The organism is Kribbella endophytica, assembly GCF_054781295.1.
The window spans coordinates 856125-912635 of sequence record NZ_BAAGUR010000002.1; the positions used below are offsets into that span (position 1 = coordinate 856125).

Annotated in this window: 53 protein-coding genes and 1 pseudogene (2 of these 54 running past the window's edge); 34 read left to right on the top strand and 20 right to left on the bottom strand. The window is 69.1% G+C overall.

What is annotated here, in order from left to right; genetic code table 11:
* Positions 1-426, top strand: partial view of an N-acetylmuramoyl-L-alanine amidase gene (locus tag ACYVIO_RS22450; protein WP_460652820.1) — the 3' portion only. The gene continues 1488 nt to the left of window position 1, outside the view; only the last 426 of its 1914 coding nucleotides appear in the window; its start codon lies off the left edge, out of view; its stop codon occupies positions 424-426.
* A gap of 26 nt (positions 427-452) precedes the next feature.
* The gene (locus ACYVIO_RS22455) at positions 453-1199 is read left to right on the top strand and encodes a hypothetical protein (RefSeq protein WP_460652821.1); all 747 of its coding nucleotides are present in this window, start codon (positions 453-455) and stop codon (positions 1197-1199) included.
* A 153-nt stretch (positions 1200-1352) separates the two neighbouring features.
* On the opposite strand, the gene ACYVIO_RS22460 is transcribed toward ACYVIO_RS22455, so the two are convergent.
* Genes ACYVIO_RS22460 through ACYVIO_RS22470 form a run of 3 tightly spaced genes read right to left on the bottom strand, consistent with a single transcriptional unit; the run spans position 1353 to position 3477 of the window.
* Positions 1353-1823, bottom strand: coding sequence for a YbaK/EbsC family protein (locus tag ACYVIO_RS22460; protein WP_460652822.1), 471 nt, complete (start codon positions 1821-1823; stop codon positions 1353-1355).
* Positions 1824-1833: 10 nt separating this feature from the next.
* Complete coding sequence (locus ACYVIO_RS22465) at positions 1834-2859, bottom strand: DUF4037 domain-containing protein (protein ID WP_460652823.1); 1026 nt, start codon at positions 2857-2859, stop codon at positions 1834-1836.
* A gap of 36 nt (positions 2860-2895) precedes the next feature.
* A complete protein-coding gene (locus tag ACYVIO_RS22470) occupies positions 2896-3477 on the bottom strand; it encodes a DM13 domain-containing protein (RefSeq protein ID WP_460652824.1) in 582 nt (193 codons plus the stop codon).
* A 349-nt stretch (positions 3478-3826) separates the two neighbouring features.
* Between ACYVIO_RS22470 and ACYVIO_RS22475 the strand changes: the two genes are divergently transcribed.
* Entirely contained in the window at positions 3827-4186 is a 360-nt protein-coding gene (locus tag ACYVIO_RS22475; RefSeq protein ID WP_344169467.1) for a DUF6504 family protein, read from the top strand.
* 131 nt (positions 4187-4317) lie between these two features.
* Positions 4318-4791: an SAV_6107 family HEPN domain-containing protein gene (locus ACYVIO_RS22480; protein WP_460652825.1), complete on the top strand. Its 474-nt coding sequence runs from the start codon at positions 4318-4320 to the stop codon at positions 4789-4791.
* Positions 4792-4923: 132 nt separating this feature from the next.
* Here the strand turns inward: ACYVIO_RS22480 and ACYVIO_RS22485 are convergent, their stop codons facing one another.
* The 3 genes from ACYVIO_RS22485 to ACYVIO_RS22495 are packed head-to-tail and all read right to left on the bottom strand — an operon-like array spanning position 4924 to position 7201.
* Positions 4924-5556 (bottom strand): response regulator, encoded by a 633-nt coding sequence (locus ACYVIO_RS22485; RefSeq protein ID WP_460652826.1) that lies wholly within the window; start codon positions 5554-5556, stop codon positions 4924-4926.
* A complete protein-coding gene (locus tag ACYVIO_RS22490; protein ID WP_460652827.1) occupies positions 5553-6794 on the bottom strand; it encodes a sensor histidine kinase in 1242 nt (413 codons plus the stop codon). The genes ACYVIO_RS22485 and ACYVIO_RS22490 overlap by 4 nt, the downstream gene beginning before the upstream one ends.
* Before the next feature lie 17 nt (positions 6795-6811).
* Positions 6812-7201 carry a hypothetical protein gene (locus tag ACYVIO_RS22495; protein WP_460652828.1) on the bottom strand — a complete coding sequence of 130 codons (390 nt, stop codon included), beginning with the start codon at positions 7199-7201 and terminating at the stop codon, positions 6812-6814.
* Between the two features lie 687 nt (positions 7202-7888).
* Between ACYVIO_RS22495 and ACYVIO_RS22500 the strand changes: the two genes are divergently transcribed.
* The gene (locus ACYVIO_RS22500) at positions 7889-8635 is read left to right on the top strand and encodes a class I SAM-dependent methyltransferase (protein WP_460652829.1); all 747 of its coding nucleotides are present in this window, start codon (positions 7889-7891) and stop codon (positions 8633-8635) included.
* A gap of 27 nt (positions 8636-8662) precedes the next feature.
* Here the strand turns inward: ACYVIO_RS22500 and ACYVIO_RS22505 are convergent, their stop codons facing one another.
* From ACYVIO_RS22505 to ACYVIO_RS22520, 4 genes are read right to left on the bottom strand one after another with little or no spacing between them, the layout of a single operon-like run.
* Entirely contained in the window at positions 8663-8857 is a 195-nt protein-coding gene (locus ACYVIO_RS22505) for a ferredoxin (protein ID WP_460652830.1), read from the bottom strand.
* Between the two features lie 31 nt (positions 8858-8888).
* Positions 8889-10100 carry a cytochrome P450 gene (locus ACYVIO_RS22510; protein WP_460652831.1) on the bottom strand — a complete coding sequence of 404 codons (1212 nt, stop codon included), beginning with the start codon at positions 10098-10100 and terminating at the stop codon, positions 8889-8891.
* 58 nt (positions 10101-10158) lie between these two features.
* Positions 10159-11382, bottom strand: a complete 1224-nt coding sequence (locus ACYVIO_RS22515) for a cytochrome P450 (protein WP_460652832.1) — start codon at positions 11380-11382, stop codon at positions 10159-10161.
* Positions 11383-11430: 48 nt separating this feature from the next.
* Positions 11431-12081 (bottom strand): TetR/AcrR family transcriptional regulator, encoded by a 651-nt coding sequence (locus ACYVIO_RS22520; RefSeq protein ID WP_460652833.1) that lies wholly within the window; start codon positions 12079-12081, stop codon positions 11431-11433.
* Positions 12082-12251: 170 nt separating this feature from the next.
* Here ACYVIO_RS22520 and ACYVIO_RS22525 point away from each other — a divergent pair, with 170 nt between their 5' ends.
* Positions 12252-12728, top strand: coding sequence for a DUF3040 domain-containing protein (locus ACYVIO_RS22525; RefSeq protein WP_460652834.1), 477 nt, complete (start codon positions 12252-12254; stop codon positions 12726-12728).
* Positions 12729-12887: 159 nt separating this feature from the next.
* Positions 12888-13421: a DUF6458 family protein gene (locus ACYVIO_RS22530; RefSeq protein WP_460652835.1), complete on the top strand. Its 534-nt coding sequence runs from the start codon at positions 12888-12890 to the stop codon at positions 13419-13421.
* 51 nt (positions 13422-13472) lie between these two features.
* Here the strand turns inward: ACYVIO_RS22530 and ACYVIO_RS22535 are convergent, their stop codons facing one another.
* Positions 13473-14201 (bottom strand): hypothetical protein, encoded by a 729-nt coding sequence (locus ACYVIO_RS22535; protein ID WP_460652836.1) that lies wholly within the window; start codon positions 14199-14201, stop codon positions 13473-13475.
* Positions 14202-14221: 20 nt separating this feature from the next.
* On the bottom strand, positions 14222-15139 hold the full coding sequence (locus tag ACYVIO_RS22540) for a hypothetical protein (RefSeq protein ID WP_460652837.1): 918 nt from the start codon (positions 15137-15139) through the stop codon (positions 14222-14224).
* Positions 15140-15201: 62 nt separating this feature from the next.
* Between ACYVIO_RS22540 and ACYVIO_RS22545 the strand changes: the two genes are divergently transcribed.
* On the top strand, positions 15202-16782 hold the full coding sequence (locus ACYVIO_RS22545; protein WP_460652838.1) for a hypothetical protein: 1581 nt from the start codon (positions 15202-15204) through the stop codon (positions 16780-16782).
* Between the two features lie 62 nt (positions 16783-16844).
* Here the strand turns inward: ACYVIO_RS22545 and ACYVIO_RS22550 are convergent, their stop codons facing one another.
* Genes ACYVIO_RS22550 through ACYVIO_RS22560 form a run of 3 tightly spaced genes read right to left on the bottom strand, consistent with a single transcriptional unit; the run spans position 16845 to position 21433 of the window.
* On the bottom strand, positions 16845-19208 hold the full coding sequence (locus ACYVIO_RS22550) for a transglutaminase family protein (RefSeq protein ID WP_460652839.1): 2364 nt from the start codon (positions 19206-19208) through the stop codon (positions 16845-16847).
* Positions 19205-20491, bottom strand: coding sequence for a DUF58 domain-containing protein (locus ACYVIO_RS22555; protein ID WP_460652840.1), 1287 nt, complete (start codon positions 20489-20491; stop codon positions 19205-19207). Before ACYVIO_RS22555 ends, ACYVIO_RS22550 begins: the two co-directional genes overlap by 4 nt.
* 3 nt (positions 20492-20494) lie before the next feature.
* Positions 20495-21433, bottom strand: coding sequence for an AAA family ATPase (locus ACYVIO_RS22560; protein ID WP_460653559.1), 939 nt, complete (start codon positions 21431-21433; stop codon positions 20495-20497).
* A gap of 340 nt (positions 21434-21773) precedes the next feature.
* On the opposite strand from ACYVIO_RS22560, the gene mraZ reads away from it, so the two are divergent.
* The 13 genes and pseudogenes from mraZ to ftsZ form a co-directional block, all read left to right on the top strand.
* Complete coding sequence (gene mraZ, locus ACYVIO_RS22565) at positions 21774-22205, top strand: division/cell wall cluster transcriptional repressor MraZ (RefSeq protein WP_460652841.1); 432 nt, start codon at positions 21774-21776, stop codon at positions 22203-22205.
* A 321-nt stretch (positions 22206-22526) separates the two neighbouring features.
* Positions 22527-23501, top strand: coding sequence for a 16S rRNA (cytosine(1402)-N(4))-methyltransferase RsmH (gene rsmH, locus ACYVIO_RS22570; RefSeq protein WP_460652842.1), 975 nt, complete (start codon positions 22527-22529; stop codon positions 23499-23501).
* A complete protein-coding gene (locus tag ACYVIO_RS22575) occupies positions 23501-24094 on the top strand; it encodes a hypothetical protein (RefSeq protein ID WP_460652843.1) in 594 nt (197 codons plus the stop codon). Before rsmH ends, ACYVIO_RS22575 begins: the two co-directional genes overlap by 1 nt.
* A gap of 403 nt (positions 24095-24497) precedes the next feature.
* Positions 24498-26297, top strand: coding sequence for a peptidoglycan D,D-transpeptidase FtsI family protein (locus ACYVIO_RS22580; protein ID WP_460652844.1), 1800 nt, complete (start codon positions 24498-24500; stop codon positions 26295-26297).
* A gap of 53 nt (positions 26298-26350) precedes the next feature.
* Positions 26351-27877 carry a UDP-N-acetylmuramoyl-L-alanyl-D-glutamate--2,6-diaminopimelate ligase gene (locus tag ACYVIO_RS22585; RefSeq protein WP_460652845.1) on the top strand — a complete coding sequence of 509 codons (1527 nt, stop codon included), beginning with the start codon at positions 26351-26353 and terminating at the stop codon, positions 27875-27877.
* Entirely contained in the window at positions 27874-29268 is a 1395-nt protein-coding gene (locus ACYVIO_RS22590; RefSeq protein WP_460652846.1) for a UDP-N-acetylmuramoyl-tripeptide--D-alanyl-D-alanine ligase, read from the top strand. Before ACYVIO_RS22585 ends, ACYVIO_RS22590 begins: the two co-directional genes overlap by 4 nt.
* Positions 29265-30341, top strand: a complete 1077-nt coding sequence (gene mraY, locus ACYVIO_RS22595) for a phospho-N-acetylmuramoyl-pentapeptide-transferase (protein ID WP_460652847.1) — start codon at positions 29265-29267, stop codon at positions 30339-30341. Before ACYVIO_RS22590 ends, mraY begins: the two co-directional genes overlap by 4 nt.
* Entirely contained in the window at positions 30338-31774 is a 1437-nt protein-coding gene (gene murD / locus ACYVIO_RS22600; protein WP_460652848.1) for a UDP-N-acetylmuramoyl-L-alanine--D-glutamate ligase, read from the top strand. Before mraY ends, murD begins: the two co-directional genes overlap by 4 nt.
* A gap of 17 nt (positions 31775-31791) precedes the next feature.
* A complete protein-coding gene (gene ftsW / locus ACYVIO_RS22605; protein WP_460652849.1) occupies positions 31792-33081 on the top strand; it encodes a putative lipid II flippase FtsW in 1290 nt (429 codons plus the stop codon).
* A gap of 5 nt (positions 33082-33086) precedes the next feature.
* Positions 33087-34175, top strand: a complete 1089-nt coding sequence (gene murG / locus ACYVIO_RS22610) for an undecaprenyldiphospho-muramoylpentapeptide beta-N-acetylglucosaminyltransferase (protein WP_460652850.1) — start codon at positions 33087-33089, stop codon at positions 34173-34175.
* Positions 34172-35611, top strand: coding sequence for a UDP-N-acetylmuramate--L-alanine ligase (murC, locus tag ACYVIO_RS22615; RefSeq protein WP_460652851.1), 1440 nt, complete (start codon positions 34172-34174; stop codon positions 35609-35611). The genes murG and murC overlap by 4 nt, the downstream gene beginning before the upstream one ends.
* 7 nt (positions 35612-35618) lie before the next feature.
* Positions 35619-36359: a cell division protein FtsQ/DivIB gene (locus ACYVIO_RS22620; protein WP_460652852.1), complete on the top strand. Its 741-nt coding sequence runs from the start codon at positions 35619-35621 to the stop codon at positions 36357-36359.
* 223 nt (positions 36360-36582) lie between these two features.
* Positions 36583-37578, top strand: a pseudogene (gene ftsZ, locus ACYVIO_RS22625) (cell division protein FtsZ); the annotation flags it as partial.
* A 923-nt stretch (positions 37579-38501) separates the two neighbouring features.
* On the opposite strand, the gene ACYVIO_RS22630 reads toward ftsZ, so the two are convergent.
* Positions 38502-38990: an ArsR/SmtB family transcription factor gene (locus ACYVIO_RS22630; protein ID WP_460652853.1), complete on the bottom strand. Its 489-nt coding sequence runs from the start codon at positions 38988-38990 to the stop codon at positions 38502-38504.
* A gap of 58 nt (positions 38991-39048) precedes the next feature.
* Here ACYVIO_RS22630 and ACYVIO_RS22635 point away from each other — a divergent pair, with 58 nt between their 5' ends.
* From ACYVIO_RS22635 to ACYVIO_RS22660, 6 genes are all read left to right on the top strand, one after another.
* On the top strand, positions 39049-40011 hold the full coding sequence (locus tag ACYVIO_RS22635; protein ID WP_460652854.1) for a S41 family peptidase: 963 nt from the start codon (positions 39049-39051) through the stop codon (positions 40009-40011).
* Positions 40012-40143: 132 nt separating this feature from the next.
* A complete protein-coding gene (gene pgeF, locus ACYVIO_RS22640) occupies positions 40144-40875 on the top strand; it encodes a peptidoglycan editing factor PgeF (RefSeq protein ID WP_460652855.1) in 732 nt (243 codons plus the stop codon).
* Positions 40872-41612 carry a YggS family pyridoxal phosphate-dependent enzyme gene (locus tag ACYVIO_RS22645; protein ID WP_460652856.1) on the top strand — a complete coding sequence of 247 codons (741 nt, stop codon included), beginning with the start codon at positions 40872-40874 and terminating at the stop codon, positions 41610-41612. The genes pgeF and ACYVIO_RS22645 overlap by 4 nt, the downstream gene beginning before the upstream one ends.
* A 72-nt stretch (positions 41613-41684) precedes the next feature.
* On the top strand, positions 41685-42248 hold the full coding sequence (locus ACYVIO_RS22650) for a cell division protein SepF (RefSeq protein ID WP_460652857.1): 564 nt from the start codon (positions 41685-41687) through the stop codon (positions 42246-42248).
* 43 nt (positions 42249-42291) lie between these two features.
* Positions 42292-42597 carry a YggT family protein gene (locus ACYVIO_RS22655; RefSeq protein ID WP_344169555.1) on the top strand — a complete coding sequence of 102 codons (306 nt, stop codon included), beginning with the start codon at positions 42292-42294 and terminating at the stop codon, positions 42595-42597.
* Between the two features lie 208 nt (positions 42598-42805).
* A complete protein-coding gene (locus tag ACYVIO_RS22660) occupies positions 42806-43570 on the top strand; it encodes a DivIVA domain-containing protein (RefSeq protein ID WP_184794094.1) in 765 nt (254 codons plus the stop codon).
* Between the two features lie 210 nt (positions 43571-43780).
* Here ACYVIO_RS22660 and ACYVIO_RS22665 read toward each other — a convergent pair whose 3' ends face one another.
* Positions 43781-44239, bottom strand: a complete 459-nt coding sequence (locus ACYVIO_RS22665; protein ID WP_460652858.1) for a pyridoxamine 5'-phosphate oxidase family protein — start codon at positions 44237-44239, stop codon at positions 43781-43783.
* Positions 44240-44285: 46 nt separating this feature from the next.
* On the opposite strand from ACYVIO_RS22665, the gene ACYVIO_RS22670 reads away from it, so the two are divergent.
* Positions 44286-44762 carry a MarR family winged helix-turn-helix transcriptional regulator gene (locus ACYVIO_RS22670; protein WP_460652859.1) on the top strand — a complete coding sequence of 159 codons (477 nt, stop codon included), beginning with the start codon at positions 44286-44288 and terminating at the stop codon, positions 44760-44762.
* 49 nt (positions 44763-44811) lie between these two features.
* Here ACYVIO_RS22670 and ileS read toward each other — a convergent pair whose 3' ends face one another.
* Complete coding sequence (gene ileS / locus ACYVIO_RS22675; RefSeq protein WP_460652860.1) at positions 44812-47964, bottom strand: isoleucine--tRNA ligase; 3153 nt, start codon at positions 47962-47964, stop codon at positions 44812-44814.
* A 631-nt stretch (positions 47965-48595) separates the two neighbouring features.
* Here ileS and ACYVIO_RS22680 point away from each other — a divergent pair.
* The 4 genes from ACYVIO_RS22680 to ACYVIO_RS22695 are packed head-to-tail and all read left to right on the top strand — an operon-like array spanning position 48596 to position 51232.
* On the top strand, positions 48596-49048 hold the full coding sequence (locus tag ACYVIO_RS22680; RefSeq protein WP_460652861.1) for a TraR/DksA family transcriptional regulator: 453 nt from the start codon (positions 48596-48598) through the stop codon (positions 49046-49048).
* Positions 49021-49704, top strand: a complete 684-nt coding sequence (gene lspA / locus ACYVIO_RS22685; RefSeq protein ID WP_460652862.1) for a signal peptidase II — start codon at positions 49021-49023, stop codon at positions 49702-49704. Before ACYVIO_RS22680 ends, lspA begins: the two co-directional genes overlap by 28 nt.
* Before the next feature lie 17 nt (positions 49705-49721).
* A complete protein-coding gene (locus ACYVIO_RS22690) occupies positions 49722-50630 on the top strand; it encodes an RluA family pseudouridine synthase (RefSeq protein ID WP_460653560.1) in 909 nt (302 codons plus the stop codon).
* Positions 50627-51232, top strand: a complete 606-nt coding sequence (locus ACYVIO_RS22695; protein WP_460652863.1) for a Type 1 glutamine amidotransferase-like domain-containing protein — start codon at positions 50627-50629, stop codon at positions 51230-51232. The genes ACYVIO_RS22690 and ACYVIO_RS22695 overlap by 4 nt, the downstream gene beginning before the upstream one ends.
* Here ACYVIO_RS22695 and ACYVIO_RS22700 read toward each other — a convergent pair whose 3' ends face one another.
* Together ACYVIO_RS22700 and ACYVIO_RS22705 are read right to left on the bottom strand one after the other, a co-directional pair.
* Positions 51233-51667, bottom strand: coding sequence for a MarR family winged helix-turn-helix transcriptional regulator (locus ACYVIO_RS22700; RefSeq protein WP_460652864.1), 435 nt, complete (start codon positions 51665-51667; stop codon positions 51233-51235).
* Positions 51668-51670: 3 nt separating this feature from the next.
* Complete coding sequence (locus ACYVIO_RS22705) at positions 51671-52294, bottom strand: DJ-1/PfpI family protein (protein WP_460652865.1); 624 nt, start codon at positions 52292-52294, stop codon at positions 51671-51673.
* A 168-nt stretch (positions 52295-52462) separates the two neighbouring features.
* Here ACYVIO_RS22705 and dnaE point away from each other — a divergent pair, with 168 nt between their 5' ends.
* Together dnaE and ACYVIO_RS22715 are read left to right on the top strand one after the other, a co-directional pair.
* Positions 52463-56011 (top strand): DNA polymerase III subunit alpha, encoded by a 3549-nt coding sequence (dnaE, locus tag ACYVIO_RS22710; protein WP_460652866.1) that lies wholly within the window; start codon positions 52463-52465, stop codon positions 56009-56011.
* 216 nt (positions 56012-56227) lie between these two features.
* A protein-coding gene (locus ACYVIO_RS22715) for a hypothetical protein (protein ID WP_460652867.1) crosses the window boundary here: on the top strand, positions 56228-56511 show its 5' portion. It continues 223 nt past the right edge of the window; the window shows 284 of its 507 coding nt (coding positions 1-284); it begins with the start codon at positions 56228-56230; its stop codon lies beyond the right edge, outside the window.

Genomic DNA, 56511 nt, shown 5'->3' on the forward strand with positions numbered 1-56511 from the left:
CAGTACGTCGTGGCGCAGCGGTCGGGGGACTGGGTGGCTGTTTGGTACCTGGGCGCGCTGGCCTGGTTCAAAAGCCCGGCGTCCGCTCCTGACGCGTTCGCCAAGCCGGGGCTCGTGGTGAAGCCGAAGGCGGGCAAGACCTCGGTGCCGGTCTACGGTCGCGCGTACCCGGAGCAGGCGGCGTACCCGACGGGCATTCCGTACCAGACCGTCACGCCGCTGCAGTACTCGATCCTCGCGGGCCAGGCCTACCCGGTCGGCGACGCGAACATCGAGACCGACTACTACCGGGCCACCACCTTCGACGGGCAGCCGCCGACCGATCACGTGCAGGTGCTCGGCAAGGACCGGTACTACCAGATCTGGTTCGGCCACCGGATGGCGTACGTCCGGGCCGCCGACGTGGACCTGCGCCCGGCGATCTGACCGCCTGACAGTGCGAGACTGACTGTGTGACCGACCACGTGAGCGACGAAGCCGTTCAGCAACTGCTGGACGGCTTCGTCGCGTCCGCTGCCTCGATGCCGGCCCAGGCGATCTGGGTCCATGGCTCGCTCGCCCTCGGCGACTTCGTGCCGTCCCGCAGCGACGTCGACCTGGTCTGCGTCGTCGCGGGCCAACCCGACCCCGCGGCCATCAAGGCGATCCACCAGCCTTTGACCTCGTCGCTGGGCCGCCGGCTGCACTGCACCTACGTCGCCGCAGACTCCCTGGCCGACCCCACGCTCCGCCACCCGACGTTCGCCCAGGCGCACTACATGACCCGCCCGGTCACCCCCGTGACCCGCCGCGAACTAGCCCTCAGCGACCGCTCGCTGCTCGGCCCACCACCCTCATCGTTGCTCCAGGCAACCACCGACGCGGAGCTCGCGGACTTCATCCGCGCCGACCTGTTGACCTTCTGGCAACCGGTCACGCGAAAACGCGCCCCCTGGCTCCGCGACATCTGGATCGATTTGGCGATGCTCACCCTCGCCCGCGCCGAAACCACCCTCCGCACCGGCACCCTGATCACCAAGCAGGCCGCCCTCGCCCACCTGCCGGCCCTCGGCGCCCCCGCCGCAGTAGTAGCCGACATCCACCACCGCCGCTACGGCGGCGCAGCCGACCGCTCCCTGAGCTGGCGCCTCCACCGAGCCGACCTCACCCGCACGTACCTCAGAACAACAATCCCCACCGTCGCGCAACTTGCGCAGTGAGGTCGTCCTCAGACAGCCCGACCCCGACCCGAATCCCGTTCAACTGCAGGGCTTCCACCTCGGCCCCCACCCGCTCGGTGAACCGCCGATCACGCTCCAACAGGTTGCCCAGCGCCCGCGCGGGATCGGACGTGTTACCCGCGATGTCCCACGCTAGTTGACGACGACCGGGGTGCCGTTGGTCAGCGTGAGCAGTTCGGCGTACGTGGTGGGGAAGATGGAGTGGGGGATACCACCGGCGGCCCAAACCTCGGCGTACTGGTCGAGGGCGGTGTCTACGAGGGTGCGGACGGGCGCCGGGTGGCCGACGGGGGCGACGCCGCCGATGGACTGGCCGGTGTGTTGTTTCACGAACTCCGGGGTGGCTCGTTTGAGCTTGGTCAGGCCGAGCTCGGCGGCCAGCTTGGCGGTGTCGACGCGGTGCGCGCCCGAGGTGAGGATCAGGACCGGCGTACCGTCGCCGTCGAAGATCAGGCTGTTGGCGATCGCGCCGACCGCGCAGCCGAGCTCCTCGGCCGCGGCTGCCGCGGTCGGGACGGCTTCGTCGAGGATCCGGATCTCGCCGGTCGCGCCGGCCGCCGCCAACGCGTCCGCGACCCGCTGGACATTGGGATGAGTGATCACGCTCGCGACCTTACTTCTCGTAGATCTTCAGCAGTCGCCGGTACGCCGCCGGGTTGCTCAGCAGATCGGTGCTGTCGGAGATCTGATCGATCGACCCGACCAGCGGCAGCTCTTTGAGGCCTGCGTCCTGCACCTGCGCCAGGCACGCCTCGACGAACCGCTCCGCGCCGAGCACCATCGCCGGCCGCTCATGGAACTGCCGGGCCGTCGGATCGACCTCGTCGGTGATCCCCAGCGTGTTGTGCCGCCGCGCAACCAGCTCGTACGCCGAAACCAGCGCGTGTTCGCGATCCGTCTGCTCCTCGGCCTTGATGGCCTGCATCAGCAGCTCGTCGAGCCCGTCCGCGTGACCGAGCCGGTTGAACGCCGTACCGAGCCACTTCGAGTACGGCGCGTAGACGCGCTCCATCAACAGCGCCAGCCGCATCACGTCCCGCGCCAGCCGGGCGATCAGCACGCGGGAACCGAGCTCGTCCCCGACCTCGAACGTTCGCTGGACGAACGGTTCCTCCTGCGCGATCCGTGACCACTGGCAGGCGAGCATCCATCGCCAGACGTCGTCCGGGTACCACTGGAGAGCGTCGCGGACCGACTGCAGCCGCCCGTCGTCGGCGTACACCGGCCCGGCGACGACACCAAGGAGCTTCTGCTGCGGAGTGATCAGCCAGTTCGCCGTACTGAGATCAGCGGACGCGTCGAAGCCGAGCAGGTCCGTAAGCCAGTCGGAAACCGTGGTGACGGTGATGTGGTGGATCGGCTGCTGCGTGTCCCATCCGAACCGCACCGGATGCCCGCGGTACTCGTCCGGCAGCCCCTGCTCCACCAGCTCCTTGACCTGCTGCACTTCGCCGGCATCCACGAACACCTGCAGCCGTGGCCCCCACCCGTGATCCGTCGACCGCTCGGTGTCGTACCCGAGCACGTCGGATCCCCAGCCCAGCAGGCCGGCGGCGTACGGCGTACTGCCGAGCAGCGGCCGGATCACGTCGTCGTGGAAGCCGCGGCCGAGCTCCCGGGCCGAGATGAAGGTCGTCATGCGTCCCGACCCTAGGGCCGGAACGCCTTGCCTGCATCAGGTTTTCAGCTCGGCCGCACCGAACGAGACGTTGAACCGGTTGCACCAGATCGACACGCTGCTGAAGTCCTCGAGGTCGACCTCGCTGGGGATGACGTAGTTCTGGCTGCCCTTGTTGCCCTTCAGTTGCCCGAGGCTCCTGGCCTTGCCGTCGTCGAAGACGTGCCAGCCGGCCTTGCCCTCGACAACCTTCGCGTCGCTCAGCCAGACCTCTAGATCGGGGCCGTCGGAGGTGTCCAGGTCCTCCAGTCGCAGAACGCGCGATCCGTCCGGCAACCGCACGATCGACACCGTTCCGGAGGTCTCGTGTTCATGACTGATCAGCTTCCCCTTGTGCAGCACCACAGGCGTGCTCGGTCGCTCGACGGAAATTGTCGGTGGCGCCTTGGAGGATGAAGGCATGAGAGACGGAGCAGTGGTCGGTACGGCGGTGGAGACCGCCGTCGGTGAGGCGCCGGGAAGCGCCTCGTCGACGACCGTGTCGGTGAACACCCGCCACGGCTGGAAGAGCGGCAACGCCACCGCGGCGATCACTGCCGCCCCGGCGACGACGACTGCCAGTGTGCGTTTCGGTGCCATCGGTTCGCTCGCTCTCGGGGGATCTGGTGCCTTCGGAGGGGTGGCACCAGTCTGGCCGGACGCGCCGCCGCACGGGGCGCGCCGGGGCTTACGGCCCGTTGACGTCTGTCGGCGGGCGAGGCTACGCTGTGAGTGTTCGAACAGATGTTCGATTGCCTCGGACCCGGGTTCGTCGGGAGTCCGGAGCGGGGCGATCGGCACAACTGCTCGGCTCCGGTGCGGAGTTGCGGCCGCATCGGTGACCGGCGGACCCGGTGGGCCGGGCGCCGAGGTGGACCTCGACCCCCACCCGGCGCCCACCCACCGGGCCGCTACCCAGGGGAAGTTGGCGCACAGGAGGCGATGGAGCATGTGGGAGTTCGACGAAGCCGTTGAGGTGCGTTCCGGCGTCGTGGACGGCATCGAGTCTCCGGAGCAGTTCCTGTGGCGCGGCCGGCTCTGGATGGTCTGCGCGGTCCAGGCGCACTGGACCGAGACCGCCGCCTGGTGGGAGCGCGGGGTGATCGGCTCCGGTGTCGGTGCCACGGCGACCGCTGTCGCGGCCGGCTCGTCCGCCGCCGTCGGTGTCCTGGACGCCGACTGGGGCCCGCGCCGTTCGGTCTACCGGGTGGAGGCGGGCTGCGGCCGCCACGCCCGCCGCGAGATGTTCGACCTGGCCCACGACCCGGACTCGGGCCGCTGGCAGCTGGAGCGGGTGACCGATCAATGACCCTGTCCCGCCTGCTGCGCACGACCAGCCTTCAGTTCCCGCGAGACGACCAGCCGCTCACGGACTCCGCGCAGGACCCTCGCGCCGAGTCCGAGCTCCAGCCACTGATCTGTGGAAAGGGTGAGTAACCGATGACTGTTTCACCGGTTTCCCCGGCCGCCGCCGGATCGGCGACCCGCGACCTGTCCCGTGCCCGTGCCGCCCTGGCCGAGGCCCGCGAGACGAGCGACCACCTGATCCGGTACTCGACCGCCCACGTCGCCGCCCTGCGTCTGGCCGCCGCGGTCCTCGCCGTCCGGGCCCGCCCGGTCCGCTCGGGCCCGCGCCGCCGGGTCCAGCGCAACGCCTGGGTCCTGCTCGCCGAGGTCGCTCCCGAGTTCGCCGAATGGGCCAGCTTCTTCGCCGCCGGCGCCTCCCAGCGCGCCGCCGCCGAGGCCGGCCTGGAGCGAGCCGTCTCCACCCGCGAGGCCGACGACCTGATCCGCGAGGTCGAGACCTTCTACGGCCTGGTGGAAGAGAGCTTGCACATCACCACCCAGCAGGCACTGCCCGAGTACTCCGAACCCCAGTCGGTCCTGGCCCAGTCCTGGATGCAGGCCAGCTGACCCCAGTACCTGGCTTGCGGCCGAGCTCCCGTTCTCGCCGCAAGCCGGCCAACCGGGCGGCCTCATCACCCGCCCACCCACCTGAAGGACCCCGGCCCGCCAATCCACCGGGGTCCTTCAGTACGTCTGAGCTCAGGACCGCTTCGGCGTGAGGAGCCCGCGATTGAACGCCTCCGCCACCGCGGCGGCCCGGTCGTTGACCTCGAGCTTGCCGTAGATGTTCAGCAGATGCGTCTTCACCGTCGCCTCACTGATGAACAGCTGCCGCGCCGCCTCACGATTGTTGTTGCCAGCGGCCACCAACTGCAGCACCTCCAGCTCCCGCGCGCTCAGCGCATCGACAACCGGCGTACGCACTCTGCTCATCAACCGCTGCGCCACCGCCGGCGACAGCACCGATTCCCCGCGCGCCGCGGCCCGCACGGCACGGACCAACTCGTCCCGCGGCGCATCCTTCAACAGATACCCGGTCGCGCCGGCCTCGATCGCCGGCACCACGTAGCTGTCGGTGTCGTACGTCGTCAGCACGAGGACGCGAGTCGCAAGCTCCAACCGCCCGAGCTCGGTGATCGCCGCGACGCCGTCCATGCCCGGCATCCGCAGATCCATCAGGATCACGTCCGGCGCGAGCACCCGCGCCAGCCGCACCGCCTCGGCCCCGTCGCCCGCCTGGCCGACCACCTCGAAGTCCGGATCCGCCGCGAACATCCCGCTCAGTCCGTCCCGCACGACCGGATGGTCGTCAGCAATCACCAGCCTGATCATGAGCGCCCTCCCGTCGGGAGGCTGACCGAGATCGCCGTCCCGTTCCCAGCCTCGGACTCGACCTGCAAGCTTCCCACCAAAGCCTCGACCCGCTCCCGCATCCCGACCAGTCCGAAACCACCAGACGCTCCGGGGGTGAAGCCTCGGCCATCGTCCCGGATGTCCAACGCCACCTGTTCGTCCAGATAGGACAGCGTGACGCCAACTCGGCTCGCGCCGGCGTGCTTGGCGACATTGGCCAGCGCCTCCTGCGCCGTACGAAGCAACGCGGCCTCCGCCTCAGCGGACAGCGAACGCGGCGTACCAGTCGTGGTCATCCGCACCGGAACGCCCTGCAGCGCCGACCACCGTTCCGCCACTGTGGCGAGCGCATCGCCCAGCCGCGCGACCTCCAGCGCCTCCGGCCGCAACGCGTGAACCGATCGCCGCGCCTCGGACAAACTCTCCCGCGCCAGCCCGGTCGCCGCCGCGACATGCCGGCGCCACCCAGCCGGCTGATCTGCGGCCTGCTCCGCCGCCTGCAGTTGCGTGATGATCCCGGTCAGCCCCTGCGCCAGCGTGTCGTGGATCTCGCGGGCCATCCGCTGCCGTTCGTCGAGCATGCCGGCCTCGCGAGCCTGCGCGATCAGGCGGTCGTGCAGCCCGGCGTTCTCGACGAGCGAAGCCTCCAGCCGCCGGTTGGCCTCACCGAGCTCGGCCAGCGCGAGCTTGCGCTGCTTGTTGTGCTCGTCGCTGTTCCAGAAGATCCACGCCGCCGCGCAGATCGCGATCACGTTGACCGCCACCACCAGCATGTACGTCGTCAGCTCGAACGCCGTCGACTTCGGTACGCCGTGCATCTGCGACGTCCCCGCCAGCACGGCAACCCCCGCCGCCCCCGCGAGCCGCCAAGGCCAGGGCAGCACCGCGAACGTGTACGCGTACCCGGCGATGCAGAAGAACCCGAACCAGGGCGCCCGCAGAATCAGCACCGCCATCAGCACGAGCACGCCGGCGACGAACACGACCATCACCCCCGGCCGCTCCCGCCAGCCCGGGTGCAGCGTGAACATCCACACCATCCACGCGGCCAGCACTCCGCAGAGCGCCAGGTTGATCACCACCGCCCGCGAGTCGCCCCACTCGACCGCGACCGTGTAGCCGGCCAGGAGGACGAGCAGCACGTACGGCGCGACGGTGACCATCGGGTACCACCGCGGCTCCCGCGCCCAGAGCAACCGCGGCGTCGTACCACTCATCTGTCACCCTCCGCCCGCTACTTCTTCCTGAAGGCCATCACGACAACTCCCAGCAACAAAACCCCACAAACCCCCTGCTCCACCTTCAACCACCCCGGGAAATCACCAGGAATCGCCAGAATCACCACGATCGCCACCAGCATCGCCGCCGCCATCACCCGCAACCGCAGCAACCCCCGCGCCGACCCCCGGGCAGCACTCCGCGCGAACCGAAACATCACCACCGAGGTCACCGCCACGACCGTCCCACGCACCCACACCGCATCAGTCACCGCCGACGTACCCCGCAACCCCACAATCACCGCCAGCGTCAGCAGGCTCAGCGCGGCGTACACCCCCACCAGCCCCTGAACCCGCCGAAGGTCTCCCGCCCCCACAACACCCTGCGCCATCCCATTCCGTCCCATGCCGTCAGCCTCCCAACGCCCCCACCCAACCCACATCGCCCAACCAGCCCCACCCCCTCAACCAATCGGCTGAGTCAGCAGGCCAAGTCCCGTTCCCCAACAACCCGCCCGCAACTGCCGCCGCCCCGGACCTCGGTCGAGCGTCGGCGCCTGCTTCGGTGGAGTGGAGTCGGCCGCGCGGGGCTCGTGTGGGCAGCTCGTTCCCGGGAGTCGGCCCCGCGACTGCGGCCGCCCTCGGTCCTCGGTCGAGCGTCGGCCCCTGCTCCGGTGGAGTGAGGTCGGCCGCGCGGCGCCGGCGCGGGCAGGTCATCCCCAGGAGCCGGCCCGCAACTGCGGCGGACCCTGGAGGTCGGGTCGTGTGTTGGCGTCTGCGCCGGTGTAGTGGGGTCGGATACGCGGCGCCGGCGCGGGTGCCGTTGCCCAAGTACCGGCCCGCGACTGCGGTCGACTTCGGAAGCCGGTCATGCAGTGGCGCTCTGTGGTGAGGGAGCCAAGAAGGGGAGTGAGTAGGTGGGGACTGGGCTGGTGCCCGTGCCTGGTGCCAGCGCGGGAGCAGGCGGGCTGGTGCCGGTGCGGGGGTGGGTGGGGAGCGGGAAGTAGGGTGTGGAGCGCAGGTAAAAGTGGTGCGCCGGTGGTTGGTTGGCCGGCGTGGTCAGGTGAGTTCGGGCGTGGTGGGAGGGGTGTCTGATGGTCGACCGACGTCGGCGTACGTTGCGGACGGCGCTGGTGGCCGAGGCGCTGCGGGTTGCGCTGGCCGGGCGGACCCGGACCGACCCGACCGCTGGGCTCGACATCGTGGACCTGGGCGGCGGCACCGGCGGGTTCGCCGTACCGCTGGCTGTTGAAGGACACCGGGTGACCGTGGTCGACCCGAGCCCCGACGCGTTGGCCTCGCTCGAGCGACGTGCTTCCGACGAGGGCGTCAGCAAGCTCGTCAACGGCGTGCAGGGCGACGCGGCAGACCTCCCGCAGGTCGCCGGCAAGGCAACGGCTGACGCGGTGCTCTGCCACGGCGTACTCGAGGTCGTCGACGACCCGGTCCAGGCCCTCCAGGCGATGGCTTCTGTCCTGCGGGAAGGCGGTGTCCTCAGCCTCTTGGTTGCCCAGCGCAACGCGGTCGTCCTGGCGCGGGCTCTCGCCGGGCACCTGACCGAAGCCCGCACCGCGCTCCAGGACCCCGACGGCCGCTGGGGTCCGGCCGACCCGATGCCGCGCCGTTTCGACGAGGCAGCCATCGTCGCCCAGCTCGCCGAGGCCGGGTTCATGGTCCACACGGTGCACGGTGTCCGTACCTTCACCGACCTCGTTCCCGCCGCGATCGTCGACTCCGAGGCCGGCGCCGCGGAAGCGCTGGCCGACCTCGAACGAGCCGCCAGCCAGCACCCGGCCTTCCGCGCGCTGTCGCCGCAACTGCACATCCTCGCCACCCGCTGACGCATCCCCAGCAGGCCCGACGGGCGGCTAGTCGGCGACCTGGATGGCTCGTGCGGGGCAGAGGGCTGCTGCTTCGTGGACGTCGTGGGAGAGGGACTCGGGCGGAGTTTCGGTGAGCAGGACGACGATGCCGTCGTCGTCGCGTTGGTCGAAGACTTCGGAAGTCGTGAGGACGCACTGGCCGGAGGCGATGCATGTGTCCTGGTCGACGGTGACCTTCATGGGATTCCTTCGCTGCAGGGAGGGAGTGGGGCTACCAGGTGACGGGCAGGGAGTAGACGCCGTAGATCTGGGCGTCGTGCTTGAAGGGGATTTGGTCGAGGTCGACAGCTCTGCGCAGCGTGGGGATGCGGCGGTAGAGGGTGCTGTAGACGACCTGGAGCTCCATTCGGGCCAGGGGCTGGCCCAGGCACTGGTGGACGCCGAAGCCGAAGGCGACGTGGCGGCGGGCGTCGCGTTCGACGTCGAGCACATCAGGCTGGTCGAACGCGTCGGGGTCGCGGTTGGCGATGTCGTTGGGGAAGATCAGGCCGTCGCCGGCGCGGATCTGCCGTCCGGCGTACTCGAAGTCCTCGGTGGCGACGCGGCGGCGGCCGCGGTGGGTGATGTTGAGGTACCGCAGCAGTTCCTCGACGGCGCGGGCGACGACCTTCGGGTCGTCGGTGTCGCGCAGTACGGCGAACTGCTCAGGGTGCTCCATCAGTGCGAGGGTGCCGAGGGCAATCATGTTCGCGGTGGTCTCGTGCCCGGCGACCAGCAGCAGGATGCCGGTGCCGGCGGCCTCGCGCCGGGTGAGCTCGCCGGTGCGGACACGGTCCGCGAGCTCAGTCAGTACGTCGTCGGCAGGCTCGGCGAGCTTCAGGCCGATCAGGTCGTCGAGGTACGCGATCAGTTGGTCGGCGGCCGCCTTGCGTTCGGCCGGCGGCGTCTCCAGCCGGATGAGCATCCGGCTGGTCTCCTGGAAGAAGTCGTGGTCGTCGTACGGGACGCCGAGCAGCTGGCAGATCACCAGCGACGGCACCGGTAGTGCGATTGCTTCGACCAGGTCGGCGGGTTGTGGTCCGGCGAGCATCTGGTCGATCAGGTTGTCGACAATCTGCTGTACGCCGGGCTGCATGGCGCGGACGCGTTTGATCATGAACGGCGCGGTCACCATCCGCCGCAGCCGGGCGTGCTCGGGATCGTCCATCTGGATAAACGCGAAGCTGTCCCGCTCCTGCGAGACGTTCGGGATGCTGTCCGGGTACCCGGTCCGGGTGCTGTCGGCGCTGACCCGCGGATCGCCGAGCAGCGCCCGCTGGTCGGCGAACCGGGTGACCAGCCACGGCGTACTGCCGTCCCAGATCTCCACCTTCGCCAGCCGCTCCTCGGCCTGCAACGACTTCAGCTCCGGCGGTGGGTCGAACGGGCAACCAGTTGCCTTGGGCATCGGGTACGCCGGGGGTGCGGTCTGCTCGAGCGTCATCGATCTCCTGTCGTCGTCACGGTTGCCGGTGAGGGAACCATCACCGGGGCGGGCAAGGTCACCAGGTCACCGGAAGCTTGTGCACGCCGTACACGATCGCGTCGTGCTTGAAGTCGACCTCGTCGAGGCGGACGGCGGCGCGCAGCGTCGGGATGCGGCGGTACAGCGTGCTGTAGACAACCCGCAGCTCCATCCGCGCGAGTGGTTGCCCGAGGCACTGGTGGATGCCGAAGCCGAACCCGACGTGCCGCTTGGCGTCGCGCCGTACGTCGAGCACGTCGGGGTCGTCGAAGACCTCGGGATCGCGGTTGGCGATGTCGTTGGGGAAGATCAGCCCGTCGCCGGCGTGGATCGTCTGCCCGGCGATCTCGATGTCGGCCAGCGCCACGCGCGTCAGTCCGCGGTGGGTGATGTTGAGATAGCGCAGCAACTCCTCGACCGCGCTGTTGACCACCGCCGGGTCGTCGGAGTCGCGCAGCACGGCGAGCTGGTCCGGGTGCTCGAGTAGGACAAGGGTGCCGAGGGCAATCATGTTCGCGGTGGTCTCGTGCCCGGCGACCAGCAGGAGGACGCCGATCCCGGCGGCCTCCTCGCGGGTCAGTTCGCCGGCCGTCACGCGCGCGGCCAGTTCGGTCAGTACGTCGTCGCCCGGTTCGCGCATCTTCCGGCCGACGAGGTCGTCCAGGTACGACGTGAGCCGCTCGCGCGCGGCCATTCGTTCTTCCAGCGGCGTCTCGATCCGGATCAGGGCCTTGCTGTTGACCTGGAAGAAGTCGTGGTCGTCGTACGGGACGCCGAGCAGCTGGCAGATCACCAGCGACGGCACCGGCAGCGCGAACGCCTCGACCAGGTCGGCGGGTTGCGGGCCGGCGAGCAGCTGGTCGATCAGGTTGTCGACAATCTGCGGTACGCCGGGTTCCATCGCGCGGACGCGCTTGATCATGAACGGCGCGGTCACCATCCGCCGCAGCCGGGAGTGCTCGGGGTCGTCCATCGAGATGAAGCCGACCGGGCTGCCGGTCCTCGGCGTGTTCGGCTGCAGGATCGGGAAGCCGTCCTTGGTCCGATCGGCGCTGATCCGGTCGTCGGCGAGCAGCGTGCGCTGGTGGGCGAAGTGCGTGACCAGCCACGACGTGCTGCCGTCCCACAGCGTCACCTTGGACAGCGGCTCCGCGGCCTGCAGGGTCTTCAGCTCCGGCGGTGGGTCGAAGGGGCAACCACTTGCCTTGGGCATCGGATAGGTCGGGCCGTGGTCGAGCTGCGTCGCGTCGAGCTGCTGCATCGGGTTCCCTTCGGGTCGGCGTCGAGGTCCACGTGCGTGATCGGTCGCTCAGGAGGTGACGGGGGCTTGCCAGATGCCGACGATCGCGTCGACCAGGCCGGTCGCCAGGTCCGGCCAGGTCTGTCGCGGCATCGGCGTACCGGCCGCCAGGCCGCGTTCGAACTCGGCGCACATCTGGACGACGAGCCGGCTGGTCATGTCGCCCCGCTCCAGCCGGACCGGCAGGGGGAGATCGGACAGTACGTCGGCCAGGCCGTCGAGGATCTTCAGCACGGTGGGGGAGGACAGCGTGATGTCGGCGGCGATCTCGCGCAGCGCCGGGTCGGTGAGGAGCTGGGCCTTGAAGCGCGCGTACCAGGTCGGGTTGCCCAGCTCGGCCAGGTGGTCGGTGGAGGAGTGGACCAGGCAGCCGACCCAGGCGCGGATGTCGGCACGGTCGTCGATGCCGGCGACCATCTGCTCGCGCAGCTCGTCGATCCGGCCGGCGTGGCGGTGGATGATCGCCCGGACCAGATCGGTCTTGGTGCCGAAGTGGTAGCCGACGGCGGTGTTGTTGCCCTGGCCGGCCGCCTCGCAGATCTGCCGGCTCGAGACGGCGGCGACGCCGTACTCGGCGAAGAGCCGCTCGGCGGTCGTCAGGATCAGCGTGCGGGTCGCCTGCGAACGGTCGGTGCGGGACTGGAGATCACTGGTTGTCATGGCTCGGTACCTCCGCGTACAGCTTCGTCCGACTGTGGCGATTAAGTCAAGCGCCTGACTTAATCGTGGCCGCTGTGAGGCGTCCGGAGTACGGCGAAAGCAGGCTTCGGAGGCTGCTGAATGAGAGCGGTTGCCGGACCGTGACGCGCGGGACAGGCGGTCAGGGTTTCGTGGACCGCACCGGCGGCCTAGACTGGACTCGGCCTATCGAGATCGCGCTCACCATGGAGGGATCGACGGTGCCCCTCTCGGAAGAAGAGCAGCGCCAGTTCGAGCAGCTCGAACGTGCCCTCGCTGCGGAAGACCCGAAGTTCGTCTCCGCCATGCGAGGAACCAATGTGCGCTTGTACTACAAGCGCCGGGCAGTTCTGGCCGGCGTTGGATTCGTGCTGGGCATCGTGATTCTGATGGCCGGCGCGATCATTCCCAACACCATCATCGGCGTCATCGGTTTCATCGTGATGGTGGCCTGTCTGTACATCGCGGCGCTGAGCATGAAGCGGATCAGCAACGCGGGTGACGGCGACGACCTGCCGCCGCCCCCGCCGCCGTCGTCCAAGAAGCACCGGACCAGACACGACTCGTCCGGCAGTTTCATGGAGCGGATGGAAGACCGCTGGCGCCGGCGGCGCGACGAGGACCTCTGAGCCTGCGCTGACCGACACTGCGACCACACCCGCGCCGCGCGCCGGGTGTGGTTCTGGTTTGCCTGCTCGATACATCACTCCCGGTCACTGTGGGTACCGGTGGACCGCACGCGTTCAGGGCGGTCGCCAGGTCGCCACGGTCGTCGTTGGGAGTCGAGCATGAGCATCGGAGTCGGGATCTTCCTGATCGCCGTCGGGGCGATCCTTGCCTTCGGGATCCGGGACAACGACGCCGGGGCGGTCAACCTGACCGTCGTCGGGGTGGTGATCATGCTGGCCGGCGCGGCGGGGATCTGGTTGTCGTACAAGATCACCAACGACCGGCGCCGGGTGCCGACGGACGCGATCGACCCGGCGGTCGAGGAGCAGTACCGCACGGTCGAGGCGAGCCAGGAGCACGACCAGCACCACACGCGCATCGAGCACCGCCCGGAGGGCGCACCGAAGCCTGCCAAGCCGGCCAAGTCGGCGAAGGGGCAGGCAGCGAGGCCGCAGCCGATCACGCCGCAGCCGGTCGAGTCGGAAATCGGCGAACACTTCGATCCGGTGCAGGCAGTCGACAAGCCCCGTACGCCGGAGCAGCCGCCGACGCAGTCACCGCCCGAGGAGCCCCCGGGTGGTGGGGACCGCACCATCGAACTGGACCCCACAGCCAGCGGCCTCCCAGAACAACCGCGCCGCCGTACCAACTAACACCCCAAGCCAACAGCGCCCCCGGGGTGGAAACCCTGTACCGCGGTGTATTCACCTACCTGCGAAAGTACCCGCGCAGGCGTGCCGCCCAGGATCAGGGTCGAGGGCGATCGACTTGTCCTTGGTGAGGACCTTGCAGCTCTCGATACCGCCGCCGTTGACCTCGAAATGCACCTCGGTCCACGGCATCGGCTTGTCCCAGCCGAGCGGATGCTTCGGCGTGACGCTACTGACGAAGAACACCCATCCGGTGGCGGGATTCCCCGGCGCGGCGTTCGGCCCGGAGTACTGCTCCCCGTCGCAGATGCGGTCCATCGGATCGTAGCCACCTGGCTGTCGCGTGTAGACGGTGGCACCGACCGTCCTGCCCTGTGGCCAGCTGATCCCATTGACCGTCTCCGGGGTTACCTCCGCGTCGACCTGCAGCCCGAGCGCACGGACCTTCCCGGTCTGCGGCCAAGGTAGGCAGGAGAAGAGGGTCGGCTCGGCCTCGGCCTTGCTGGCATAGGTGACCAGGTCATGAAAAGTGAGTTTCAGTACCGCGGCGTACCCCTCCGTGTCCTTCACCCGGAACGTCGCGGTTCGGTCCCCAGCGGGTTTCGGCGCCTCGGGGGTCTTGGTGGTTCTGGCGGTCTCGACCGGCGCGGAGTACGTGCCCGGAGGCGTCAGGACGGTCGGTGGGCCGGTCGCGCCGGCTGCTCCGGAGCGAGCGCCGCACCCAGAAATGATGCTTACAGCAACAATACCGGCGGCCAGTGCTGCCGGGGCTCGGTTCTTCATGATGCTCCTGGTGACGGTGATCAGAACCGCTCGAGTTCGTAGAGCTTTCGGCCGGCCGAGTCGAAGATCGTGGCGTGGTCGGTGGAGTCGAAGCGAATCTTGTAGGTGGCCTTGTTCATGCTCTGGGTCACCCGGAGGGTGTAGAGGCCGTTGCTGTCCGGCTTCTCGGACAGGGCGCAGGACATCGGCCCGCCGATGTCGAGAGGCTTGCCCTGGTTGTAGAAGACGCCGTCGCATTGACCGTCCGAGCTGAAGGACTTGTTGCCCGTGCCGTCGGAAGCGGTCCAGTTGCCGACGACCGTGCTCGCGTCCGCCTCCGCCGGGCCGCCGAGCGCAGACGAGAGTCCCCATACCGCAAGTGCGACTGCTACCAGCGCGAGGACCGCGTAGAAAGGGTTCTGCCGGAGCTTGTTGATGACCTTGCTGCTGTTGTCGATGCTGAGGTCACGGCCGACCGTGTTGCCCTCCGCGATGACTCCCGAGTTCACCGATCCCCGTGGAGAGCGCTCCATGGCCGGCATCGCAGCCTCCAGGTCGGCCCTGAATCGCGGATCGGCCGCTGCCGCCGCTTCCAGGGCACGTACTGCGGCAGCGCGCGCCTCGTTCGTCGCCTCGCCGGCATCGCGGGCCTGAGCGGTGAGCCGCTGGATCGACGGATCGACCCCCAGCTTGGCCGCCACCACCTTCCAGACCTGTTCGCCGGCCGCGTCCAGCGCGTCGTCGCTCAACCCGTTGACGACCTTCAGCACTCGCCGTGCTCTTCCGGCCGCCCAAGCGACGAGAAAGCCAACCACCAGATCCATTCCAACCCCATCTCTGCTTGTGAACAGTTGGCGAGGCAGACCATCGGCGCGCCTGCCTCGCCTCCCCCCGGGGCTCAGTTTGCTGGCGTCGACGGACCAGTCGGTGCGGTTGTGCGCGAGCGGCCCGATGCGCACAATCCGTTGCAGAAAGTCACCAGACGTGCTACTCCTGGGGCTGGTTTACGAGGGGGGCCTCTATGCCGAGCGACCGATCCGCAGGATCAGCGCCGACGCGACGACTCACACTGCGCCACCGGCTCGCTTGGTTGCTGCGGGTCAGTCGTTTGCTGGGCAGGCAGCACGAGCTCACGGTTCGGACCAAGTTCGCCGCTGTCTGGCCGAGCGGACCGAATCCGCGATCGATCAGTCCCTCGACCATCTACCGCTGGGAAGTCGGCAGCTCGGCGATCCCGTACGCGGCTGTTCGGCGGTACGAGGAACTGCTGGAGCTGGCCCCCGGCCGTCTGGTGGCCGCCTTCGATCACGAACTCCGGGCGAACCGCTCGGTGATCGAGTCGTCCCCGGCGTTGGCCCGGAATCATCAGGTCGAGCCCCGCGCTCTCGATCGGCGGCTGGATACCTACCTCGATCGCGTCTGCGGGCCCACCGTCATGAGCGGCTGCGACTGGGACGACCTCACCGAACTGCTGGCGGCGAGGCCGACGGCATACCTGCCAAGCCGCACCTGGCGGGAGATCGCGCAGCGCCTGCTCGCAGAGATGCTCGTCGCCTGTGGGCAGGCTTGGGTACAGCGGTTCGAAGCGGTGAACCGCCTGATCACTCATCCAGCAGCGCAGGGGGAGCTGATCGACGCCTGTGCGGTCGCCGCAGCCGATCGCGACAATCAGGTGATGATCTCGACCGTCGCCGCGTTGGGGCACAGCAATCACCCCGACTCGATCTCCGTACTTCAGCAACAGCTGACGAATCCGACCGATGATCGCGCGCTGTGGGGCACCTTGGCCGCACTCTTCGAGGCAGCCACCCTGAAACAGCTCAACCGGGATCAGCGTCGTCGAGCCTCCCGGACGCTGCGAGAGATTGCTGCCGCCGGTGGCTCACTCGGGACGATGGCAGAGGAGATCCTGCAGGCGTTGTGGACGCTGCCGGGGCCAGTCGCGGTCGCTTGTGGTGGTCGGCAGTACCGCCTACGGGAACCTGTTTCGCTGGTGGCCCAGCGCGTCGCGCACGCAGCCGCGGCCGCCCTGCCGGCCTCTCCGGAGAGCTTCATGGACGACGTGCTTCCGCAGTTGGTCGAGGAGTTGCTGTTCGACCCGTCAGCGGAAGCCCGGCTTCAGGTCTCCACGCTGATCGCCGCCAGTCCTTACCGCGCGGCGATCGCTCGAGCCTTGTCGGCGGAGCTCAGGCGCGGCCGTGTTCTCACTGGCGACCCGGAGCGCTCCGGCACACTGCTGTCCGCACTCCGCATGATGGGCGGTCGTCCGGAGCGCGGACTCATCGAACGGATCGTCCTGGCCGACGGCCTGCCCGGTCCAACGATCTCCGTCGCAGCCTATGCCCTCGGCCACTTCAGTGGTCTCCCACCGGATTCCTGGTGGGACAGTGCCATCAGCAAACACCTGGCCGACTGGCACCGGAGTAAAAGCCCCACCAACCTCGCTGCCCTCCGCGGCCTTGCCTACAGCGCCGGCGTCACTGGAAACCAAACCCCACTCCGTCGCCTGAAGGCTGACCCCATCGCTCCCTCGGCGGTCCGCGCCGCCGCTACGTGGTGGCAGAACCAACCCACCCACATCACCACCAGCGCCCAACTCTGACGCCGCCTTACGCACCACAAACAGAACCCCCGGACCAGGTGGTCCGGGGGTTCTGTTAGGTCTCAGTCCGCAGGGCGGCTTCGGCTGGGGAGGACTGTGTTGCGAATTCTGGCGAGCAGTAGATCGAACTCGTCCAGGAGATCCGATGCTTCTGTGCTGCCTCGGTTGAGGTACCAGCGCCAGGACGGGGGTAGCAGGCGGGCTCGTAAGCGTTGGACGAGTTTGGCTTGGGACCAGAGGGCCTTGCGGACGTCGGCTGCTTCGGTGCGCAGGTCGACTTCGGTGGAGGCCAGACCGGCGTACCGGACGGACTCCAGGCCTCGGGCCAGGCGGTGGGCTTGGGGATGGACCGGCTCGGGGAGCTTGGTGGTCATCCAGTCGCCCAACTGGCGTGGGGTTGAGCTGTCGGACCAGTCGAGGCCCAGGTCGCGGGACGTGTCGCGGATTTCTGCCCACAGGCCTTCGACACCGAGACGCCCGGGTGGGCGGGCGAAGCGGCGGCGACGGGTCAGGCTGCGGATCAGCCACGGGATGCCGAGGATGAAGACCACGACGACACCGATGCCGATCGCCTTGGCGCCGCCGTTGCTGAACCAGTTGCCGGAGTCGACCGGGACGAGGCCGTTGTCCTCGGGCAGGTTCCGGTCGCCCGGACGCTCGAGGTCGGTGTCCGTCGTGGAGCCCGGCGTGGTCGGCGCGGTCGTCGGCGCGGTGGTCGGGGTCGACGGCAGCGGCGCGGCCGGTGCGGTCCAGCTCGGGGTGGTCGCGACCCGCGCCGACGGCGTCGGCTCGAAGCGGACCCAGCCGAGTCCCTGGAAGTACAGCTCCGGCCAGGCGTGCATGTCGTGCATGCGTACGACGTACTGGCCGTTCTTGCCGGGCTGACCGGGCAGGAAGCCGATGCCGACGCGCGAGGGGATCCCGAGCACGCGCGCCATCAGCGCCATGCCGGTGGCGAACTGCTCGCAGTACCCGACCCGGTCCTGCAGCAGGAACTTGCGCAGCGCCGGCATGCCGCTCTTGTTGTCGGTGTCGGTGCTGTAGGTGAACTCGCCGCCGCGGAAGAAGTTCTGCAGCGCGACGGCCTGCTGGAACCGGTTGGTGCCCGCGTCCGCGACGACCCGGTTGGTCAGGTCGCGGATGTCGTCGATGTTCTTGGACGGGAGCTGGGTGGTGTACGCGTCCGGGTCGGCGCCCGGCGGGGTCGCCTGCAGCAGCTCCGGCGTCAGCGGCAGCTGGTACGCCTTGAGCCGGTAGTTCTTGCCGGCGACTCCACCGCCACCGTTCGTGGACACGACGTCCAGCGACCTCGCGTCGAAACGCCAGCGGTCCTTCAGCGAGATCGAGCGCAGCGGGTACGGCACCGGGGCGAACTGCGAGCGCAGGTTCCGGCTCACGTCGATCTTCATCTCCGTGGTCGGCACCTTGCTGAGGTCGCCGTTGAAGCCTTCCGGCGCCGTCAGGTCGTTGTCGGTGATCTTCTGGCCCTCGGACCGCGGCGAGATCCGCCAGGTGTTGCCGTCGAACTGGTCCAGCGCGGTCAGCCGCAGGTACGTCCCACCGGCCGGGCCGCCGGTGTAGGTCAGAGCGGTCACGTTGTCGCCGCGCTTGAGGTTCTTGCCCATGTCGAGCATCGGGTCGGTCGACGTGATCGAGGCGCCGATCCCGGTGCCGCTGCCACCACCGGCGAGACCGTTGCCGATGACACCTTCCGGCAACGCCGGCAGCAGTGCGGGCAGCAGCGCGGCCAGTGCGATCACGCTGAGGCCGATCCGGCGGCCGGCCTGGCCGAGCGCCGAGGCTTCGATCGGTTCGGACGCGTCCAGGTGCGAGACGCCGGAGATCCGGCGTCCCCAGCGACTCAGTCTGGTCCGGCCTTCCGCGGCCAGGAGCACGATGTAGCCGACGGCCGGCGGGATGAAGAGCAGCGCCGGCAGTCCGCCGTGCACGGTCGCAGCCGGCACCGTGTACATGGTGAGCAGCAGCAGTCCGGCCCACGCGGCCTGACGCAGCTGTACGGCGATCAGGTGGATCAGCAGCCCGGTCGCAGAGATCACCGACGCCGCGAACAGCGTCAGGTGGTCATCGGCCGGCAGCGGCGCGCTGAAGCGGTTGATCGCGCTCATCGCGTTCACCATCTGCTGGTTGAACTCGAGCGCGGTCTCCTTCCACGGCAGCAGGCCGAAGTGCAGCGTGTCGCGCAGGAAGATCAGCGACAGCATCTCGACCAGTACGACGAGCTGAACCACCGGTACGACGACCCGCGGCGCGCGCAGGTTCTGCAGCAGGATCCCGGTGCCGGTGACAAGGGCGCACAGGAACGCGCTGATGAACAGGAACGGCCCGGAGAACACCGGTGTCAGTACGAGAGCACCGAGTACCGTCGCCGCCCAAGCAGCCAGCGAGATCCTCACGTGTCCGGTCATGCGATCCTTCCGCTCCTCAGTCCGAGGCTGGACCAAACGGTGGGTAGGGGATCGCCGCGGCGGACTCTGGCGACGCGCCAGCCGTTGCGGCGGAGTTCGGATTCGGTCGCGTCCGTGGCAGCGGCCAGGCGGTTCGCCTTCTCGGTGCCTTCGACGCCGACGGCCCAGCTGACCGCGTCGAGCAGCAGCGCGACTCCGGTCGCTTGCCCGGTCCGCCAGCGGTTCAGCGCGGTGATGTCGTCGCTGGTGCAGACACCGACGACGGCGATCGCGAGACTGGGCTCCTGGACGTGCCGGTCGACCGTGAGCAGCGGGCCGACCTCGGCGTACTTGTGCTCCTCCACCGTCGCGCACTCGGTCAGCAACTGCTGCGTCGTGAGCGGTTGGTGTACGGCGGTGGAGCTGCGGTGGGTGATCGCGGACAGTGTCGTCGGGCCGCCCAGCAGGGTGGTGACGTAACCCCGCCGGATCCGGTCGGCGCCGATCGAGGCGACCGCGCTGACCGACCACTCCAGGCTGGACGACGGTCCGTGCCCGTGGTGCGAAGTGGTGCGGGCGTCGAGGAAGATCGCGCACCGGCTCTGCCAGGGCTGCTCCTCGCGGCGCACCATCAGCGACCCGCGACGAGCGGTCGAGCGCCAGTGCACGCGGCGGAGGTCGTCGCCGTCGCGGTACTCGCGAACGGTCGCGTCCTCCTCACCGGCCGACGCGATCGCGCGGGGCCGGTTCTCGCCGGATCCCGCGCGGTCCGAGCCGAGCCGTACCTCGGGCAGCTTGTGCACCCGGGGCGTGACCAGCAGGTACTGACTCCGCGCGAACGTCCGGCTCGTCTCCACCAGCCCGAACGGGTCGGCGACCGTCAGCATCAACGGCCCGACCTGGAACAGCCCACGGACGTCCGACTTCACCGGATAGGTGACCGTGCGCTTCCAGTTCGGGCTGACGCGGTCCACCACGAACCGCGGCCGGTGGCCGAGCACGTAGGGGATCCGGTCCTCCAGCAGCAACAGTCCGGCCGGCATGCGGCCTTCGTTGCTCAGGGCGAGCTCCACCGTCGCCGTCGTACCGACGGTGACCTGCGCCGGCGCCAGGCTGCGCCGTACCTGCAGACGCAGCCGGGTGCGGCCGACCACCAGAGCGGCCACGACCGGCAGCGCGACCAGGAGGATGCCGACACGCAGCAGGTCCTTCTGGCCGAGCAGCAGAGCGCACAGCGACGCGGTGATCCCGGCAGCGACGAACGCCCGCCCCCGGGTGGTGAGTCCGCGCAGTGCCTGCCTCATGCCTCAGTCCCGGCGAGTGCGGGGGAGCGGCACGGAGGCGACGAGCCCGGTGATGATGTCCGACGCGCCGCGACCACCGAGGTGAGCCTCGGCTGCCGGAAGCACCCGGTGAGCAAGGACCGGTACGGCGAGCTCCTGCAGGTCGTCCGGCAGGACGAACTCGCGCGCGTCCAACGCGGCAGCGGCCCGGGCAGCCCGGATCAGGTGCAGCGTTGCACGGGGGCTGGCGCCGAGACGCAGCTCCTGCGAACGACGAGTCGCACCGACCAGAGCTACGGCGTACTCCTTGACCGACTCCGACACGTGCACCGAGTGGACGGTCTTGACCAGTCGCAGGATCTGCTGGCTGTCGGTCACCGCCTGCAGGTTGTTCAGCGGGTCGGTGGCCGAGTGACCGTCGAGCATCCGCAGCTCGGCGGCGGGCTCCGGGTACCCCATCGAGACGCGCGCCATGAAGCGGTCGCGCTGCGCCTCGGGCAGGGGATAGGTGCCCTCCATCTCGATCGGGTTCTGCGTCGCGATCACCATGAACGGCGCGTCGAGGTGGTACGTCGTGGTGTCGACGGTGACCTGGCGCTCCTCCATCGACTCCAGCAGCGCGGCCTGGGTCTTCGGTGAGGCGCGGTTGATCTCGTCACCGACCACGATGTTCGCGAACACCGCGCCCGGCTTGAACTCGAAGTCGCGGACCTCCTGGTTGAACACCGACACGCCGGTGATGTCCGAGGGCAGGAGGTCGGGCGTGAACTGGATCCGGCGCACGGTGCAGTCGATCGAGCGGGCCAGTGCCTTGGCCAGCATCGTCTTGCCGACGCCCGGCACGTCCTCGATCAGTAGATGTCCTTCGGCGAGCAGCACGGTGACTGCTGTCTCGACGACATCGGGTTTGCCTTCGATGACTGTCTCGATGGCTCGGCGGACCCGTCCCGCCACCTCTGTCAGCTCGTCGAAGTCCATGGCCGAGCTGGTCGCGGTGGTGCTCACCCTGAGTCCTCCCCATTGGTTGTTGGCCGACTCATTCTGACCCGGGCCCGGGGTCGGGCCTAGCCCTGCGCGGAATTCGTTACCGGCCGTTTCGGCACCGATGAAAGTAATCCTCACCCGGTGTCGCTGATCCATCACCTGTCGACGTGGATCTTTCCCACCCAGCCTACGAGAGGAGCGAAACGGGGCAGATTTGGTTGACGGTGGGGCAAAGTGGAGTAAGGTGGAGCGCAGTGGTACTGATTTGGTGGAAATCAGCTCGACCTGAGACGGAGAGTCCGCAACGGGGAGGTGGAGCGTGTTCCTTGGAACGCACTTTCCCAAGCTCGACGACAAAGGTCGGTTGTTCCTGCCGGCGAAGTTCCGCGACGAACTTTCCGAGGGTCTGGTGATCACCCGCGGGCAGGAGCGTTCGCTGTCCGTGTGGCCCGAGGCCGAGTTCGTGACGCTGACCGAGCAGTTGAAGCAGGCTCCGATCACCAACAAGGGTGCCCGGGACTACCTGCGGATGCTGTTCGCCGGAGCCTCCAACGAGGTGCCGGACAAGCAGGGCCGGGTCACCATCCCGCCGATGCTGCGCGATTACGCAGGACTGGATCGCGACTGCGTCGTCATCGGGGCGATGAACAGGGTGGAGATCTGGAACACGGAGAACTGGAACAGGTACTCCGCGGAGCAGGAGCAGGCGTTCGCCGACCTGTCCGAGGAGGTACTGCCCGGGATCTTCTGAGCAGCACCGAGCACGACCTGAGGTGTGCACCGGACGTCCGGTGAGATCACGGGTCCGACTTCCGACTCGGGTGTTGGCGCCACTTCCCCGGCGCCAAGGCCACGGGTACTTCCCCGGGAGGCGAACCCGCGATCTGACCGGACGAACGAACTGCTCCCCAAGCTGTTCAACGCAGTCCACCACCCGACGTTCCAACACCGCCCCCGACACAGCAGTCAGCAGTACAGAGAACCCGCGGGGGCAGGGTCGCTCCCGCGGCTTAAGGAAGGGTCGAGATGGACGGTGCTGAGCGCGACGCGCAGGGATTGGGTGGCTGACGCCATGACCGATCCCACGCCGTCCGACCGCCACGTCCCCGTCATGCTCGACCGGGTCGTCGCCCTCCTCGCCCCGGCGCTCCAGCAGCCCGGTGCCGTCCTCGTCGACGCCACCCTCGGGCTCGGCGGACACTCCGAGGCGTTCCTCGAGCGTTGCCCCGAGGCTCGCCTGATCGGGCTCGACCGTGACCCGGCCGCGCTGCGCCTGGCCGGCGAGCGGCTCGCGCCGTACGCCGATCGCACCACGTTCGTGCACGCCGTGTACGACGAACTGCCGCGCGTCCTCGACGAGCTCGACGTGCCCGCGATCGACGGCATCCTGTTCGACCTCGGCGTCTCGTCGATGCAGCTGGACGAGGCCGACCGCGGCTTTGCCTACGCGCAGGACGCGCCGCTGGACATGCGGATGGACTCGACGGCGCCGACCACGGCCGCCGACATCCTGAACACCTACAGCTCGGCCGACCTGGCCCGGATCCTGTTCCAGTACGGCGAGGAGAAGTTCTCCCGCAAGATCGCCGACCGGATCGTCCGGGCCCGGGAGACCGAGCCGTTCACGAACAGCGCCCGGCTGTCCGAGCTGGTCCGCGACGCGATCCCGCAGGCGGCCCGCCGGACCGGGGGACACCCGGCCAAGCGGACCTTCCAGGCGCTGCGGATCGAGGTCAACGGCGAGCTCGAGGTCCTGCGGCGCGCGCTGCCGGCGGCGGTCGCGTCGCTGGCGCTGCACGGGCGGATCGTCGTCATGAGCTACCACTCGCTCGAGGACCGGATCACCAAGCAGACCTTGGCGGCGGGCGCGAAGTCCGACGTACCGGACGACCTGCCGGTGATCCCGGCCGGGCACGAGCCGTACCTGAAACTCCTCACCCGCGGGGCCGAACGGCCGACCGAGGACGAAGTGGCGGCGAACCCGCGGGCCGCCTCGGCCCGGGTCCGGGCCGCAACCAGAGTCCGCGAGAAAGGGCTGGTGGCTTGATGAGTACTGTCTTCAGCCCGTCCAAGGCACGGGTCACACCTGCGGTTCCGGCGAAGAAGCAGGAGCCGAAGCTCAGGATCGTGTACGGCGCGCCGTTCCGGCCGCCGCGGATGCCGTTCGTCATCTTCGTGGTGTCGCTGCTGGCGGCCGGCCTGGTCGGCCTGCTGCTGCTCAACACGGAGCTGCAGCGCGGCACGTTCCAGGTCACCGCGCTGAACCAGCAGGCCGATCAGCTGCGCGACCAGCAGGAGCAGCTGGAGCGGCAGGTCCGCACGCTCGAGTCGCCGCAGAACCTGGCCGACCGGTCGCTGCGGATGGGCATGGTGCCGAACCCGAACCCGGTGTTCCTGCGGCTGTCCGACGGGCGTGTGCTCGGCGTACCGGCCGAAGGCAAGGCGGGGACCGGCGCGGCGATGTTCGGTCCGGGGCTGCCGGCCGCTGTCGCGACGCCGAAGCCGCCGGTCGTGCCGCCGGCCAACGCGGCGATCAAGCCGAGCACGCCTGTCAAGCCCAGTACGCCGGTGACGCCGCCGGCCAACACCAAGCCGCCGACGAACACCAACACAGGGACCAACACGACGACCGGGGGATGATCGGATGACGGAACGACGGGGAGACGAGCCACCACGCAAACGCGGTGGTGAACCGGGCCGGGGAAACCCGCCCCGCAAGGCTCCGTCGTCCCGTCGCCCCGCCACCGAGGGCGGTCGCCCCGCTGCACAGCGTCCCCGCCGCCCCGCGTCGGAAGAGCAGAACAGACGCAGGCGTGAAGACCAGCCGCGTCGAAGGGCTGAAGAGCCACGCCGTACGAGAGACGGACAGGAACCACCGCGGCGGGCAGCCAAGAAGACTGCGGCCAGTCGTCCTCGAAAGACCGCTGAAGGAAGGCCTGCTCCTCGACGCGTAGGACCAGACGGGCGGCCGCTGGCCAAGAAGGCTGCCGCGCCGCGGAAGCGGCCGCCGCAGAAGCGGCGTCCTCCCGTTCGCAAGCCTCGGGTGAAGAAGCCGCCGCGGCTGCTGAAGCTCGGGCGTCCGGCACTCCGACTCCGGGTGACGTTCGGCGTGATGGCGCTGGTGCTGTCGCTGTTCGCGGGACGGCTGATCATCCTCCAGGGCGTCGACCCGGACCGCTACGCGCTGGCCGCGACCAAGGAGAACACCAAGCCGTTCGTCCTGCACGCCTCCCGCGGCTCGATCCTGGACCGCAACGGTGTCCCGCTGTCGGTCTCGGAGGACGCGGTCGCGATCACCGCCGACCCGACCCAGACCGGCAAGGTCGCCAGCCAGCTGGCCGGCGTACTGGCTCCTCGGTTGTCGTCGGTCGACTACGCGACGCTGATGAAGAAGCTGACCGGCAAGGGCCGGTACGTCGTGCTGGCGAACAAGGTCACCCCGCAGACCTGGAACCAGATCACCGCCGAGATCAAGGAGCGCAACAAGGCGATCAAGGACCAGAACAAGGCGCTGCCCGAGGACCAGAAGAAGCCGATGCTGGCCGGCCTCTACACCGAGGCCGATCCGGTCCGCAGTCACCCCAACGGCACCATCGCGGCCAACGTGGTCGGCATCGTCGGTGCCGAGGGCAAGGGTCTGGCCGGGCTGGAGTACGGCTTGAACGGCAAGCTGTCCGGGCAGGACGGCAAGGCGATGTACGAGGTCGATGCCCGGGGCAACAAGATCCCGAACGCCGACCACACCGTCGAGGAGCCGAAGCCGGGCGTGTCGGCGCAGCTCACGCTGGACGCCGACCTGCAGTGGTTCGCCGAGCGGCGGATCGAGCAGGCGGTCAAGCAGTACAAGGCCAGCTCAGGCTCGGTCGTCACGATCGACGTCAAGACCGGCGAGATCCTGGTGATGGCCAACTACCCGAGCTTCGACCCGAACAAGCCGGTGAAGACCGGCGCGCTGAAGAACCGGGCGCTGGAGCAGGTCTACGAGCCGGGCAGCGTGCAGAAGGTGGTCACGATGGCGGCGCTGGCCGACGCCGGGCTGATCTCGCTGGACACCAAGCTGGAGGTCCCCGGCGTCTACACCGTGCAGCGGCGGACGATCAAGGACGCCTTCGACCACGGCAAACTGAAGCTGACGATGGCCGGCGTGATCGCCAAGTCGTCGAACGTCGGCACGATCATGGCCGCCCAGCAGATGCCGGTCGGTGACTTCGTGCACTACCTGAAGAAGTTCGGCTTCGGCGAACCGACCGGGATCGGTTTCCCCGGCGAGAGCCGCGGCCTGATGCCGCCGGGCGACGAGTGGAGCGAGCTGACCCGGTCGAACGTCGCGTTCGGCCAGGGCCTGTCGGCCAACGCCGTCCAGATGGCCGCCGCGGTGAACGCCGTGGCCAACGGTGGGGTCTACATGCCGCCGAAGCTGATCAAGGACTGGGTGGACGCCGACGGCAACGCGACGCCCAACCAGATCGCCACGCCGCGCCGCGTGGTCAGCGAGTCGGCCGCCAAACAGGTCACCACGATGATGGAGGCCGTCACCGGCAAGGGCGGCACGGCGCCGCTGGCCGCGATCGCGGGCTACCGGGTGGCCGGCAAGACCGGTACGGCGCAGGAGGTCGACTCGGCCTGCGGCTGTTACCGCAAGTGGGCCACTTCTTTCGCCGGATTCGCTCCTGCCGACAACCCGCGCTTCGTTACGTACGTCGTACTGCAGGACCCCACCAACGGGCGGGGCGGTGGTTTCCAGGGAGGTCCGGTGTTCCGAGACGTGATGAGCTACGCGCTGCAGAAGTACGCGGTCCCGCCGACCGGTGCGAAGCAGCCCGTCATTCCCATCACCTGGTGATCACCCAGGGTCAGGTAGGTGTCACACGCCCCGGAACGGTAGCCTCTGGGGCCGTGTCCACCCCTTCCGCCGCAGGCGGCGCCGTAGCCGCGATCAGGCCGCGGCACACCGTACCGGTCGCCCTTGCCGACCTGGCCAGAACCGCTGGGGCGGAGGTCCCGGCGGGTGCCGCCGAGGTCCCCGTCACCGGTGTCTCCCTCGACTCCCGCTCGATCCGGCCCGGTGACCTGTACGCCGCGCTGCCGGGTGCCGCGACGCACGGCGCGGCCTTCGTCGCCGGCGCTCAGGCGAGCGGCGCGGTCGCCGTACTGACTGATCCCGCAGGCGTCGAGCGGGCGCTGACCGCCGGTCTGCCGCTGCTCGTCGTCCCCGATCCGCGCGCTGTGCTGGGCGCCGTCGCCTCCACGGTGTACGGCGAACCGACCAGCGAGCTGCGCCTGCTCGGCATCACCGGGACCAACGGCAAGACCACCACCAGCTTCCTGCTCGACGCGGTCCTGCGCAGGCTCGGCCCGGCCGCTCTGGTCGGCACGATCGAGACGCGGATCGGCGACCAGGTCGTGAAGAGCGCGATGACCACGCCGGAGGCGACCGACCTGCAGGCGTTGTTCGCGGTGATGCGCGAGCAGGGCGTCGCGTGGTGCGCGATGGAGGTCTCCAGCCACGCGCTGGCCAAGGGCCGGGTCGACGGTGCCCGCTATGCGGTCGCCGGGTTCACGAACCTGAGCCAGGACCACCTGGACTTCCACAAGACGTTCGAGGAGTACTTCGCGGCGAAGGCGTCGCTGTTCACGCCCGAGCGCTGCGACCTGGCCGTGGTGAACATCGACGACGAGTACGGCCGCCGTCTGGCCGCGCAGACCGTCGTACCGCTGGTCACCGTGTCGACGACGCGTGACGCGGACTGGACCGTTGCCGCGACGCATCAGTCCGAGCACGGCTCGACCGTGATCGACATCCGCGGCCCGGGCGAGGAGCTGACGATCGAGATCGTCCTGCCTGGCGACTTCAACGTGGCCAACGCGCTGCTCGCGGTCGCGATGCTGCGGCAGGTCGACGTACCGGCCGAGCAGATCGCCGAGGGCCTGCGCGACGCGCGGGTGCCGGGGCGGATGGAGACCTTCCTGCGCGACGGTCTCGCGGTGATCGTCGACTTCGCGCACACTCCCGACGCGGTCGAGCTGGCCCTGCGCGCTGCTCGCGGCGCGACGAAGGGCCGTCTGTACGCCGTGGTCGGCTGCGGCGGTGACCGCGATCCGTGGAAGCGCCCGGCGATGGGTGCCGCCGCGGCGCGCGCCGCGGATGCGGTGATCGTCACCGACGACAACCCGCGCAGCGAGGACCCGGCGCTGATCCGCGCCGCCGCGATCGAGGGCGCGCGCGACGCCGTACCGGATGTCGACCTGCGCGAGGTCGGCGACCGGCGCGCGGCGATCCGGACCGCGATCGAGCTGGCCGGCCCGGGGGACACCGTGGTCGTGCTCGGCAAGGGCCACGAGACAGGACAGGACGTCGACGGCGTGATCCACCCGTTCGACGACCGTCAGACAGTGCGTGAGTTGTTGGAGGAGACCCGGTGATCCCTGTCAGTTGCGGTGACATCGCCACGGCCGTGGGCGGTGAGCTCGTGGGAGTCGATCCCACGGCCGTCGTCGACGGTCTGGTGGCGAAGGACTCGCGCGAGGTGGTCCCGGGCGGTCTGTTCGTGGCGCTGCCCGGCGAACGCGTCGACGGCCACGACTTCGTCCAGGCCGTCACCGAGGCGGGCGTGACGGTTTCACTCACGACCCGGCCGATCGACGGCTGTCCCTGCATCGTCGTACCGGACGCGCAGGTCGCGCTCGGCGAACTGGCCCGGTACGTCGTGGCGCAGCTGCCCGATCTGACGGTGATCGGTCTGACCGGCTCGCAGGGCAAGACGAGCACGAAGGACCTGATCGCGCAGCTGGTCGCGCCGTACGGGCCGACGGTCGCGCCGGTCGGCTCGTTCAACAACGAGATCGGCCACCCGCTGACCGCGTTGCAGGCCGACCTGTCCACCCGGTTCCTGGTCGCCGAGATGGGCGCGCGGCACGTCGGCGACATCAACTACCTGTGCCGGATCACGCCGCCGAAGGTCGGGCTGGTGCTGAACGTCGGGCACTCGCACATCGGCGAGTTCGGCAGCCAGGACGCGATCGCGCAGGCCAAGGGCGAGATGATCGACAACGTCGTGGCCGGTGGGACCGCCGTGCTGAACGCCGACGACCCGCGGGTCGCCGCGATGGCGTCGCGGACCGAGCAGACCGTACGGCGGTTCGGCGAGGCGCCGGACGCCGACGTCCGGGCGACCGACGTGAAGCTCGACGAGAACGGCCGGCCGAGCTTCAGGCTGCACGCCGACGGGCAGAGCTTCGACATCCAGCTGCAGCTCGTCGGTGAGCACCAGGTACCGAACGCGCTCGCCGCGGCGGCCGCCGTACTGGCTGCTGGGCTGACGCCGGAGCAGGCCGCGGCCGGGCTGAACGAGGCCACCACGGTGTCGAAGTGGCGGATGGAGGTCACCGAGCGCGCCGACGGCGTGACGGTGATCAACGACGCGTACAACGCCAATCCCGACTCGATGCGGGCCGCGCTCAAGGCGCTGGTCGCGATCGGGCGGGCCCGCGGCGCGCGGACCTGGGCGGTGCTCGGCCCGATGGGCGAGCTGGGCGACACCTCGACCGAGGAGCACGACGGCGTCGGCCGGCTGGCCGTCCGGCTGGACGTGAACCGGCTGGTCGCGGTGGGCGAGGACGCCCGCCCGATCCACCTCGGCGCTTCGCTCGAAGGATCGTGGGGCAACGAGTCGGCGTACGTCGCGACGGCCGACGAAGCGCTCGAGCTGCTGGGCAAGGAACTGCAACGGGGTGACGTGGTGCTCGTGAAGGCGTCCAGGTACGTCGGCCTCGACCGGCTGGCCACGGCTCTCCTGCAGGAGGGCGCGCAGTGATCTCGATCCTGTTCGCGGGCGCGATCTCGATGATCCTGACCCTGCTCGGTACCCGGCTGGCGATCAACCTGCTGTCCAAGCGCGGGTACGGCCAGGAGATCCGCGACGACGGCCCGACCTCGCACCACACCAAGCGCGGGACGCCGACGATGGGCGGCACGGTCTTCATCATCGCGACGATCGTCGGCTACTTCGCCGCGAAGCTGCTGACGATGAAGCCGCCGAGCGCCTCGGCGATCCTGGTGCTGTTCCTGTTCGCGGGCATGGGCGCGGTCGGCTTCCTGGACGACTTCATCAAGATCTTCCGCCAGCGCAGCCTCGGCCTGCGCAGCAAGGCGAAGCTGGCCGGCCAGACGATGGTCGCGGTGGTCTTCGCGGTGCTCGCGCTGCAGTTCGCCGACGATCGCGGGCAGACGCCGGCCTCACCGTTCATCTCGTTCATCCGCGACATCCAGTGGCTGCACCTGCTGCCGGTCCTGGTCGTGATCTGGATCCTGCTGCTGATCGCGGGCATGTCGAACGGCGTGAACCTGGCCGACGGCCTGGACGGTCTGGCCACCGGCGCCTCGATGATGGTGTTCGGCGCCTACACGCTGATCTGCATCTGGCAGTCCAACCAGAGCTGCGCGACCGCGCCGGGCGCCAAGTGCTACGAGGTGCGCGATCCACTCGACCTCGCGGTCGTGGCGGCGGCGCTCACCGGCGCGCTGTTCGGCTTCCTGTGGTGGAACGCGTCGCCGGCCAAGATCTTCATGGGTGACACCGGTTCGCTGTCGCTCGGCGGCGCGGTGGCCGGCTTCGGCGTGATGACCCGGACCGAGCTGCTGGTGCTGCTGCTCGGCGGCCTGTTCGTCATCATCACCGCGTCGGTGATCCTGCAGGTCAGCTGGTTCAAGATCACCAAGCGCACCGGCGGGGTGGGCAAGCGGCTGTTCCGGATGGCGCCGCTGCAGCACCACTTCGAGATGCTCGGCTGGGAACAGGTCAACGTGGTGATCCGCTTCTGGATCATCTCGGGTCTGTGCGTCGCCACGGGGCTCGGGTTGTTCTACGCGGAATGGGTTGCCGGATGAGTCTGACCACACGCACCGACGACGGCTGGGCGACCACGCGCTTCGTCGTACTGGGCTTCGGTACGGCGGGGTACGCGTGCGCCGACTCGTTGCTGCAGGCGGGCGCCGAGCACGTCGTCGTACTGGACGATCGCGACAACGAGCAGCTGCAGGAGAAGGCGCAGATCCTCGGCACGCTCGGTGCGGAGATCAAGCTCGGCCCAGGCAGTACGGCGGAGCTGCCCGCGGACGTCGAGATCGTGGTGACCTCGCCGGGCATCCCGCCGCACGCGCCGCTGCTGACGGCCGCGGCCGAGCGTGACGTGCCGATCTGGAGCGAGATCGAGCTGGCCTGGCGGCTGCGCGATCCCGCGAACGCGGCGCCCTGGTTGTGCATCACCGGGACCAACGGCAAGACCACCACGGTGCAGATGCTGACGGCGATTCTGACCGCCGCCGGGCACCGCGCTGTCGCGGCCGGGAACGTCGGACTGCCGTTGCTGGAAGCCGTGATGGACCCCGAGCCGTACGACGTGATCGCGGTCGAACTGTCCAGCTACCAGCTGCACTACACGCACTCGATGTCGGCGCACTCGGCCGCCGTACTGAACCTTGCGCCGGACCACGTCGACTGGCACGGCTCGATGGAGGCGTACGGCGCCGCCAAGGGCCGGATCTACACCAACTGCCAGGTCGCCTGCGTCTACAACGTCGCCGACCAGGCGACCGAGAAGCTCGTCGAGGACGCCGACGTGATCGAGGGCTGCCGCGCGGTCGGTTTCACCCTCGGTACGCCGGGCCTGTCGATGGTCGGGCTCGTCGACGAGTACCTGGTCGACCGCGCGTTCGTCGAGCAGCGCGCCACCTCGGCGCTCGAGCTCGCGACGCTGGCCGACATCACCCCTGCCGCACCGCACAACGTGGCCAACGCCTTGGCGGCTGCCGCGTTGGCGCGGTCGTTCGGCGTACCGCCTGCTGCTGTGCGCGACGGGCTGCGCGGGTTCCGGCCTGACGCGCACCGGATCGCGCACGTCGGAGAAGTTGCCGGAGTCAACTACGTGGACGACTCCAAGGCGACCAACCCGCACGCCGCGCAGGCGTCGCTGCTGGCCTACGAGCACGTCGTCTGGATCGCCGGCGGACAGGCCAAGGGGGCGACCTTCGACGAGCTGGTGATCGCGGCGCGCGAGCGGTTGCGGGGCGTCGTGCTGCTCGGCCAGGACAAGGCCGTGATCGCCGAAGCACTTGCCCGACACGCGCCTGAGGTCCCGGTGATCGTGGTCGAGTCAACGGACACTGGGACCATGGAGACCGTGGTGGGGGAGGCGACCAAGCTGGCACAGGTGGGTGACACCGTGCTGCTGGCGCCGGGCTGCGCTTCTTGGGACATGTTCGCCAACTACGGAGCCCGCGGGGACGCTTTCACCGAAGCCGTGAACCGTCTGGGCCACTAAGCGCCGGAGGTGATCGCGTGACGTCGATCATTGACCGGCCGGAGCAGAAGTCGCCCGAGCGCGGTGGTGGTTCCGGCAGTGGCCTGATGGCCGCGATCAGGAACGTGCTGGACCGGCCGCTCACGTCGTACCACCTGGTCCTCGGTGCGACCGGTCTGCTGATGGTGCTCGGCCTGCTGATGGTGCTGTCGGCCTCGAGCGTGCTGTCGCTGCGCACGAACGGCAACAGCTACACGATCTTCTACCGCCAGCTGATCTGGGTCGGCGTCGGTCTGCCGATGGCGTACGTCGCCTCGCGGATGACGCCGCGGCACTTCCGGATGCTCGCGTACGTCGCCCTGCTGGGCTCGACGTTCCTGCTGGTGCTGACCTACGTGCCGGGCCTGGGCAAGAACGTCAACGGCAACACGAACTGGCTGTCGTTCGGCGGCCCGCTGCAGATCCAGCCGAGCGAGTTCGCCAAGCTGGCGCTGGTGATGTGGTGCGCCGATCTCTACGCGCGCAAGCAGAAGCTGCTGACCCAGTGGAAGCACCTGCTGATCCCGATGGCGCCGGTCTGCGGCCTGGTGATCGCGCTGATCGTCGGTCAGCGCGACCTCGGCACGTCGCTGGTGCTGATGGCGATCATGATCGGCCTGATCTGGGTGGTCGGCGCGCCGACCCGGCTGTTCGTCACCGCGATCGCCGTGGTCGGCGTGATCGCGACGTACTTCGTCACCACCGCGAAGCACCGGATGGACCGCCTGACGAACTTCATGAACCCGTTCGCCGACCCGACCGACGTCGGCTGGCAGGCCTACCACGGCCTGTACGCGCTCTCCACCGGTGGCTGGTGGGGCGTCGGGATCGGCAACAGCCGGCAGAAGTGGGGCAACCTGCCCGAGGCGCACACCGACTTCATCTTCGCGGTGATCGGTGAGGAGCTCGGGCTGATCGGCTCGCTGACCGTGCTCGGGCTGTTCCTCACGCTGGCCTACGCCGGGATCCGGATCGCGACCCGGTCGACCGAGCCGTTCATCCGGTACTGCGCGGCCGGGATCACGGTCTGGATCATGGCCCAGACGCTGGTCAACCTGGGTGCGGTGATCGGACTGCTACCCATCGTGGGAATCCCGCTCCCGCTTTTGTCGTACGGTGGGTCCGCACTGCTGCCGACGCTGATCGCGGTCGGCATGCTGCTGTCCTTCGCGAAGGCCGAGCCCGGCGCGCAGGCCGCCCTCAAGGAGCACCGGCGGCCGTTGCTCGGGTGGATGTCGTCGCGACGCACACCTGGCCCGAGCGGCCGTGAGAACACGCGGGAGCGTTGAAAGCTGTGCCGAGCATCGTTCTGGCCGGTGGGGGATCCGCCGGCCACACCTCACCCCTGATCGCGACCGCCGACGCCCTGCGCCGGCTCGATCCGACCGTCGAGATCGTCGCACTCGGAACCGAGCGGGGGCTCGAGACCCGGGTGGTCCCCGAAGCCGGGTACCGCCTCGAACTGATTCCGCCGGTGCCGCTGCCGCGCAAGCCCACGCCGGCGCTGTTCGCCGTACCGGGCAAGATGCTGAACTCGGTGAGCGCGGCCCGCAAGATCCTCGACGAGGCCAAGGCCGACGTACTGGTCGGCTTCGGCGGGTACGTGTCCACTCCGGCGTACGTCGCCGCCTGGCGGCGCAAGACGCCGATCGTCGTGCACGAAGGCAACGCGGTCCCGGGCATCGCGAACAAGTTCGCCGCCCGCTACTGCACCGAGAACGTGATCACCTCGTTCCCCGGCACCGACATCCCGCACGGCAAGTACGTCGGCCTGCCGATCCGCCGGGCCATCTCGACGATGGACCGGGCCGCGCTGCGGGCCGAGGCACAGGCGTTCTTCGGGCTGGACCCTTCGGCGCCGACGCTCTTCGTCACCGGTGGTTCGCAGGGCGCGCAGCAGCTGAACCTGGCCTTCGCCGGTGCGGCCGCCGACCTGCAGGCCGCCGGGATCCAGGTCCTGCACGCGATCGGGCCGAAGAACACCCTCGACGTCGAGCAGACCGGCCCCCTGCCGTACCGGGTGCTCTCGTACGTCGACCGGATGGACCTGGCCTACGCCGCTGCCGACCTGGTGGTCTGCCGTTCGGGCTCGAACACGGTGACCGAGGTGTCCGGCGTCGGACTCCCGGCGATTTACGTTCCGTTGCCGCATGGTAACGGTGAGCAGCGACTGAACGCCAAGCCCGTGGTCGATGTGGGCGGCGGACTGCTGGTCGACAACGCGACCGTCACGCCGGACTGGGTTCGCGCGACCGTGCCGCAACTTCTGCACGACCGCGCGCGTCTGACAGCCATGTCCACTGCAGCGCAGGGCGTCATCCGTACGGATGCCGACGACCGGTTGGCGCAGATCATCCTCGATGTGGTGAGGTCTGCTTCGTGATCGTCACCGCTCCTGACACTCTCCTGCCCGCCGAGAAGCTGGGCCGGGTGCACTTCGTCGGCATCGGCGGCGCCGGGATGTCCGGCATCGCCCGGATCATGGCCTCGCGCGGCATCGAGGTCTCCGGCTCCGACGCCAAGGACGGCAAGGTGCTCGCCGCGCTGCGCGCGCTCGGCGCCACCTGCTGGGTCGGCCACGCCGCCGAGCACGTCGCCGCCGTCGACACCGTCGTCGTCTCCACCGCGATCCGCGAGACCAACCCCGAGGTCGTCGCGGCCCGGGCGGCCGGGATCCCGATCCTGCCGCGGGCCGCCGCGCTCGCGTCGGTGATGGTCGGCCGGCGCACGATCGCCGTGGCCGGGACGCACGGCAAGACCACGACCACGTCGATGCTGACGGTCGCGCTGCAGCACTGCGCCGCCGACCCGTCGTACGCGATCGGCGGGAACCTGAACGAATCGGGCTCGAACGCGCACGACGGCACGGGCGATCTGTTCGTCGCCGAGGCCGACGAGTCGGACAAGTCGTTCCTGACCTACAGCCCCGAGGTGTCGATCGTCACCTCGGTCGAGCCGGACCACCTGGACAACTACGGTGACGAGGCCAGCTACTTCCAGGCCTTCGAGGACTTCTGCGGCCGGGTGCTGCCCGGTGGGTTCATGGTCGTCTGCTACGACGACGCGGGGGCTCGCCGGCTCGTCGATTTCGCCCGGGCGAAGGGGATCGACGTCCGGACGTACGGCGAGTCCGAGGACGCCGACCTGCGGGTCACCGAGATTACCGCGACCGGTGCGGTGCAGTCGTTCGTGCCGATCTTCCGTGGGCGCAAGCTTCCGATGGTGAACCTGCAGCAGGCCGGCAAGCACAACGTGCTGAACGCGTCCGCCGCACTGTCGGTCGGACTTGGCCTGGGCTTCTCCGCGGCCGACCTGGCCGAAGGGTTGGCGTCGTTCACCGGGACCGGCCGGCGGTTCGAGTTCAAGGGCATCGAGGACGGCGTACGGGTCTTCGACTCCTACGCGCACCACCCGACCGAGCTGACCGTCGACCTGATCGCGGCCCGGCAGGTGGCGGGGGAGGGGCGCGTGATCGCGTGCTTCCAGCCGCACCTGTTCAGCCGGACGCGGATCTTCGCCGCGGAGTTCTCCGAGGCGCTCGCGCTGGCCGACGAGGTCGTCGTGATGGACATCTTCGCGGCGCGGGAGGACCCGGAGCCCGGTGTCACCGGTGCCCTGATCGCCAACCACGTGCCGCTGAAGCCGGAGCAGGTGCGGTTCGAGCCGTCCTGGTCCGCCGTACCGCGGGTGGTCGCCGACCTCGCGCTGCCGGGCGACCTCGTGGTCACCCTCGGCGCGGGCGACGTGACGCTGATCGGGCCCGAGGTGGTCGGGCTGCTGGCCGAGCGGGCGGCGCACAACGCCGCACTGATCGAGTGATTCTGGGATGAGTCAGGACGCTGATCTGGCCCGGGCCCAGCAGCGGTTCGCGCGCCGGCAGCGGTTGGTGCGCTGGAAGAGCTGGCTGCCCTGGGCGGTCGGCGGCACGGTGGTGCTGCTGTCCGCGATCACCGTCTGGCTGTTCTACTTCTCGTCCGCGCTGGCCGTCGACGGCGTCCGGGTGACCGGCGCCGACACGGTGCCGGTGGCAACGGTCGCCCAGGTCGCCCAGGCGCCGCTCGGGACGCCGCTGGCCAAGGTCGACCTGAACGTGATCGCCGAACGGGTGCGGGGCATCCAGTCGGTCGCCGACGCGCAGGTGACGCGCGCGTGGCCGAACCAGCTGGAGATCGTGGTCACCGAGCGCGTGCCGGTCGTCGTGGTCACGGACGGCAAGCAGTTCGAGCTGGTCGACGCGACCGGTACGTCGTTCAAGACCGTGGCCTCGCGGCCGGACGGGCTGCCGGAGGCGCTGGTCGTCGGTGCTCGCCGGGACGTGACGATCCGTTCGATCGTGACCGTGTCAGCCGCATTGCCGGTCACGTTGCGGTCCGAGGTACGGTCGATCTCGGCGACGTCGCCGGACTCGATCACACTCAACCTCGGGTCCGGGGTGAAGGTCGTCTGGGGCGGTTCCGATGACAGCGCGCAAAAGGCCGAGGTACTCAGCGTGCTGATGCGCCGGCAGGCCAAGGTGTACGACGTGTCCGCGCCCGATCTCCCTGTCACCAAAGGGGAAAAGAGGTAACGCGTCACATCCCGAACCACATCACGGGACGGGCGGCGAGGCGCGTGGACATTGACAGAACGCGTCCCGTAGCGTGCGACGCAATCGATAAAGTCGAGATAACTCTAAGCATCCACTTGAGGTTCAGTCTTTTCGCTGGAACTTTCGCTGGAACACGGCCGGGGACGGCTGGATAGACGGCCAACTGGTCACAACGGGACAGAACGAGGCGAGAGGCGCGGACGTGGCGGCACCGCAGAACTATTTGGCACTCATCAAGGTCGTCGGTATCGGCGGAGGCGGCGTGAACGCCGTCAACCGGATGATCGAGCACGGTCTGAAGGGCGTTGAGTTCATCGCCATCAACACCGACGCGCAGGCGCTGTTGATGAGCGACGCGGACGTCAAGCTCGACATCGGCCGCGAGGAGACCCGCGGACTCGGTGCGGGGGCGAACCCCGCCATCGGGCAGAAGGCCGCCGAGGACCACGCGGAGGAGATCGAGGAGGCGCTCAAGGGCGCCGACATGGTCTTCGTCACCGCGGGTGAGGGCGGCGGGACCGGCACCGGTGGCGCACCGGTGGTGTCGCGGATCGCGCGCTCGCTCGGCGCGCTGACGATCGGCGTGGTCACGCGGCCGTTCTCGTTCGAGGGCAAGCGGCGGGCGACTCAGGCGGAGGACGGCATCGCCGCCCTGCGCGAAGAGGTCGACACCCTGATCGTCATCCCCAACGACCGGCTGCTCACGATCTCCGACCGGGCCGTGTCCGTGCTGGACGCCTTCAAGCAGGCCGACCAGGTGCTGCTGCAGGGTGTTTCCGGCATCACCGACCTGATCACGACGCCCGGCCTGATCAACGTCGACTTCGCCGACGTCAAGGCCGTGATGTCGAACGCCGGCTCCGCGCTGATGGGGATCGGCTCGTCCCGCGGCGAGGACCGCGCGGTGGCGGCGGCCGAGGCGGCGATCTCCTCGCCGTTGCTGGAGGCAAGCATCGAGGGTGCGCACGGCGTACTGCTGTCGATCGCGGGCGGTTCTGACCTGGGACTGTTCGAGATCAACGAGGCCGCTCAACTGGTCTCGGAGTCGGCGCACACCGACGCGAACATCATCTTCGGCGCGGTGATCGACGACGCGCTCGGCGACGAGGTCCGCGTCACGGTGATCGCGGCCGGCTTCGACGGCGGCATGCCGAAGCGCCGCGAGCAGGCGATGAACAGCGCCCGCCCGCAGAACCGCGCCGGCAGCGCCGAAGCCCCGCCCGCACGGCAGGACAACGGCTTCTCGACTCCGCCGCGTCAGGACAACACGGGCTTCCCGCCGCCGCGGCAGGACGGTTTCGCCGCGCCGCGGCAGGAGTCCTTCTCGGCCCAGATGCACCAGCCGGGGCAGAACGATGGGCCTCCCGGGTACTCGCCGGGCGGCGTCGGCACCAACGCCGTCCAGGGGCAGTCCGGTCACGGTCAGTCCACCCAGGGTCAGTCAGCTCAGGGTCAGTCGGGTCAGGGCCAGCAGTCGCAGGGGCAGCCGACTCCGCCGCAGGTCCCCGGCACCGTCCCGTTCAGCAGCACCAACCCGGCCCCCGGCTCGAACCAGCCTGCTGCTCAGCCCCCGGCTCAGGAGCAGGGTGGCCAGGTGACCCACGGCCAGTTCGGTACGCCGAGCGACGACACTGTCCCGGTCCCGCCCAACACCGAGCACCGCCCCGGCCCCGGCACCACGCACTCCGCCCGCCCCCAGTCCGGCGAGCCGGTCCGCACCCCGCCGCCGGCCCAGTCGAACCCGGCGCCGTACTCCACCCCGTCGGCCAACCCGACGCCCGCCCAAGCCCCACCCACCCGCCCCACCCGAAAGCCGGACCCCGAGGAAGACCTCGACATCCCCGACTTCCTGAAGTAACCACCAGCACCCCGAACGCCCCGGCCTCGCGGCCGGGGCGTTCGTGTTGGTGGGGAAGGGGAGGAGGGCGGCCGCCCCCGAAGCGGCTGGGCTCCGCCCGCCGCCGGCCCGGACCTCCGGCCCATCGCCGCATCCGGTGCTGCCCGCCGCCACCGCCTTCGGCCCAGTCCTGCGTCCGCCGAGCCCCGCTGCCAGCTCGTTCGACCCGGCGTCGCGTCCCCCCGGCCGCTACAGCCTCCGGCTCAGCTCCGGCTTGCCCGGATTCAGTTCTGCGGTTTGTAGACGGCGACGACCACGCCGTGGCGGGCTTCGCCTGGGCCTGCGTCCTTCAACGTGGTGATGATCTTGTCGAGTTGGGTGGTGAGGTCTTTGGCCTGGGACTCGGTCAGGCGGATGTTGCGGATGTTGAGCATCGGGTCCTCGGCGGTTTGCAGGTCGGCGGCGACCGCCTGCAGGGCGACGGTGTTGTTCTCGCGGGCACCCTCGCCGGTGAAACTGAATCTGTGGGCGGAGCGGCGGTAGTACTGCTCGGTCCCTCCGCGGACCTGGCGAGTTTCGGTCACCTCGACCATCCCGGCCTCGCGCAGTACGCCGAGATGGTGCGCGATGTTGCCCTTCCCCGTGCCCAGCGTGACCGCCAGCTGACTCGTCGTCGCGGCCTCCAGCCCGAGCGCGAAGAGCAGCCGGTGGCGCAGCGGATGACCGAGCGCCTTGAACTGCGCGGCCGTGGAGACTTCCAGCTCTTCGTCCATGAGATCAAGCGTCAAGGATCCTTGACGCTTTGTCAATCCGCGTGCTTCACTCCTCGCCATGCACAGCGACGAGATCCGAAGCATCGTTGACCGTTTGGCCGCCCTCGTGAGCGAGCACTACGTGTTCCCCGACGTCGGCCACGAGATCGCCGAGCGCCTGACCAAGGCGTCCGGCGAAGGCCAGTACGACGTACTGACCGACCCCGAGCAGCTCTCCGCCCAGGTCACCGCCGACCTCCAGATCGGCAACCAGGACAAGCACCTGCGTCTCAAGTTCCACCGCGGCGAGGTCCCCGACGAGACCGATCCGGTCGAGGAGGAGAACTACTGGGCGACCCGCGCCCGCCTCGACGCCGGCGGCATGGCACGTGTCGAGCGACTGCCCGGCAACATCGGCCTGCTCGAGATCAGGCCCATCCTCTACGACCCGTCCCACGCCGGCGCCGCCCTCACCGCCGCGATGTCGTTGCTCTCAGCAACGGACGCGCTGATCCTCGATCTCCGCGGCTGCCTCGGCGGATCGCCCGACCAGGTCGCCTTCGTCTGCGGCTACCTGTTCGACGGCGAACCGGTCCACCTGAACGATCTGGTCACCCCCGCCACCGGCACGGTTCGCCAGTTCTGGACCTCCCACGTCCCCGGCCCCCGCTTCGGCGGCACCAAGCCGATCTGGGTCCTGACCAGCGGATCCACCTTCTCCGGCGGCGAAGAACTCACCTACGACCTGCAGCAGCTCGGCCGCGCCAAGGTCGTCGGCGAACGCACCGGCGGCGGCGCCCACCCGCGCCAGGGCTTCAAGCTGCACCCGCACCTCGAAGCCACCGTCCCGCTCATGCGTGCCATCAACCCCGTCTCCGGCACCAACTGGGAAGGCACCGGGATCACCCCCGACATCGAGGTCCCCGCCACCGACGCGTACGACGTCGCCTACCGCGAAGCGATCGACCACGTCCTCACCCTCCCGGCCACGCCCGAACGCCTCACCATCCACGACGAGGCCCGGGCCCATTTGGTGGGTTAACCCATCAAATGCGCCGTTGGCCAACCGGAATTAGGTGGGCCGACCGGCCAGCTCGTGGGCTGACCCACCAAATGCGGCGGGGGCCGGGTGGCGGGTGCGAGGTCGGGCTGGTCGGCTGGGTAGCCTTCAGGCGTGTTCGGTTATGACGAGGTTCTCGGCAGTGCTCGCTTCGCCTTCACCGATCGGTACGGGGGAGCCAGCCTTCCGCCGTACGGCGAACTGAATCTCGGCAGTGCGGCGGGCGACGAGGCCGAGGCGATCGCGGAGAACTTCCGCCGGGTCGCAGCCGCATTCGACCTGACGCCGGAGGCCGTGGTCCGGGTCAGCCAGGTGCACGGCCGTGACGTCCACGTGGTCTGGCCGGAGGACGAGCTCCCGGTCAGCCCGAACCCGAAGGCCGACGCCCTCGTCACCACCCGGACCGACGTCCTGCTGGCGGTTCGCGCGGCCGACTGCCTGCCGGTGCTGCTCGCCGACCCGATCAACGGCGTCATCGGCGCCGCCCACTCCGGCAGGCGAGGCCTGTACGCCGGTGTGGTGCCGGCCACGGTCGAAGCGATGCGCGGACTCGGTGCCGAGACGATCACCGCCGTGCTCGGTCCGTACGCCTGCGGCAACTGTTACGAGGTCCCGGAGGAGATGCGGGCCGAGGTCGCCGAGCGCGTTCCGGCGTCGTACGCGGAGACGAGTTGGGGTACGCCGTCGATCGACGTCGCCGCCGGCGTGACCGCGCAGCTGACCGAGCTCGGCGTCGAGGTGGTCGACCGGACGCGCTGCACGATCGAGTCCGAGGACCTCTACTCGTACCGGCGCGAAGGCCAGGTCAGCGGCCGCCTCGCCGGCCTGATCAGGCTCGGCGAATGACCAACGAGGAAGACCAGGCTGGGCGAACGACCCGCGAGGACGAGCTGCGGGGCAACGTCGAGCAGGTCCGCGAGCGGATCCGCGCAGCCTGCGAGGCAGCCGGACGCCCTGAGGACTCCGTCACACTGGTGGCGATCACCAAGACGTTCCCGATCGAGGACGTCCGGGCGCTCGCCGCGCTCGGCGTCACCGACACGGGGGAGAACCGCGAGCAGGAGCTGAAGGCGAAGGCGCCCGACGCGCCCGAGCTCACCTGGCACTTCGTCGGGCAGCTCCAGTCGAACAAGGCCCGCTCGGTCGTCCGGCTGGCCCAGGTGGTCCACTCCGTCGACCGGCTGTCGCTGGTCTCGGCGTTGTCCAAGGCCGCGGTGGCCGAGGAGAAAACTGTGCGGTGTCTGCTGCAAGTGAGCCTTGCGTCGTACGGGCCTGAGGGCGCCGAGACGGGGATGAGTCGCGGCGGGGTCGCGCCAGGCGACGTACCGGACCTGGCGGCGGCCGTCGCCGAGGCGGACGGGCTGGAGCTCGGCGGCGTGATGGCCGTTGCACCGTTGGGATCCGACGCCGACGAAGCCTTCGCCGCGCTGCGTGCGGTGTCGTCGCGGCTACGCTCCGAACACGCCGGCGCCGGCTGGATCTCGGCCGGGATGACCGGTGACCTGGAGGCGGCGATCAGGCAGGGAGCGACACACGTTCGGCTCGGGCGTGCATTACTCGGAACGCGTCCCCCACTGGGCTAGTGTCGACATCGAGTGGATCGCGAGGTCTGCTCACTTGTCGACTGGTAACCGGATTCGAAGGGCTGGAGGGCCATGAGCGGCGCGCTGCGCAAGATGGGTGTGTACCTCGGCTTGGTCGAGGACGGCGAGCGCTACAACGCGCGCTACGACGACGAGTACGACGACTACGACGAGTACGAGGACGACGTCGTCGACGGGGAGCCCCACGAGGCCGAACCGGTCCGCGAGTCCCGGGACGCGCGCGACAGTCGCGAGGTCCGCGACGGTCGTGACCAGCGCGACCGCGACGAGCAGGGCGCGACGGTCAGCAAGTTTCCAGATCGGCGTGGAGTCTCACCTTCCCCGGAGGTTACCGAGTTGGCCCGCATCACCACCGTGCACCCGCGCAGCTACAACGAGGCGCGCGTCATCGGTGAGCACTTCCGTGACGGTACGCCCGTCATCATGAACCTGACCGAGATGGACCACTCCGACGCCAAGCGGCTGGTCGACTTCGCCGCCGGGCTGATCTTCTGCTGCCGTGGCTCGATCGAGCGGATCACCACCAAGGTGTTCCTGGTCTGCCCGCCGAACGTGACGGTCGCCGCGGAGGAGAAGGAGAAGATCGCCGCGGACGGGTTCTACAACCAGAGCTGAGAGGCTCCGGTGACTTCCCCGGTCTTCTACACTCATTGACGACATGGTTGCTCTAGCGCTCGTCCTCAGTGTTCTCAGCTGGGTGCTGCTCGCCTTCTTCCTGATGCTGGTGGCGCGGTTCGTGCTCAGTCTGATCGTCATGTTCGCGCCACAGTGGCACCCCAAGGGCCCGCTGCTGCTGCTGTTCGAACTGGTCTACTCCGTGACGGATCCCTTCCTGCGGCCGCTGCGCCGCATCCTGCCCCCGATCGGGGCCGGTGGGATCCGGATCGACCTGTCCATGCTGATGTTGTTCGTGCTCGTCTCGCTGGCGATGTCGGTCAACAACACCGCGATCCGGTCCCTGTGAGCGGCCGGGAACCTACCCCGGCCGGACCGTCGTGGTGCGGCTTCAGGGATCGGCAGGAGGGGTAGAAACAGACCGAGCAGGCCGGCGCCGGTCAAGTTGTCGCCGGGCCCGGATTCCGCCAGAACACAACGAAGCGATAACGTGATCTACTGAGTCGCCGGGGTTTGCGCCCCAGACTCCGCCAAGACACAGACAAACGAGGTGAAAGATGCCGCTGACGCCGGATGACGTCCGCTCGAAGCAGTTCACGCCCGTCCGATTGCGGGAGGGTTACGACGTCACTGAGGTCGACTCCTTCCTCGACGAGGTGGAGGCCGAGCTCGAGCGCCTTCTCGCCGAGAACGAGGAGCTGCGCGCGAAGCTGGCGGCGGCCCAGCGCGCTGGTGCGGGCCAGGAACGGCCGGTCGACCAGACCGCCGCTCTCCCGCCCGTCGTGCAACAGCCCAAGCCCGCTCCGGTCGTGGTCGAGAAGCCCGAGGAGAAGCCACCAGTCGTCGCTCCCGCTGTAGCGGCCGCGGGGGCTGCTGCGGCAGCAGGGACCGTCGGCGACGCGTCCAGCTCCGCCGTACGGCTGCTCGAGATGGCCACCAAGCACTCCGACGACCTGGTCCAGGAGGCGAAGGACACCGCCGACAAGATCATCGGCGAGGCCCGCGCCAAGGCCGAGCGGTTGGAGAACGAGGCCCGCGGCAAGGCTGACCGGATGACCGGTGAGGCCCGTGCCCGTGCCGAGAAGCTCGACGGCGAGATCGCCGAGCGGCGCGCGCAGATGCTGGGGACCCTGGAGAAGCAGAAGGGCCAGCTCGAGCGCACGATCGACGACCTGCACGCCTACGAGCGCGAGTACCGCAGCCGCCTGAAGACGTACTTCACCGAGCAGCTCAAGGCGCTCGGCAACGGCGACGACACGCTCAGCCCGCGTAACGGCTTCCGCCCGGAGGCCCGCGCGCAGGCTCACGGTCACGGCGTGTAAACAACACCTCGGGTGAGGAGGCGGTGCTTTCCGGCGGCACCGCCTCTTCGTCATGTCCGGGAACTTCTGACTGACCGCGCCGCCGCGGTCACGCAGAGTCAGAATCCGGTCCGAGTGCTGAACTGAACGCAGTCTTAACCAAAGCCGCGAAAGCACCAACGCAGCGGGGCCCGAGCCTGAAACCAGGCCGGGCCCTGCTGCGTTTCCGGGTCAGGGCCAGGACGCCACAGGCTTCCGGCCGCTGAGCGTTTCGACGTCGCTCAGGCGCAGCCGGTACGGCGTAAGCCTCAGCAGCGCGGGGGAGTCCGCGGCCGGACCGTCGGGGAAGACGCTCCAGAAGTCGTAGCCCAACGGCGCCGGGGCGTCCCGGTACAGCTCCCACACTCGTTGCCGGGTCACCGATTCGGCGATCCACTCTGCGTGACAGTCCGCGACGGCCACCTCGTGCCCGGGCTCCCAGTAGCTGCAGCTCACGAACGGGCTGAACGCCAGGTGTCGCACCTTCACCGATGTCGCTTGAGTGACGATCCAGCCGGTCAGTCCGGCCGGCTGCTCCTCCCAGATCGGGTGCAGGATCCGGCTCCTCGGCCGCAGGTCCTCGCCGACAGTCGCCACCGAGCACCAGACGATCTTGTGCGCCCTGGCGATGAACTCCTTGTGCACAACCATGGTTGTAGATTATCGAATGCACAACCCGAGTTGTATAGTTCGGGAGATGGAGTTCGATCCGGCCGCGGCCGACCTCTCGCTGGCGTCGCTGTTCGCGGGCTGGGCCCTGGCCGACGAGCTGCAGGCCGAGCTCGCGGCGGACGGGTTCGACGACAGCAGGTTCGCCGACGGCGTCGTCTTCCAGCACCTGGTGGGTGGTCCGGTGACGATCAGCGCACTGGCCGAGCGCCTGGGGGTCACCCAGCAGGCGGCGTCCAAGTCGGTCGCGGATCTGGAGAAGCGCGGGTACGTCGCGCGAGAGGCGGATCCGGACGATGCCAGGGCCCGCCAGGTCGTCCTGACCCAGCGTGGGCAGGCGGTGATCGCCTCCGCACGCCGGCATCGCGCCGGGGTGGAGCGGAAGCTTCGCCAAGCGTTGGGCGCCGACCGCGTCGAGGCGGCGCGTGGGCTGCTGCTCGATGTCATCGAGCACCTGGGTGCGAGTCCGGCCCTACGGACCCGCACCGTCAAACCACCGCGCTAGACCCTGCCCGTCGACCCGGCGGTTGCCGGGGCGACGGGCAGGTGTCGAGTCAGGCCTTGGTGAGCCAGTACGTCAGGCCCAGGTCCTCGTCGGTGCCGGTGGTGAGGCCTTCGGTTGCCTCGGGCGCCGACTGGACCACCGCGGTGGCGAGCACCTCGCGGGCGACGTCGTCCGCATGCTTGCCGAGGGCATCGGCCAGTTCGGCGTCGGTGGCGTTGAGCCAGACGCTGATCCGGTCCGACACCTCCAGGCCGGCGTTCTTGCGGGCCTCCTGCAGGGTCCGGACCACCTCGCGGGCCAGACCGGCCTGCTTCAGCTCCGGCGTGACCTCCAGGTCGAGCGCGACGGTCTCGCCCTGCTCGTTGACCACCGACCAGCCTTCGCGCGGCCGCTCCGAGATCAGCACCTCGTCGGCGCTCACCTCGACCGGCTCGCCCTCGACCTGGACGGTCGCCGTACCGGACGCCTTCAGTGCGGCGGCCAGCTCGGCCGCGTCGGCCGCGGCGATCGCCTTCGCGACCACCGGCGTCTGCTTGGCGAACCGCTTGCCCAGCTCGCGGAAGTTGCCCTTGGCCGAGTGCTCGACCAGGTCGGCGCCGGCCGACGACAGCGGCTCGACCGTGCCGACGTTCAGCTCCTCGGCGATCTCGCGCAGCAGCTCGTCGGACAGGTCAGCGATCGCCGCCGACCCGACCAGCGCGCGGCTGAGCGGCTGCCGGGTCCGGACCTTCGCCTCGGCCCGGGCCGACCGGCCCAGCTCGACGACCCGCTTGGCCATCGACACGTGCGTGGCCAGCGTGTCGTCGATCAGGCCGGCGTCGTACGTCGGGAACGTCGACAGGTGCACCGACTCGGCCAGCCCCGGCGTGACCGGGCGGAAGACGTCCTGCCAGACCCGCTCGGTCAGGAACGGCGTCAGCGGCGCCATCAGCCGGGTCAGCACGTCGAGCGTCTCGTGCAGCGTCGCCAGCGCGCCGGAGTCACCGGCCCAGAAGCGCCGGCGTGAACGCCGTACGTACCAGTTCGACAGCGTGTCGACGCACGAGCTGATCAGCGCGCCCAGCTTCTGCGTGTCGTACCCGGCGTAGGCCTCGTCGGCGTCGCGCACCAGCCGGTGCGTCTCGCTGACCAGCCAGCGGTCCAGCACCGAGCGCTCGGCGACCGGCGGGACGTCGGCCGGGTCCCAGTCGGCCAGCCGCGCGTACAGCGCGTGGAAGGCCGCCGTGTTCCAGTACGTCAGCAGCACCTTGCGGACGATCTCGTTCAGCACGTTCGGCCCGATGCCGCGCGCCTTCCACGGTGAGCCGGACGCGGCCATGAACCAGCGCACCGCGTCCGCGCCGTGGTCGTCCATCAGCGGGATCGGCTCGAGGATGTTGCCCAGGTGCTTGGACATCTTCCGGCCGTCCTCGGCCAGGATGTGCCCCAGGCAGACGACGTTGCGGTACGACGACTCGTCGAACACCAGCGTGCCGATCGCCATCAGCGTGTAGAACCAGCCGCGGGTCTGGTCGATCGCCTCGGAGATGAAGTCGGCCGGGTAGGCCTTCTCGAACTTCTCCTTCGAGCCGTCCACCCACGGGTAGCCCCACTGGGCGAACGGCATCGAGCCCGAGTCGTACCAGGCGTCGATCACCTCGGCGACCCGGTGCGACTCACCGCCGCAGGTCGGGCAGGCGAAGGTGATGTCGTCGACGTACGGGCGGTGCGGGTCGGTGCTGCTCAGGTCGCGGCCGGCCAGCTCGCCGAGCTCGGCCAGCGAGCCGACGCAGACCAGGTGCTCCTCGGAGCAGCGCCAGATCGGCAGCGGCGTACCCCAGTAGCGGGAGCGGGACACGGCCCAGTCGATGTTGTTGCGCAGCCAGTCGCCGTACCGGCCCCACTTGACCGACTCGGGGAACCAGTTCGTCTTCTCGTTCTCGCGCAGCAGCGCGTCCTTGACCTGCGTGGTGCGGATGTACCAGGACGGCAGCGCGTAGTACATGACCGGCGTGTGGCAGCGCCAGCAGTGCGGGTACGGGTGCTCGTACGGCAGGTGGCGGAACAGCACGCCCCGCGCGTCGAGGTCCTTGACCAGGTCCTCGTCGGCCTTCTTGAAGAACTGCCCACCGACCAGCGGCAGGTCCGCGTCGAAGCGGCCGTCCGGACCGACCGGCTTCACCACCGGCAGGTTGTACGCCCGCGCGACCAGGAGGTCGTCGGCGCCGAAGGCGGGGGACTGGTGGACCAGACCGGTGCCGTCCTCGGTCGTGACGTACTCGGCCAGTACGACGTAGTGCGCGGGCTCGTCGAACGCGACCAGCTCGAACGGCCGCTGGTAGGTCCAGTGCTCGAGCTCGCGGCCGGCGTACGTGTTGGTGACCGTCCAGCCCTCGCCGAGCGAGCCGAGCAGCGGCTCCGCCACGACCAGCGACTCGGTGCCGTCGGTCGCGACGACGTAGTCGACGTCCGGGTGCACGGCGACGGCGGTGTTGGAGACCAGGGTCCACGGGGTCGTGGTCCAGACCAGCAGCGACGCCTGACCGGCGAGCGGACCGGAGGTGAGCGGGAAGCGGACATAGACCGACGGGTCGACGACGGTCTCGTAGCCCTGGGCCAGCTCGTGGTCCGACAGGCCGGTGCCGCAGCGCGGGCAGTACGGCGTGATCCGGTAGTCCTCGACCAGCAGGCCCTTGTCGTAGATCTGCTTGAGCGACCACCAGACGGACTCGACGTACTGCGGGTCCATCGTCTTGTACGGGTGCTCCATGTCGACCCAGTAGCCCATCCGGCTGGTCAGCTCGGTGAACGCGTCGACGTTGCGCAGCACGGACTCACGGCACTTGGCGTTGAACTCGGCGATGCCGTACGCCTCGATGTCGTTCTTGCCGCTGAAGCCGAGCTCCTTCTCCACCGCGACCTCGACGGGCAGGCCGTGGCAGTCCCAGCCGGCCTTGCGCTCGACCGAGAAGCCCTTCATGGTCCGGTAGCGCGGGAAGACGTCCTTGAAGACCCGGGCCTCGATGTGGTGGGTGCCGGGCATGCCGTTCGCGGTCGGCGGGCCCTCGAAGAAGGTCCACGGCGCGCCGCCGGCGGTCTGGGCCAGCGACTTGGCGAAGGTGTCCTGCTCGTCCCACGTCCGGAGCACGTCGTGCTCGATCGCGGTGAGGTCCACCTGGGCCGGTACCTGCTGCCACGGGGTGGTCGGGGTGTCGTCCGCCATTGTCTGGCCGTCCTTCGTCGAGCTGCTGCCGGACGAAGGGACGACGTACGGCGACGTCGCCGTACTCCGCGGTACCACCCTCCTTGGTGACTGAACGTCACCCACTTCGTTCTGCTCCGCTGCCGGGTCTAGTGGGTCCGAGGACCGTTCTTCCGGCGGCTCCGGGGTGATGGCCCCATCGACGCCTTGCGGTGGCGAAAAAAGTGTACGACTTCACACCAGTGCGCCACTAATCGTTAATGGCTGGTCAGGAGGGTCCCTGGCGGTCACAATGCTGCCTGGCGGGGGAGGTGAGACACGGGCGTGGCTGAATCAACTGCTTGCCTGAAGAGGCGCCGCAACACGGCTGAGACGCGCGGAACATCGAGCGGCCTTGAAGAAGCGACTACCGTATGTCCACGGTCTGCGCGTCGGGCTGGCACGTGGCGTCTGCGTGTCCTACTGTCTTGCGACCAGTCCGCTTCAGTCTCCGACGAAGGCAGGGGGTAGTCGAAGTATGGCTACATCGGCAAAGAAGTCCGCCCCCGGAAAACGCACCGCCGCGGCCGAGAAGAGTGCCGCGACCGCCAAAGAGCCGGCCAAGAAGGCCGCGAAAACCCCTGCCAGGAAAGCTCCGACGAAGAGGGTGGCCATGAAGACGAACGAGAACAGGACCCCGGCAACGGCGCCGGCCAAGTCGCCCAAGAAAGCCGAGAACCTGTCCGTCCGCGACGGGGAGACCCCGTGGACCGCGGCCGAGCTGACCGAGCTGCGCGGTGAGCTCGAGGCCGACGTGGTGCACCTCAAGGAGGAGATCCGCGACGCCGAGCAGGAGATCGTCGGCCTGCTCCGCGACGGTGGCGACGGGGCCGGCAACGACCAGGCCGACGTCGGGTCGACCACGCTCGAGCGGGACCACGAGATGTCGCTGGCCCGGAACGCCAGCGACATGCTGGACCAGATCGAGCGGGCGCTGGCCAAGATCGACGACGGCACGTACGGCGTCTGCGAGAGCTGCGGCAAGGCGATCGGCAAGGGACGGCTGCAGGCGTTCCCGCGTGCGACACTGTGCGTGTCATGCAAAGAACGCGAAGAACGCCGCTGAGCCAAGACCAGTCGTCCCACCCGCTAGGGGACGCAACTGACCCAACGGAACCGGCCGACGAGCAGTCGGCCGGTTCTCCGTCGTCTCCGGACGCCAAAACAGATCCTCCCGCGGCTGAAAGTGACCAAGTAGTCGCCACCGAGGCGACTCCGGTCACGCCTCGCTCCTGGCGACTGACCGCGGTCTTCGGCGTAGTCGGCCTGGTGATCCTCGGCCTCGACCAGCTGACGAAGATGCTGGCTCTGCAGCACCTCACGCCCGGCGAGCCGGTGAACGTGATCGGCGAGCTGCTCAAGTTCAACCTGATCCGCAACCCCGGCGCCGCGTTCAGCCTCGGTTCGGACTTCACCCCGGTGATCTCGACGATCCAGATCATCGTCGCGGTCGGCGTGATCTGGCTGTCGCGCCGGCTCGGCTCGGCCGGCTGGGCGGTCGCCTTCGGGCTGCTGTTCGGCGGCGCGGTCGGCAACATCACCGACCGGATCTTCCGCGAGCCGTCGCCGTTCCACGGCCACGTGGTCGACTTCCTGCAGACCCCGCACTGGGCGATCTTCAACGTCGCCGACATGGCCGTCACCTCGGCCGCGATCCTGCTGGTGATCCAGACGCTGCGCGGGATCAAGCTGGACGGCACCAAGGATGTGAGCGGCAAGTGAGCGACTCCAGGACCGTGATGGTCCCGGACGGCCTGGCCGGCGAGCGTCTCGACGCCGCCCTGTCGCGGCTGTTCGGCGTCTCGCGGACGAAGGCCGCCGAGCTGATCGAGTCCGGTCTGGTCCAGGTCGACGGCGCGACGGCGATGAAGTCGGCCCGGGTCACCGCCGGCGTGATGCTCGACGTCGAACTGCCGGCGCCCCCGGGCGAGTTCAGCGTCGTACCGGAGACCGTCGACAACCTGCGGATCGTGCACGACGACGACGAGATCATCGTGGTCGACAAGCCGGTCGGCGTCGCGGCGCACCCGTCCCCGGGCTGGACCGGCCCGACCGTGATCGGGCACCTGGCCGGCGCGGGCTTCAGCATCTCCACCAGCGGCGCGGCCGAGCGCAAGGGCATCGTGCACCGGCTCGACGTCGGGACGTCCGGGCTGATGGTGGTCGCGAAGACCGAGTACAGCTACACCGTGCTCAAGCGCGCCTTCAAGGAGCGCACGGTCAAGAAGATCTACCACGCGCTCGTGCAGGGCCACCCGGACCCGTTCACCGGCACGGTCGACGCGCCGATCGACCGGCACCCGCACCACGACTACAAGTTCGGCATCGTGGCCGGCGGCAAGCCGAGCGTCACGCACTACGAGACGCTCGAGGCCTTCCGGTACGGGACGCTGCTGGAGATCACGCTGGAGACCGGCCGGACGCACCAGATCCGCGTCCACATGTCCGCGATCGGCCACCCGTGCTGCGGCGATCTCACGTACGGCGCCGACCCGGTGCTCGCGGACCGGCTGCAGCTGAAGCGCCAGTGGCTGCACGCGATGCGGCTCGGCTTCACCCACCCGGGTTCGGGGGAGTACGTCGAGTTCAGCTCCGAGTACCCCGACGACCTGGACCAGGCCCTGGACCGGCTCGTCGACACCCAGTGAAGCTCTACCTGTCGTCGTTCCGGCTGGGCGACCATCCGGAACGTTGGCTCGCGATGCTGCCTGCTCAGGCCCGGATCGCGGTGATCTGCAACGCCATCGACAGCGAGGAGCCGGTCCTCCGCGAGGAGAAGGTGCTCGCCGAGCACCGCTGGCTGGTCGAGCTGGGGCTCCGGCCGGAAGAAGTCGACCTCCGCAACGGCTTATCTGATTTCAGCGATTTCGATGGACTCTGGGTTCGGGGCGGGAACGTCTTCACCCTCCGGTCGGCAATGGCTCTCAGTGGAGTCGACCAGTTCCTCCCGGACCTGATCCGCTCCGAGCAGATCGTGTACGCCGGCTACAGCGCCGGCGGCTGCGTCCTCGCCCCGAGCCTGCGCGGCCTGGAGCTGTGCGACGACGCCTCGGTCGTCGAGGACCTGGTGTGGGACGGCCTCGGCGTACTCGACGAAGCCTTCGTCCCCCACCTGAACTCACCCGGCCATCCCGAGACCGAGCTGATCGAGCAGGTCCGAGACCTGTACGACCGCACCGCCGTACCGTACATACCCCTCAGCGACGGCCAGGCCCTCGTCATCGACGGCCCCTTACGCGAGCTGGTCTAACTAGAGCTGGTCCAGCGCCTTCGACAGCGTCGTCAGCGCCTCGACTGCTCGAGCGAACTCCTCCTGCCCGAGCACACTGCTCAGACGCTTCGCCTGTTTGGCGTGCTCAGGGCTGATCGCCCGTACGGCGTCCAGCCCGTCGCTGGTGGCCGCGACCAGCTTGGCCCGCCGGTGCGCCGGATTGTCCCGGTACTCCGCCAGCCCACGCTCCACCAGTACGTCGGCAGTGCGCTGGACCGCCTGCCGCGTGATGCCCATCTCCCGGGCGATCGACGCGACCGGCAGCGGCGTCTGCAGTACGGCGCCGAGCACCTGCCACCAGGTCGCCGTCAAACCGACTGGCTTGGCCAGGCTCTCGGCCAGCTCCAGGAACTGGCCGTTGAGCTTGAACGCCGTCACTGCCGCCGTACCGAGCAGCTCCTGGTCACGAGTCACGTGTCATGCACCCATCAGCTCGTAGTACCCCGCCGTGTCCTGCCGCCCGTACAGCTTGTACCAGGAGTCGAGCACGGCCGGCTCGTAGATGCCCAGCTCCGCGAAGACCGCTCGGGCGAACTCGACCGGCGCCTGCGCCTTGCCGGTGATGAGCCCGCGGTCGTTCACCGCCGGCTCGTCCCGGTAGAGCTTGCCACCGGCGTACCCGAGGCTGTCGAGGAACGCCGCCGCGTTGCTGGTGTGCTCGTGGTCGTCGAGCATGCCGGCCATCGCCAGCGCGCCGGTGGCGCCGCAGATCGCCGCGACGGGGACACCGGCCGCGCGGAACTCCCGCGCCTTCGCGACGTACGGCGCGTACGCCGGCGTCGGGAACAGGTCGTTGCCGGGCAGCACCAGCATCGCGCTGTCGCTCGGGCTCAGCTCGTCGAGCGTCAGGTCGGGCAGCACGCGCAGGCCGCCGGCCGTGGTCACCGGCTCGGTGCTCGCGCCGACGGTCCGGATCCGGAACTGCCCGGGGTTCTTGTGCCAGGCCGGGCTGTTGACGCTCGCGGTGAGGAACCCGATCTCCCAGTCGGCGAGGGTGTCGTAGACGGCGACGTGGACGGTGGTCACGCTATTCTCGGTCATGACAAGAGGTTGTCATCATGACAACATGTTGTCAATAGACCGTGACCGGATACCGGGCGATTTCGACCCCGTCGAGCCGGCCGTAGGCGGGTCGCCGAAAACTGTCCGAGCGACCTGCCTAAGCTGTCTTCGTTCCGCTCACCAACGCCCTGGGAGGTCTGCGCAGACATGGCGTCCAGCGACAGTTTCGTGCATCTACACGTGCACACCGAGTACTCCATGCTGGACGGCGCCGCGCGGATCGACGAGTTGTTCAAAACCGCCCAGGAGATGGGCCAGCCGGCGATCGCGACCACCGACCACGGCTACGTGTTCGGCGCGTACGAGTTCTGGAAGACCGCGAAGAAGTACGACGTCAAGCCGATCATCGGCGTCGAGGCCTACCTGACTCCGCACACGCACCGCAGCGAGCGCAAGCGGGTCAAGTGGGGCGACGCGAACTCCGGCCGTGACGACGTCTCCGGCTCGGGTGCGTACACGCACATGACGCTGCTGGCGAAGAACACCTCCGGCATGCACAACCTGTTCAAGATGAGCTCGCTGGCCAGCCTCGAGGGGTACTACTTCAAGCCCCGGATGGACCGCGAGCTGCTGCAGACCTACGGCAAGGGCCTGATCGCGACCACCGGCTGCCCGTCCGGCGAGGTGCAGACGCGGCTGCGGCTGGGGCAGTACAAGGAGGCCATCGCGGCGGCCTCGGAGTTCCGCGACATCTTCGGCGCGGAGAACTACTACTGCGAGCTGATGGACCACGGCCTCGGCATCGAGCGCAACATCCAGGGCGACCTGCTGAAGCTGGCCAAGGAGCTCGGGCTGCCGTTGGTGGCCACCAACGACCTGCACTACACCAAGCCCGAGGACTCGGTCGCGCACGCGGCGCTGCTGTGCGTGCAGTCCGGCTCGACGCTGTCGGACCCGAACCGGTTCAAGTTCGACGCGAACGAGTTCTACGTCAAGACCGCCGCCGAGATGCGCGAGGTCTGGAAGGACTACCCCGAGGCCTGCGACAACACGCTGCTGATCGCCGAGCAGTGCGACGTCACCTTCACCGAGGGCGAAGGCCGCTTCATGCCGCGCTTCCCCTGCCCGGAAGGCCACAACGAGGAGTCCTGGTTCGTCGCCGAGGTCGAGACCGGCCTGCACAAGCGGTACCCGGCCGGCATCCCGGACCACGTCCGCAAGCAGGCGGAGTACGAGATCGAGGTCATCACCTCGAAGGGGTACGCCGGCTACTTCCTGGTCGTCGCCGACTTCATCAACTGGGCCAAGGAGCACGGCATCCGGGTCGGTCCCGGCCGTGGATCCGGTGCGGGCTCGATGTGCGCGTACGCGATGCGGATCACCGACCTCGACCCGCTGCAGCACGGCCTGATCTTCGAGCGCTTCCTCAACCCGGAACGTATGTCGATGCCCGACTTCGACATCGACTTCGACGACCGCCGCCGCCCCGAGGTGATCCGGTACGTCACCGAGAAGTACGGCGACGACCGGGTCGCGATGATCGTCACCTACGGCACGATCAAGGCCAAGCAGGCGATCAAGGACGCCGGCCGGGTGCTGGACTACCCGTTCGCGATGGGCGACCGGATCACCAAGGCGATGCCGCCGTCGGTGATGGGCAAGGACGTGCCGCTGTCCGGCATCTTCGACCCGCAGCACAAGCGCTACTCCGAGGCCGGCGAGTTCCGTCAGCTGTACGAGTCCGACCAGGACGTCCGGAAGATCGTCGACACCGCCCGCGGCCTGGAGAACCTGAAGCGCCAGTGGGGTGTGCACGCGGCCGGCGTGATCATGTCCTCGGAGCCGCTGATCGAGCTGATCCCGATCATGCGCCGCGACCAGGACGGCCAGGTGATCACCCAGTTCGACTACCCGAGCTGCGAGACGCTCGGCCTGGTCAAGATGGACTTCCTCGGCCTGCGCAACCTGACGATCATGGACGACGCGGTCAAGAACGTGGAGGCCAGCCGCGGTGTCACGCTGGACCTGGACGCGCTCGGCCGCAGCCTCGACGACAAGGCGACCTTCGAGCTGCTCGGTCGCGGTGACACGCTCGGCGTCTTCCAGTTCGACGGCGGCCCGATGCGGGCGCTGCTGCGGCTGATGAAGCCGGACAACTTCGAGGACATCTCCGCGGTCGGCGCGCTCTACCGCCCCGGCCCGATGGGCGCGAACTCGCACACCAACTACGCGCTGCGCAAGAACAAGCAGCAGGAGATCAGCTACCCGCACGACGAGCTCGCGGTCGCGCTCGAGCCGATCCTCGGTACGACGTACGGCCTGATCGTGTACCAGGAGCAGGTGATGGCGATCGCCCAGCAGCTGGGCGGTTACACGCTCGGCAAGGCGGACCTGCTCCGCCGGGCGATGGGCAAGAAGAAGCGCGAGGTGCTCGACGCGGAGTACGTCGGCTTCTCCGAGGGCATGAAGGCCAACGGCTTCTCGGCGCAGTCGATCAAGGCGCTGTGGGACGTCCTGGTCCCGTTCTCCGACTACGCGTTCAACAAGGCGCACTCGGCGGCGTACGGGCTGGTCTCGTACTGGACCGCCTACCTGAAGGCGAACTACCCCGCCGAGTACATGGCCGCCGTGCTGACGTCCGTCAAGGACGACAAGGACAAGATGGCCATCTACCTCAACGAGTGCCGCCGGATGGGCATCAAGGTGCTGCCGCCGGACGTGAACGAGTCCGACTCCGACTTCACCCCGGTCGGCACCGACATCCGCTTCGGCCTGTCCGGCATCCGCAACGTCGGCGTCAACGTGGTGGCCGAGATCGTCGGCGCGCGCGAGTCCGAGGGCCGGTTCACCGACTTCGTCGACTTCATCGACAAGGTGCCGCTGCCGGTCTGCAACAAGCGCGTCATCGAGTCGCTGGCCAAGGCCGGCTCGTTCGACTCGATGAACCACGCCCGGCGCGCGGTCGTCGCGGTGCACGAGCAGGCCGTCGACGAGGCGATCGACCTCAAGCGGAACGAGGCGCACGGCCAGTTCGACCTGTTCTCGATGGGCGACGACGAGGCCGACTCCGGCGACGGCAACAGCCGGCTGACGGTCCGCGTGCCCGAGATCGAGGAGTGGGACAAGGCCACCAAGCTGGCGCACGAGCGCGACATGCTGGGCCTGTACGTGTCCGACCACCCGCTGTTCGGCGTCGAGCACGTGCTCACCAACGGCACCGACTGCACGATCGGTCAGCTGCTCGCGGACGAGGACCGGCCCGACGGCACCCGGGTGACGATCGGTGGTCTGGTCACGGCGGTCCAGCGCAAGGTCAACAAGCGCGGCGACATCTACGCGATCGTCACGATCGAGGACCTCGAAGGTTCGATCGAGGTGATGATGTTCTCCTCGGCGTACCAGTTGCACGCGCACCTGCTGACCAACGACGCGATCATCTTGATGAAGGGCCGGATCCGGCGCCGTGAGGACCGGGTCGAGCTGAGCGGTGACGAGGTCACCGTGCCGGACCTGACCCAGGGGCCGAGCGGTCCCGTGGTCATCACGATGCCGGTCAACCGCTGCACCCAGCCGGTGGTCGACCAGCTGCGCGACGTCCTGCAGTCGCACCCCGGCATGACCGAGGTGCAGCTGCGCCTGCAGGCCCGGCAGAAGACGACGGTGATGCGCATCGGCGACCGCTTCCGGGTCACCCCGACGTCGTCGCTGATGGCCGACCTGAAGGCGCTGCTCGGTCCTTCGTGCCTGGCAGGCTGAGGACCGGTGACCGAAGGCATTGACCCAGTACGTCACACTGGCCCCGTGAGCCAGCCACCACCACCCGACGCAACTCAGCCGAACCCCGCGGGCCCTTGGTCCACGGGCCCGGTGTACTCCGGGGGTGGCGGGCCCTACGCACCTCAGGCTTTTGGGGGTTCCTTCGGGGCGCCGGTCGAGCCGGCGCCGAAGCTGCCCTGGAGCCGGGCGATCGCGGTGACCGTTGCCGTGTTCCTGGTCGCCGGCGCGATCGCCGGGTGGGCGTGGCAGCAGTACGCACCGCTCGCGCAGTACACGATCGACGAGAACGGCGGCGCCCTCGGCGAGGAGCAGATGACCCGGGTCTTCGGCCCGGACGGCATGTTCGTCGCGATCGGCTTCCTCACGGCGCTCGTGCTCGGCGCCGCCCTGTTCTGGTGGCTGCGTGACTACGGACCGTGGGCAGTGGCGGTCGTGTGCGTCGGCTCGGTGGTCGGCTCGGCCGTCGCCTGGGGCGTCGG

Bases quoted from the DNA above. Each gene is read 5' to 3' on its own strand.
- ACYVIO_RS22465 (WP_460652823.1), bottom strand. From the start codon at position 2,859: ATGACGACCTTCATCTCGGCCCGGGAGCTCGGCCGCGGCTTCCACGAC.
- ACYVIO_RS22470 (WP_460652824.1), bottom strand. From the start codon at position 3,477: ATGGCACCGAAACGCACACTGGCAGTCGTCGTCGCCGGGGCGGCAGTG.
- ACYVIO_RS22475 (WP_344169467.1), top strand. From the start codon at position 3,827: ATGTGGGAGTTCGACGAAGCCGTTGAGGTGCGTTCCGGCGTCGTGGAC.
- ACYVIO_RS22480 (WP_460652825.1), top strand. From the start codon at position 4,318: ATGACTGTTTCACCGGTTTCCCCGGCCGCCGCCGGATCGGCGACCCGC.
- ACYVIO_RS22485 (WP_460652826.1), bottom strand. From the start codon at position 5,556: ATGATCAGGCTGGTGATTGCTGACGACCATCCGGTCGTGCGGGACGGA.
- ACYVIO_RS22490 (WP_460652827.1), bottom strand. From the start codon at position 6,794: ATGAGTGGTACGACGCCGCGGTTGCTCTGGGCGCGGGAGCCGCGGTGG.
- ACYVIO_RS22495 (WP_460652828.1), bottom strand. From the start codon at position 7,201: ATGGGACGGAATGGGATGGCGCAGGGTGTTGTGGGGGCGGGAGACCTT.
- ACYVIO_RS22500 (WP_460652829.1), top strand. From the start codon at position 7,889: ATGGTCGACCGACGTCGGCGTACGTTGCGGACGGCGCTGGTGGCCGAG.
- ACYVIO_RS22505 (WP_460652830.1), bottom strand. From the start codon at position 8,857: ATGAAGGTCACCGTCGACCAGGACACATGCATCGCCTCCGGCCAGTGC.
- ACYVIO_RS22510 (WP_460652831.1), bottom strand. From the start codon at position 10,100: ATGACGCTCGAGCAGACCGCACCCCCGGCGTACCCGATGCCCAAGGCA.
- ACYVIO_RS22515 (WP_460652832.1), bottom strand. From the start codon at position 11,382: ATGCAGCAGCTCGACGCGACGCAGCTCGACCACGGCCCGACCTATCCG.
- ACYVIO_RS22520 (WP_460652833.1), bottom strand. From the start codon at position 12,081: ATGACAACCAGTGATCTCCAGTCCCGCACCGACCGTTCGCAGGCGACC.
- ACYVIO_RS22530 (WP_460652835.1), top strand. From the start codon at position 12,888: ATGAGCATCGGAGTCGGGATCTTCCTGATCGCCGTCGGGGCGATCCTT.
- ACYVIO_RS22535 (WP_460652836.1), bottom strand. From the start codon at position 14,201: ATGAAGAACCGAGCCCCGGCAGCACTGGCCGCCGGTATTGTTGCTGTA.
- ACYVIO_RS22545 (WP_460652838.1), top strand. From the start codon at position 15,202: ATGCCGAGCGACCGATCCGCAGGATCAGCGCCGACGCGACGACTCACA.
- ACYVIO_RS22550 (WP_460652839.1), bottom strand. From the start codon at position 19,208: ATGACCGGACACGTGAGGATCTCGCTGGCTGCTTGGGCGGCGACGGTA.
- ACYVIO_RS22555 (WP_460652840.1), bottom strand. From the start codon at position 20,491: ATGAGGCAGGCACTGCGCGGACTCACCACCCGGGGGCGGGCGTTCGTC.
- rsmH (WP_460652842.1), top strand. From the start codon at position 22,527: ATGACCGATCCCACGCCGTCCGACCGCCACGTCCCCGTCATGCTCGAC.
- ACYVIO_RS22575 (WP_460652843.1), top strand. From the start codon at position 23,501: ATGAGTACTGTCTTCAGCCCGTCCAAGGCACGGGTCACACCTGCGGTT.
- murD (WP_460652848.1), top strand. From the start codon at position 30,338: ATGAGTCTGACCACACGCACCGACGACGGCTGGGCGACCACGCGCTTC.
- ACYVIO_RS22620 (WP_460652852.1), top strand. From the start codon at position 35,619: ATGAGTCAGGACGCTGATCTGGCCCGGGCCCAGCAGCGGTTCGCGCGC.
- ACYVIO_RS22630 (WP_460652853.1), bottom strand. From the start codon at position 38,990: ATGGACGAAGAGCTGGAAGTCTCCACGGCCGCGCAGTTCAAGGCGCTC.
- ACYVIO_RS22635 (WP_460652854.1), top strand. From the start codon at position 39,049: ATGCACAGCGACGAGATCCGAAGCATCGTTGACCGTTTGGCCGCCCTC.
- ACYVIO_RS22645 (WP_460652856.1), top strand. From the start codon at position 40,872: ATGACCAACGAGGAAGACCAGGCTGGGCGAACGACCCGCGAGGACGAG.
- ACYVIO_RS22650 (WP_460652857.1), top strand. From the start codon at position 41,685: ATGAGCGGCGCGCTGCGCAAGATGGGTGTGTACCTCGGCTTGGTCGAG.
- ACYVIO_RS22655 (WP_344169555.1), top strand. From the start codon at position 42,292: ATGGTTGCTCTAGCGCTCGTCCTCAGTGTTCTCAGCTGGGTGCTGCTC.
- ACYVIO_RS22660 (WP_184794094.1), top strand. From the start codon at position 42,806: ATGCCGCTGACGCCGGATGACGTCCGCTCGAAGCAGTTCACGCCCGTC.
- ACYVIO_RS22665 (WP_460652858.1), bottom strand. From the start codon at position 44,239: ATGGTTGTGCACAAGGAGTTCATCGCCAGGGCGCACAAGATCGTCTGG.
- ACYVIO_RS22670 (WP_460652859.1), top strand. From the start codon at position 44,286: ATGGAGTTCGATCCGGCCGCGGCCGACCTCTCGCTGGCGTCGCTGTTC.
- ileS (WP_460652860.1), bottom strand. From the start codon at position 47,964: ATGGCGGACGACACCCCGACCACCCCGTGGCAGCAGGTACCGGCCCAG.
- ACYVIO_RS22680 (WP_460652861.1), top strand. From the start codon at position 48,596: ATGAAGACGAACGAGAACAGGACCCCGGCAACGGCGCCGGCCAAGTCG.
- lspA (WP_460652862.1), top strand. From the start codon at position 49,021: ATGCAAAGAACGCGAAGAACGCCGCTGAGCCAAGACCAGTCGTCCCAC.
- ACYVIO_RS22690 (WP_460653560.1), top strand. From the start codon at position 49,722: ATGGTCCCGGACGGCCTGGCCGGCGAGCGTCTCGACGCCGCCCTGTCG.
- ACYVIO_RS22705 (WP_460652865.1), bottom strand. From the start codon at position 52,294: ATGACCGAGAATAGCGTGACCACCGTCCACGTCGCCGTCTACGACACC.
- dnaE (WP_460652866.1), top strand. From the start codon at position 52,463: ATGGCGTCCAGCGACAGTTTCGTGCATCTACACGTGCACACCGAGTAC.